Source organism: Cryomorphaceae bacterium, assembly GCA_007695365.1.
Lineage (GTDB): Bacteria > Bacteroidota > Bacteroidia > Flavobacteriales_D > SKUL01 > SKUL01.
The window spans coordinates 1-57,671 of the sequence record REDV01000059.1 but is presented as its reverse complement, the minus strand read 5'-3'; the positions used below and the strand labels follow the sequence as shown (position 1 = coordinate 57,671).

General features: G+C 48.0%; 48 protein-coding genes (1 of these 48 running past the window's edge). 22 read left to right on the top strand and 26 right to left on the bottom strand.

The genetic code is table 11. The features are described from left to right. The 4 genes in view from EA392_03820 to EA392_03805 are tightly spaced (at most 52 nt apart) and all read left to right on the top strand, a layout consistent with a single transcriptional unit that may run on beyond the window. Window positions 1–15: the 3' portion of a YjgP/YjgQ family permease gene (locus EA392_03820; protein ID TVR40546.1), read on the top strand. 1,437 nt of this gene lie to the left of the window's left edge; 15 of the gene's 1,452 nt are visible here — the last part of the coding sequence; its start codon lies beyond the left edge, outside the window; its stop codon occupies window positions 13–15. Further along, entirely contained in the window at window positions 12–1,217 is a 1,206-nt protein-coding gene (locus EA392_03815) for a glycosyltransferase (GenBank protein TVR40545.1), read from the top strand. Before EA392_03820 ends, EA392_03815 begins: the two co-directional genes overlap by 4 nt. Beyond that, window positions 1,214–2,383, top strand: coding sequence for a glycosyltransferase (locus EA392_03810; protein TVR40544.1), 1,170 nt, complete (start codon window positions 1,214–1,216; stop codon window positions 2,381–2,383). Before EA392_03815 ends, EA392_03810 begins: the two co-directional genes overlap by 4 nt. 52 nt (window positions 2,384–2,435) lie before the next feature. Then, window positions 2,436–3,668: a bifunctional 3,4-dihydroxy-2-butanone-4-phosphate synthase/GTP cyclohydrolase II gene (locus EA392_03805; GenBank protein TVR40543.1), complete on the top strand. Its 1,233-nt coding sequence runs from the start codon at window positions 2,436–2,438 to the stop codon at window positions 3,666–3,668. Between the two features lie 81 nt (window positions 3,669–3,749). On the opposite strand, the gene EA392_03800 is transcribed toward EA392_03805, so the two are convergent. From EA392_03800 to EA392_03765, 8 genes are all read right to left on the bottom strand, one after another. Beyond that, window positions 3,750–4,244, bottom strand: a complete 495-nt coding sequence (locus EA392_03800; protein ID TVR40542.1) for a hypothetical protein — start codon at window positions 4,242–4,244, stop codon at window positions 3,750–3,752. A gap of 236 nt (window positions 4,245–4,480) precedes the next feature. Next, complete coding sequence (locus EA392_03795; protein TVR40541.1) at window positions 4,481–5,434, bottom strand: hypothetical protein; 954 nt, start codon at window positions 5,432–5,434, stop codon at window positions 4,481–4,483. 188 nt (window positions 5,435–5,622) lie between these two features. After that, window positions 5,623–6,513, bottom strand: coding sequence for a hypothetical protein (locus EA392_03790; GenBank protein TVR40540.1), 891 nt, complete (start codon window positions 6,511–6,513; stop codon window positions 5,623–5,625). A 95-nt stretch (window positions 6,514–6,608) separates the two neighbouring features. Beyond that, on the bottom strand, window positions 6,609–10,121 hold the full coding sequence (locus EA392_03785) for a T9SS C-terminal target domain-containing protein (GenBank protein ID TVR40539.1): 3,513 nt from the start codon (window positions 10,119–10,121) through the stop codon (window positions 6,609–6,611). Window positions 10,122–10,484: 363 nt separating this feature from the next. Further along, window positions 10,485–11,513: a type II toxin-antitoxin system HipA family toxin gene (locus tag EA392_03780; protein TVR40538.1), complete on the bottom strand. Its 1,029-nt coding sequence runs from the start codon at window positions 11,511–11,513 to the stop codon at window positions 10,485–10,487. Beyond that, on the bottom strand, window positions 11,510–11,830 hold the full coding sequence (locus EA392_03775) for a phosphatidylinositol kinase (protein ID TVR40557.1): 321 nt from the start codon (window positions 11,828–11,830) through the stop codon (window positions 11,510–11,512). The genes EA392_03780 and EA392_03775 overlap by 4 nt, the downstream gene beginning before the upstream one ends. Before the next feature lie 31 nt (window positions 11,831–11,861). Then, window positions 11,862–12,074, bottom strand: coding sequence for an XRE family transcriptional regulator (locus EA392_03770; protein ID TVR40537.1), 213 nt, complete (start codon window positions 12,072–12,074; stop codon window positions 11,862–11,864). A gap of 227 nt (window positions 12,075–12,301) precedes the next feature. Next, the gene (locus tag EA392_03765) at window positions 12,302–16,720 is read right to left on the bottom strand and encodes a translocation/assembly module TamB (protein TVR40536.1); all 4,419 of its coding nucleotides are present in this window, start codon (window positions 16,718–16,720) and stop codon (window positions 12,302–12,304) included. Between the two features lie 121 nt (window positions 16,721–16,841). On the opposite strand from EA392_03765, the gene tsaD reads away from it, so the two are divergent. The 4 genes from tsaD (at window position 16,842) to EA392_03745 (ending at window position 23,930) form a co-directional block, all read left to right on the top strand. After that, window positions 16,842–17,876, top strand: a complete 1,035-nt coding sequence (tsaD, locus tag EA392_03760) for a tRNA (adenosine(37)-N6)-threonylcarbamoyltransferase complex transferase subunit TsaD (protein ID TVR40535.1) — start codon at window positions 16,842–16,844, stop codon at window positions 17,874–17,876. A gap of 175 nt (window positions 17,877–18,051) precedes the next feature. After that, entirely contained in the window at window positions 18,052–20,460 is a 2,409-nt protein-coding gene (locus tag EA392_03755) for a hypothetical protein (protein ID TVR40534.1), read from the top strand. Next, entirely contained in the window at window positions 20,334–21,491 is a 1,158-nt protein-coding gene (locus EA392_03750) for a hypothetical protein (protein ID TVR40533.1), read from the top strand. Before EA392_03755 ends, EA392_03750 begins: the two co-directional genes overlap by 127 nt. 138 nt (window positions 21,492–21,629) lie before the next feature. Continuing rightward, window positions 21,630–23,930: a TonB-dependent receptor gene (locus tag EA392_03745; protein TVR40532.1), complete on the top strand. Its 2,301-nt coding sequence runs from the start codon at window positions 21,630–21,632 to the stop codon at window positions 23,928–23,930. 72 nt (window positions 23,931–24,002) lie between these two features. Here EA392_03745 and EA392_03740 read toward each other — a convergent pair whose 3' ends face one another. Continuing rightward, window positions 24,003–24,557, bottom strand: a complete 555-nt coding sequence (locus EA392_03740; protein ID TVR40531.1) for a DUF4168 domain-containing protein — start codon at window positions 24,555–24,557, stop codon at window positions 24,003–24,005. Window positions 24,558–24,656: 99 nt separating this feature from the next. Between EA392_03740 and EA392_03735 the strand changes: the two genes are divergently transcribed. From EA392_03735 to EA392_03725, 3 genes are all read left to right on the top strand, one after another. Next, on the top strand, window positions 24,657–25,070 hold the full coding sequence (locus EA392_03735; GenBank protein ID TVR40530.1) for a hypothetical protein: 414 nt from the start codon (window positions 24,657–24,659) through the stop codon (window positions 25,068–25,070). A gap of 93 nt (window positions 25,071–25,163) precedes the next feature. Then, the gene (locus tag EA392_03730; GenBank protein TVR40529.1) at window positions 25,164–25,784 is read left to right on the top strand and encodes a CPBP family intramembrane metalloprotease; all 621 of its coding nucleotides are present in this window, start codon (window positions 25,164–25,166) and stop codon (window positions 25,782–25,784) included. After that, complete coding sequence (locus EA392_03725) at window positions 25,781–25,978, top strand: hypothetical protein (protein ID TVR40528.1); 198 nt, start codon at window positions 25,781–25,783, stop codon at window positions 25,976–25,978. Before EA392_03730 ends, EA392_03725 begins: the two co-directional genes overlap by 4 nt. Before the next feature lie 3 nt (window positions 25,979–25,981). On the opposite strand, the gene EA392_03720 is transcribed toward EA392_03725, so the two are convergent. The 7 genes from EA392_03720 to EA392_03690 form a co-directional block, all read right to left on the bottom strand. Continuing rightward, entirely contained in the window at window positions 25,982–26,593 is a 612-nt protein-coding gene (locus EA392_03720; GenBank protein TVR40527.1) for a DNA-3-methyladenine glycosylase 2 family protein, read from the bottom strand. A gap of 479 nt (window positions 26,594–27,072) precedes the next feature. Next, window positions 27,073–28,044: a deoxyhypusine synthase gene (locus tag EA392_03715; protein ID TVR40526.1), complete on the bottom strand. Its 972-nt coding sequence runs from the start codon at window positions 28,042–28,044 to the stop codon at window positions 27,073–27,075. Beyond that, window positions 28,041–29,513 (bottom strand): arginine decarboxylase, encoded by a 1,473-nt coding sequence (locus EA392_03710; GenBank protein TVR40525.1) that lies wholly within the window; start codon window positions 29,511–29,513, stop codon window positions 28,041–28,043. Before EA392_03710 ends, EA392_03715 begins: the two co-directional genes overlap by 4 nt. Before the next feature lie 86 nt (window positions 29,514–29,599). Further along, entirely contained in the window at window positions 29,600–31,735 is a 2,136-nt protein-coding gene (locus EA392_03705; protein ID TVR40524.1) for a helix-hairpin-helix domain-containing protein, read from the bottom strand. 1 nt (window position 31,736) lies between these two features. After that, entirely contained in the window at window positions 31,737–32,549 is an 813-nt protein-coding gene (locus tag EA392_03700) for a hypothetical protein (GenBank protein TVR40523.1), read from the bottom strand. A 73-nt stretch (window positions 32,550–32,622) separates the two neighbouring features. Then, a complete protein-coding gene (purE, locus tag EA392_03695; GenBank protein ID TVR40522.1) occupies window positions 32,623–33,108 on the bottom strand; it encodes a 5-(carboxyamino)imidazole ribonucleotide mutase in 486 nt (161 codons plus the stop codon). An 8-nt stretch (window positions 33,109–33,116) separates the two neighbouring features. Next, the gene (locus EA392_03690) at window positions 33,117–34,280 is read right to left on the bottom strand and encodes a 5-(carboxyamino)imidazole ribonucleotide synthase (GenBank protein ID TVR40521.1); all 1,164 of its coding nucleotides are present in this window, start codon (window positions 34,278–34,280) and stop codon (window positions 33,117–33,119) included. 94 nt (window positions 34,281–34,374) lie between these two features. Between EA392_03690 and EA392_03685 the strand changes: the two genes are divergently transcribed. The 5 genes from EA392_03685 (at window position 34,375) to EA392_03665 (ending at window position 37,302) form a co-directional block, all read left to right on the top strand. Then, the gene (locus EA392_03685; protein TVR40520.1) at window positions 34,375–34,866 is read left to right on the top strand and encodes a hypothetical protein; all 492 of its coding nucleotides are present in this window, start codon (window positions 34,375–34,377) and stop codon (window positions 34,864–34,866) included. Window positions 34,867–35,035: 169 nt separating this feature from the next. Continuing rightward, complete coding sequence (locus EA392_03680; protein TVR40519.1) at window positions 35,036–35,725, top strand: DUF1538 domain-containing protein; 690 nt, start codon at window positions 35,036–35,038, stop codon at window positions 35,723–35,725. Between the two features lie 36 nt (window positions 35,726–35,761). After that, complete coding sequence (locus EA392_03675; protein ID TVR40518.1) at window positions 35,762–36,520, top strand: DUF1538 domain-containing protein; 759 nt, start codon at window positions 35,762–35,764, stop codon at window positions 36,518–36,520. Window positions 36,521–36,522: 2 nt separating this feature from the next. Then, a complete protein-coding gene (locus tag EA392_03670; GenBank protein ID TVR40517.1) occupies window positions 36,523–36,870 on the top strand; it encodes a P-II family nitrogen regulator in 348 nt (115 codons plus the stop codon). Window positions 36,871–36,891: 21 nt separating this feature from the next. Further along, on the top strand, window positions 36,892–37,302 hold the full coding sequence (locus EA392_03665; GenBank protein ID TVR40516.1) for a CBS domain-containing protein: 411 nt from the start codon (window positions 36,892–36,894) through the stop codon (window positions 37,300–37,302). 25 nt (window positions 37,303–37,327) lie between these two features. Here the strand turns inward: EA392_03665 and ggt are convergent, their stop codons facing one another. Then, complete coding sequence (gene ggt / locus EA392_03660; GenBank protein ID TVR40515.1) at window positions 37,328–39,034, bottom strand: gamma-glutamyltransferase; 1,707 nt, start codon at window positions 39,032–39,034, stop codon at window positions 37,328–37,330. Between the two features lie 3 nt (window positions 39,035–39,037). Then, a complete protein-coding gene (locus tag EA392_03655; GenBank protein ID TVR40514.1) occupies window positions 39,038–40,174 on the bottom strand; it encodes a GAF domain-containing protein in 1,137 nt (378 codons plus the stop codon). A gap of 133 nt (window positions 40,175–40,307) precedes the next feature. Between EA392_03655 and EA392_03650 the strand changes: the two genes are divergently transcribed. After that, complete coding sequence (locus EA392_03650) at window positions 40,308–41,003, top strand: vancomycin high temperature exclusion protein (protein TVR40513.1); 696 nt, start codon at window positions 40,308–40,310, stop codon at window positions 41,001–41,003. 5 nt (window positions 41,004–41,008) lie between these two features. Here EA392_03650 and EA392_03645 read toward each other — a convergent pair whose 3' ends face one another. Next, entirely contained in the window at window positions 41,009–41,551 is a 543-nt protein-coding gene (locus EA392_03645) for a hypothetical protein (protein TVR40512.1), read from the bottom strand. 154 nt (window positions 41,552–41,705) lie between these two features. Here EA392_03645 and EA392_03640 point away from each other — a divergent pair, with 154 nt between their 5' ends. After that, window positions 41,706–42,110 (top strand): DUF983 domain-containing protein, encoded by a 405-nt coding sequence (locus EA392_03640; GenBank protein ID TVR40511.1) that lies wholly within the window; start codon window positions 41,706–41,708, stop codon window positions 42,108–42,110. Between the two features lie 9 nt (window positions 42,111–42,119). Here EA392_03640 and EA392_03635 read toward each other — a convergent pair whose 3' ends face one another. From EA392_03635 to EA392_03625, 3 genes are read right to left on the bottom strand one after another with little or no spacing between them, the layout of a single operon-like run. Continuing rightward, on the bottom strand, window positions 42,120–42,989 hold the full coding sequence (locus EA392_03635; GenBank protein ID TVR40510.1) for a glycosyltransferase family 2 protein: 870 nt from the start codon (window positions 42,987–42,989) through the stop codon (window positions 42,120–42,122). Continuing rightward, on the bottom strand, window positions 42,990–44,816 hold the full coding sequence (locus tag EA392_03630) for an ABC transporter ATP-binding protein (protein TVR40509.1): 1,827 nt from the start codon (window positions 44,814–44,816) through the stop codon (window positions 42,990–42,992). Between the two features lies 1 nt (window position 44,817). Next, window positions 44,818–46,170, bottom strand: coding sequence for an adenylosuccinate lyase (locus EA392_03625; GenBank protein ID TVR40508.1), 1,353 nt, complete (start codon window positions 46,168–46,170; stop codon window positions 44,818–44,820). A 111-nt stretch (window positions 46,171–46,281) separates the two neighbouring features. Here EA392_03625 and EA392_03620 point away from each other — a divergent pair, with 111 nt between their 5' ends. Further along, complete coding sequence (locus EA392_03620; protein ID TVR40507.1) at window positions 46,282–47,076, top strand: hypothetical protein; 795 nt, start codon at window positions 46,282–46,284, stop codon at window positions 47,074–47,076. Further along, window positions 47,001–48,698 carry a tetratricopeptide repeat protein gene (locus EA392_03615; protein TVR40506.1) on the top strand — a complete coding sequence of 566 codons (1,698 nt, stop codon included), beginning with the start codon at window positions 47,001–47,003 and terminating at the stop codon, window positions 48,696–48,698. The genes EA392_03620 and EA392_03615 overlap by 76 nt, the downstream gene beginning before the upstream one ends. Before the next feature lie 237 nt (window positions 48,699–48,935). Here EA392_03615 and EA392_03610 read toward each other — a convergent pair whose 3' ends face one another. Beyond that, a complete protein-coding gene (locus EA392_03610; GenBank protein TVR40505.1) occupies window positions 48,936–50,483 on the bottom strand; it encodes a T9SS C-terminal target domain-containing protein in 1,548 nt (515 codons plus the stop codon). 424 nt (window positions 50,484–50,907) lie between these two features. Then, the gene (locus tag EA392_03605) at window positions 50,908–52,353 is read right to left on the bottom strand and encodes a T9SS C-terminal target domain-containing protein (GenBank protein TVR40504.1); all 1,446 of its coding nucleotides are present in this window, start codon (window positions 52,351–52,353) and stop codon (window positions 50,908–50,910) included. Window positions 52,354–52,434: 81 nt separating this feature from the next. Here EA392_03605 and EA392_03600 point away from each other — a divergent pair, with 81 nt between their 5' ends. Continuing rightward, window positions 52,435–53,043 carry a TlpA family protein disulfide reductase gene (locus EA392_03600; protein TVR40503.1) on the top strand — a complete coding sequence of 203 codons (609 nt, stop codon included), beginning with the start codon at window positions 52,435–52,437 and terminating at the stop codon, window positions 53,041–53,043. 378 nt (window positions 53,044–53,421) lie between these two features. After that, window positions 53,422–55,818: a CHAT domain-containing protein gene (locus EA392_03595; GenBank protein TVR40502.1), complete on the top strand. Its 2,397-nt coding sequence runs from the start codon at window positions 53,422–53,424 to the stop codon at window positions 55,816–55,818. Between the two features lie 417 nt (window positions 55,819–56,235). Here EA392_03595 and EA392_03590 read toward each other — a convergent pair whose 3' ends face one another. Beyond that, window positions 56,236–56,952, bottom strand: a complete 717-nt coding sequence (locus tag EA392_03590; protein TVR40501.1) for a tetratricopeptide repeat protein — start codon at window positions 56,950–56,952, stop codon at window positions 56,236–56,238. Further along, on the bottom strand, window positions 56,952–57,521 hold the full coding sequence (locus EA392_03585; GenBank protein ID TVR40500.1) for a sigma-70 family RNA polymerase sigma factor: 570 nt from the start codon (window positions 57,519–57,521) through the stop codon (window positions 56,952–56,954). Before EA392_03585 ends, EA392_03590 begins: the two co-directional genes overlap by 1 nt. Window positions 57,522–57,671: the final 150 nt, after the last annotated feature.

Below are 57,671 nucleotides of genomic sequence, written 5' to 3'. Positions count from 1 at the left end.
AAACGTTCGCAATGAACATTCTGCAACTGTGCCATAAACCGCCGGTTCCACCTAAAGACGGTGGCTGCATTGCCATGAACAACATTACCTGCGGGCTTATTGCCGCCGGTCACCGCGTTAAGGTACTTACCATCCATACACACAAGCATCCTTTTGAACCCCACAACATCAGCGAGCAATACCAGACCGATACAGAAATTGAGTCGGTATTTGTGGATACGCGCATCAACCTGGTAGACGCTTTTTCCAATCTCGTTACCTCCGACTCCTACAACATAAGTCGATTTTTCTCGGCCGATTACGACATGCGCCTTCAGGAAATTCTGCAGAAAAACCCCTATGATGTGGTGCTTCTGGAAAGCCTGTTTATGACGCCTTACATCGATACCATCCGACGCAATACAAAGGCAGGTGTTTATTTGCGCTCACACAATCTGGAGTACATCATTTGGGAACGCGTTGCACACGGCTCGCGCAATCCGGCCAAAAAGTCGTACATCCGTCTGTTGGCCAAACAACTCAAAAAGTACGAACTCAAGATTTTTAAAGAGGTAAGCGGCATCGTTGCCATTTCCTCCAACGACGAAGCAAAATACCGTCAACTTGGCTTTAAAGGCCCTATTACCACCGTGCCTTTTGGCGTGAACTCCGCGCAGTTTAAACCTGTGTACGAATCGAATGTGCCCACAGACCTCTTTCACCTCGGCGCCATGGACTGGATGCCCAACCAGGAAGGGGTTCAGTGGTTTTTAGACGAGGTCTGGCCCATCGTGCACCCACAACATCCCCAACTGAAACTACACCTTGCCGGCCGCCAAATGCCCGATGAACTGAGAGAACTGAAACTACCGCAAGTTGAAATGGTCGGTGAGGTATCCGATGCCTATGCCTTTATGCAACAGCACGGCGTAATGGTGGTACCGCTATTGTCGGCAGGTGGAATTCGCGTAAAAATCATCGAAGGCATGGCCCTCGGAAAGGTGATCATCTCTACCTCGGTTGGCGCGGAAGGCATAGACTGCACCCACGGTAAAGACATTCTCATTGCCAACACGCCCGAAGAATTTGCCAACGTTCTGAACGGGTTAATGGCGAATCCCGGCAGGATGGCAGAAATTGGTCGCAACGCCCGAAAGTTGGTGGAAGAATCTTTCGACAACACCGTGCTGACCCGCAAACTCATACGGTTTTTTGAGGAAAACCTCGTAGAAGCATGAAGATACTGGTGATTGTATCCAGAATCCCCTACCCGCTCGAAAAAGGCGACAAGCTGCGGGCCTATCACCAGGTGCGCGAGCTTTCTAAAAACCACGAAATCTGCCTTTGCTGCCTGTCCGACCAACCGGAGCACCCCGAAGCCAGAGAAAAACTCCGGGAAATCTGTTCTGAGCTGCATATCATTCAACTGAACAAAGCCATCATCTACCTCAACCTGTTGCTGGCGTGGTTCGAAAGCCGTCCCTTTCAGGTGGCCTATTTTCACCAGCGCAAGGCCCGGAACGCTGTGCAAAGCATTATTCAGAACTTTGCCCCCGACCACATCTATTGCCAGTTGGTGCGCACAGCTGAGTACGTGAAAAACGAACACAGCATTTCCAAAACCATCGACTACCAGGACGCTTTCTCAAAAGGGATGGCGCGCCGTGCAGAGCGGGAAAGCAATTACTTCAAAAAGAAGTTTTTTCAAACCGAAGCTCGCCGGCTCATCCGCTATGAGCACCTTATTTTCGACTATTTCAACAACAAATGCATCATCTCGGAGCAGGACAAAGCCCTGATTTTTCACGAAAATCAGCGTGAGATAGCCGTCATTCCCAACGGTGTGGACATGGATTTTTTTCGTCCGATGGAATCATCACCGGCCTATGACCTCTGCTTTGTAGGAAACATGAGCTATGCGCCCAACGTGGACAGTGTGCTGTACCTCCACAACGAAGTCATGCCCCTTGTGTGGCGTGAAATGCCCGATGTAAAGGTGCTCATTGCCGGCGCCACTCCGGCCGAGGCCATTACCAGACTGCAACATGAGCGCTTTGAGGTGGGCGGGTGGTTTGAAGACATTCGCAACGCGTACAGGCAGAGCCGTTTGTTTGTGGCTCCTATGCAAATTGGCACCGGACTGCAAAACAAACTGCTCGAAGCCATGGCCATGGGCATACCTTGCATCACCTCCAAACTGGCCAACGATGCCCTGGGTGCCACCCACCAACAGCATTTGATGGTAGGCAGTACCCCCGAAGATTACGCGCGCCAAATCATAGCCTTGCTCAAAAACCCGCAATGCGGAGAGGAACTTGCCCGCAACGCGCGTTTATTCGTGCAGCAAAACTATACCTGGCAAAGCAGTGTTGTGAAGCTGGAAGGCCTTTTTGCATCAAGTTAGAAAAGTGAGGGCCCACGCAAGATTACGTACCTTTGCAGAAAATTAAGGAAGTATGTCAGTAAGGCTTGATTCCATTGAGGAAGCCATTGAAGAAATCCGCGCCGGAAAAGTGGTGATTGTGGTGGATGATGAAGACCGCGAAAACGAAGGCGATTTTGTTGCGGCGGCGCGAAGTGTAACCCCGGAGATGATCAACTTTATGGCCACGCACGGTCGCGGGCTGATTTGTGCGCCGCTGATTGAAAGCCGTTGTGATGAACTCGACCTCGGGTTGATGGTGCCGAGCAATACTGCTGCCTACGAAACCCCCTTTACCGTATCGGTTGATTTAATCGGGCACGGCTGTACCACCGGTATCTCTGCCAGCGATCGCGCCAAAACCGTTCAGGCACTGATTAACCCTGATACCAAGCCCTCTGAACTGGGCAAACCCGGACATATTTTTCCGTTGCGCGCCAAAGCAGGCGGTGTACTGCGCCGCGCCGGACACACCGAGGCAGCCATTGACCTTGCCCGTTTGGCCGGATTTGAACCCGCCGGCGTGATTGTTGAAATCATGAACGAAGACGGCACCATGGCGCGTTTGCCCGAGCTCCGCGTGATTGCCGAAAAGTTTAACCTGAAGCTGGTGAGCATCAAAGACCTTATTGCCTACCGCATGAAACACGAGCGGCTTGTAAAGCGTGAGGTAAGCGTGCAAATGCCCACCGAATACGGCGATTTTCATCTTGTGGCCTACAAGCAACTCACCAACGACCAAAACCACCTGGCCCTTGTAAAAGGAAGCTGGGAACCGGAAGAACCTGTGCTGGTGCGGGTGCACTCCTCGTGCATTACCGGCGATATTTTTGGCTCCTGCCGTTGCGACTGTGGACCGCAATTGCACACCGCCCTTCAAATGATTGAACAGGAAGGAAAAGGCGTGTTGGTGTATATGAACCAGGAGGGGCGTGGCATTGGACTGATCAATAAACTGAGGGCGTACAAACTGCAGGAAGAAGGTTTAGATACCGTGGAGGCCAACATCAAGCTGGGCTTTAATATGGACCACCGCGACTACGGTATCGGTGCGCAAATACTCCGCGATTTGGGCATTACCAAAATGAAGTTGCTGAGTAATAATCCTAAAAAACGCACCGGCCTGATAGGCTACGGACTTGAGGTGGTGGACAATGTACCCATTGAAATTTGCTCCAACCAGCACAACGAGAAATACCTCCGCACCAAAAAAGAAAAAATGGGCCACTCACTCCGTTTTTTTGACGAAGGGAAGCTTGAGCATTGAGTCGTGAAGAAAGGCCTTCTTCCTCCTCAACATAGCACACGAGAAGGAGACAGAGCTTTTAAAAGAACCAGTAAAATCACATTAAAGTGTGATTTTGGATTGCATGTCTTTAATCCTTCCTAGTTCTGGTTTGCAAACGAGGACGAGATGAGGGTTATCTACCCCATCACTGCACTGCTCAGGTAAATCGAGCAAGGTCTGCTCATGGGTATTGAGGTCAAAATGCACAAGTTTGCGGTTATCGTAAAACCCAGCGGGTTTATTGCCCTCAGGAGCCAATCGAAAATAAGCAAAAGATTGTGAAACAATGAGCGAGTTGCCATCGCTACTAACATCCAATCGGGTGGGACGATTGAGTACACAATGTCCTCTTAACTTGGTCCATTCACCCGACGAAATGTGAAATTGAAATAAGCCGTCTTCTTCAGCATTGGCAAACGTTGAAAAGTAAGCTATACCGGAACTATGAACTGTAAGTCGATACTGTCCCCAAACTCTACCAATGGCACCAGGATCAAGAATAACCTCCGGGTTGCAAGGGTTGGAAAACCGGATTTTTGTACTGAACACCATCATTCCTAATAACATCACCTCCAATCATTTTTAAAACGAAAGAGCCGTGATGAATACATACCGATTCCTCTCCAACCTATGGTAGTTGCTCTTTTTTGCAGGAGCCAAATAGCATAGCGGCAATAATGAGGGTACCGGGCCTGGCAGCAGCCATTAACAAACCAATCGACCCATATTTCAAAAACTCAATTTTTCGCATTGCTCATTCACGATATGCTGCCGGAGCTTTAAATCCTGGGTCATTCATACAAAACTGCTCTTTCCGCAAGGGTGTGCAAATCCAGCAGATATATACGAGATTGTTGGTAGATTTTACCATCAGGGCGACCATCATCGTGGTATCCAAAACGTTCGTGTTGGCGAACAATTAACAAAGACTCACTATCGGGAGCATGATCGATATCTTTAATTTGTGAAAACCGGCAATGTTCAAGTACTTTTTCATGCGTTTTAGAATCCAGATTGACCCTGTAAAGGCCATCGTCGCTGTTGTTCAAATAAGTCGTAAAATAAGCTGTGGTGCCATCCGGAGAGACACAACTATGAAATATGTTAGCGACCAAATGAAAATCGTCCGGAGGCAGTACATGTAGATTAAAATCTATATCCTGAATTTCAGCGAATCCGAAAAAGTAATTGTCCATGGTTTCGAATTTACCTGCAATGATTGAAGAATTGGCGGCTACGCTCATTGCTCTATGCGGCCCTACAAACAAAGTGTCTGCTTGATCTGACGGCGTCTCTTCCGGATTAAAAGCTACTCGTAACAAGTAATACGGAATACCCAATACCGGTGAATACTGATACAATATCTCATCTCCATCTGGCATCCACATGGGATATAACCTGTAGATTTCATCACTGATTTGCACCACTGTTTGGTCTCTGGCGTGCACTGCTCTGATCCGGTAGTGGGGAAAGGAATCAAAAGCAATCCAGTCATTTGTACCCCACGAAGGTTTGGAGATGATACTGACATCATCGAGGAGCAAAACATCTTCACCCGTTTCAAAATTGTGCCTGCGCAATTGGTATTTACTGTTATCAAAACGCTGATAAACAAATTCACATGCATTATTGGGATTAAAAACCGGTTTTGTGAATTGCGGCCCCTCTAACGTAATCATCGAAAGCATGCCACCGGGTGAGGGAATGAAGTCTCCACCTGTACAAGGCAGATAAATGCCATTCATAGATGGTGGGTCTTTCTTACAGGAAGAAAAAACAACGGCGAATACTATCGGAAGCACCCAAATTCTCATTTGTCTCATATTATTTCACAATTAGTTTTCTATTCTGAGTCATTCCGTCTTGAGTATATGACACGATATACATTCCACTCTTCAGTTGTTGTGTACCCATTACAAAGTATTTACTCCCGCTATTCCTCAAGCACATCAGCCATCAGCACATTACCGCTTACATCCATAAGTTGAAGTCTTGTTGTAATTCTGACTGTAGCAGAACCAATGAACTCGCGTTGAGTGCGCGACCATATCATTTGCGTTTTTTCGTTGTTAATATCGCCATGCGAATATGAAACTGAATTGCAGGCATCAACCAGTCTACATAACTGCTGATACCCAAAGTCAGTACTATGTATCCCGTCAGGATTGCTAAAAATCAAGCTGTAATCATCTTTCCAAAATACAGAGCCAGCACCTCCTCCACCCCAAAATGATTGAAATTGATACTCTGAAACAATATTATTCGCTGAGCGGTCATACACCCTGTACAGGCTTTGGTGGTGCACAACAATGTATGGGTCTTTTTCCAGAGTGTAGCTGTGGCGAACATCGAATAACAAGGTATCGATAATCTCACCATTGATATCGTGCACAAGGGAAAAATTGGGCTGAAAAGGCAAATTAGTCACAAATCCGGTTCCGTTCACATTCCATTTCGGTGAGTAAAATCCACCTCCTTCGGTAATTCGCTCCAAACCAGTGCCATCCGACCTGATTCTCCATACATTGAAGTCGTTGAACACAAGAAGAAGCCAATCATTTACCCCCCAACTCGGCTGACTAACCAATGGGCCTTCCGTGAGAAAAATTTTCTCTTTGGTAATTAAGTTGAATTTATAGATACCCGATGTACCGGATTCTAAATCTTCCTGAAAAACAATCTCATTGCTATTCATCGGGTTGAAGCAAGGTCTCAATTGGCGAGGCAACTCAGACTGAAAGGTCATCCAGCCAATCACGTCATGGTATTCCGGTGGAAGAGGTACACATTGATTAGGTTTCAATTCATCATCATCTTGCACCAAAGAATGGTCTTTCCTGCATGATGTCGTGGAAATCGCAAATATGAGCACGGTTGTCAAGATGAGCAAGTAACGAGGCATAAGCTTACTGGGCTTCATTATTGAACAATAAATTTTGAAGTGAACATTTGTTCACCCGACTGCAACTTACACACGTACAACCCACTCGGCAATTTGGAAATATCGATAGTTACTACCCCGGAACTATTTCTTGAATAAACACCATCCAAAACGGAATTACCAATTGCATCAAACACAGAAAATTTTGTATCACCCATTGCCTCAACTTCCAAATTAATAAACAAAAAATTGGATGCGGGATTAGGATATACTTTCAATTTGTAGTCTTCAATCGGGCGCTCAGATGTAATACTATTGTTTTTGACGTGCAAGGAATATCCGTACCCAACATTAAAAAAACTGGGAATAGCCTGATAAATGGTCTGCTGAGTTACCTGTTGCTGCTTTACCCACCACGCATAGGTTTCTACATTAATCGTAGCTGTATTAGAGCCGAGATCAACCGAAGAGTTCACTAACATCCAAGGATCACCGCTGATAGGATTACCGGGACCTACACCTTTAAATGTCTTACTTTCTAACGGCCACCAGTCAATAATTTCATGATTACCAGGCAACGTTACCTGATAAGTCAATTGTATGTGATGTTTATCTGCTATGTAAGAACCAGCTGCAAGTCCGTGAGAGCTGACCGCTAAAACAACAGAGACATCAGTGACTACTGACTCTTGTATATCTGTTAATTGAGGATGAATAATGTAATATTCGGGATGATTGACTGCGTTCAAAGCATCTCCCGCATTGATTAAACCCCAACCTTGCTCTTGGGTATAGTTACCAGAGCCATTTGCCGTTTTCTCAAGAATTTTCTCAATATCCTCCGGTGCCAGATTGCTTGGAGCTCCATTGTGGATGTTGTGGGCAGCCATCATCAAGGCTGCAACGCCGGATACATGCGCTGCACTTGCCGAAGTGCCAGGAAAACATTGATAATCCGGATATAAATCAGATGTACAATTTGACTGAGGAAAACTATAGGGCTCTTCAGAGAAAATAGTTGATGAAACAACGTCGGCAGAGCCTGGTGCCATAAAATCCGCATCACCACCATAATTTGAGCTCCAATCCTCTATTCCGTTGCTTAGTCCAAACTTCCATTCACCGTCGTTACCACTAGCAATCACGCTCATGACGTGAGCATCGTCATAGCAGGCCGGATAAAGCAGTTGGGTAGTTCCATCATTACCTCTTGAAGCAACTATTGCACAATCATTCCTCCAGGCCAATTCAATTGCTTCTCTGATTAGAGGATTTGGAGCAACCCCACTCCAACTATGATTCTGAAGCTCTAGACCATAACCGTAACTCCCTTCTGGCGTCATAATTGCTCCCTCTTGAATAGCACTTGCGACTGAAGCGACACCCACGAACCCTGATTGATTGCTTACTGAAACTAAGCTTGAGCTAAAAATACCAAACGAATATAAATCTGCGCCAGTTGAACCGATGCCATCCACATCTCCGCCAGCAATCCCCGCTATTCCTTTGCCATTGTTCCGAAGTGCACCTATTACACCCGCCACCGAAGTTCCGTGACTATCATGTGGAGTGAAAATATTTGATATATGAATATCTGTATTCGCGTCATAACCGCCTTTAATCTTAGATCCCTCAAAGCTTCCATTCCCAAAGTCCTCATGGGCCCAATAAACAGGAGTATCATAAACACCAACTTTCGGTGCAAAGTATGACCAGGAACCAGTAGAAACATTCCAGGCAGGAAGCAAATTAATATGCGCATTGGGAAAATTGCTTGTTGTTAGCAAACTCGCTTGCTCATCTGATCCAACGAGCTCGTCATTCGGAATCGCATGTTTAGCATAAAATTCATTTAAACATGAAAAACGAACATTTGGATACAAAGTAGTTAAACTATCCAATACATTTTCCAAATCAACGTATTCAGGAAGAAAGATAGATAATGTTGCCCAATAGTCATCAAGACGCAAAGTATCCCCCAATCGAGTTAGAGATAAACTATCACTTCTGGTCATTCGTCTAAATACCTTAAATGCTTGCACTTTCTTGAAATCAACTCCGGCAACCTGATTGTTCATACTGGCTATAACTTGCGGCCTTACGAATTCACTTAATGCGCCTGCCACAAAGCTTCGATTGTCTACAGCTTCATACTTCATTGAAGAACGGTCAAAACGAATCAACAACTCATTCGCGTTGTGAGATACCACGCTATCAATCATTACCGGCACAATGGGTTTATCATACACCCGGTACTTTACGGTATAGGTACGCATGCCTCCCGAGGGTTGCTCGCACTGGCCGGTTACAATCAGGTCGCCGTCTAAATCGATGGTTATTGATGAGGGGCGGTCATTCAGGCCATTGGGGCTGTAAAATATTGCTTGCCCAAAGGGATCGCCATTGCTGTAATAACCGACGGTCACAAAGTCTGTGTAGTTGCTGTTCTGAAGCTTGCCAGTCACAAATATTCTGTCGTGCTCGTCTATGACCAGTTGCACAGCTTCATCATCCGCATTGGACTGGCCGTTGTACTCACGGCTCCATTTCAGATTTCCGGCGGAGTCGTACTTCAGTGTGATGTAGTTTCTTCCTTCGGTGGGGCTGGTAACAAACCCGGCAACATAAACAAAGCCATCGGCATCTACTTTTATTCCCCGGGCCTTATCCACGCCCTGGTATCCGTCAAAGTCAACTTCCCAAACGATGTTCAGCTCTTCATCGAGCTTGTAAACACGAATATCGAAATCATTTCCGCTGTTGTACACCGCACCAGCCAGATAAATAAAATCATCGTCCAATGTGATGTCACTGATTTCATCTACTCCGTCGGTTGCGCTACCCGTGGTGCGCTGCTCAGCAAGCCATTCACCATCAGATATGGCATAGGTTAATGTGGCGAGTTCCCAACTATCGGGTGAGGCAGAAATCTGGCTCGCCCCTGCCACAACCACTTTACCATCGGTAAGGGCTATTTTGGCGGCCAGATCATTCAAGCCGTCATAATCGTAGCGCTCCACCCAAACTTCATTGCCGTTGCCAGCGTTTAGCCGGATGGTCACAAAATCTGACATCGTATTGTTGCCCATACTTCCGCCGGTTACAAATATGCTCCCGTCATTATCGCCTATAATTGCCGTACCCGCATCCATTGGCAAGGGTGAGGCGCCGTTGTCGTAAAAATAACTCCAAAGGAGTGCTCCCTGGCTGCTGTATTTCAGCACACATAAATCATAACCCGCTTGCAGGCTTTCAGTGCTGGTTCCTGTAATATATACGTTGTTAGCACTGTCAACAAAAACATCAGCGGCCATATCGTCTAAATTGGCCTGACCGTTGTAGGTTTGCTGCCACAACAAATCTCCTTCGCGGTCAAACTTCTGGAGAATGATATCGTGGTTGCCAAAATCATTTATGGTAGAACCTGCAATGTAGATGTTCTTTTGGCCATCTGTTGCGGTTACATTGTGGTGAAACACCTCAGTTACACCTCCTATGCCACTCCATTTTTCGGAAATAAAAACCTGTGATTGAGCTTGAAGTTGAACCATACCGCAAAGTAGCGAAAGACAGACAGTAAAGATTAACTTCCTGTGCCCCCCCCTGTTAGCAGATATCTTTGGAAAAATGAAGTTTCGCTGACACAAAACTGAGCAGATAAATCGGTAAGATGACCGTAAGTTTGAAATGGATTCATCATGGCAATTAGTGTTTAGTTGGTTGACATACTGTTGGTTAAAAGAGGAACGCCTCCGTAAAGGGGTATCAAGTTGAAAAGAATATTTTTTAAATCCAAATTTTTAACACTTTAGAATCAACCCAATGCACAGTTCACTGCTCAGGGTTAGTGGCCACTCACTCCGTTTTTTTGACGAAGGTAATCGTGAGCGTTGAGCCGTGTTGGCGGTTCAATCTCATTGGGCGATTAAATAATTTCTTTTTGTGTTATACATAAGCAAGTACCCTCTCTTGTTGGCCTCAGCTAAAAAAGAACGACTGATGAGTATTTCGACAAAATCTTGCTTTTCTAAAAAAGGATTTAATAGCTTCTCAACCCTGCTTTCTGCAACTCCAATTCTCAGTGCAAATTCCACGAAGTCTGCTTTAGAAGGATGACCGCTTTTTTTGTACTGGTCACTTTTAAATTTGTCTGCAAACAGTCCTTTTTCTAATGCAAAATCTGTATCGTCCACATGAAGTTTTGTATTAACCAAATCATAAGCAGGACTCAACAGATAATCTCCGCTTGGTGATTCAAGAAGAGAAAAGTTCTTTAAATGAGCGTCTCCGTTTGAGAACAGGTAATTGAAAACAACCAACGAGAAATACTTTTCTATTTCTACGCGCCATGCCGGAACAAATTGCCGGATCAGCTGACCTACCTCTTCATAGCTGTATTCATATTTGAAGTTTGTACCTGCATTGTCTTTTGTTCTTCCTGCAAGTGTTGCAAAATCTTCTTTGCCCCACTTATCTCCCTGTCCGTTTGGCAGACCGGTGTTTTCTTTAACGTCAAATCTTTTGGTAATGTAGGCAGGTGTACCATTTCTAAAAAAAATCATAGCGTTTTCTGCCGTATTCAGACCGTACACTTGTTTGGCTATTTGCATGGTAAGATGCTCGTTGGCCGGCACCTGATCAACTTTTTTTAAATCAACTGGTATCGGCTTAAGGATATATGTTCCCTGTTCTCCTTCCCTTGTTAATCGCAATACATTTTTCTCTAAAAGAAAGCTCAATTTTTCTTGAACCCCGGATATGGATATGCGTTTGCGATTTTCCATGAATTGTTCTGCAACTTCTTCGCTTTGCCGGGGCTGCTCATAGGGCAAAACATGATTAACCCTCTTGCCGCTGAACAAATTCCGGAAGCAGCCCGGGCTATAAGTAGAAAAACCTTCTGCCAATGTTCCCGGGCAATATTTTAATTCAGTTAAGTTCATCTTACCGTTATTGGTTTTACGGTTATTGCTCCAATTGTGTCAAATTGTGCTGTTGCTCCCAGTAAACCAAAATGATCATCCTCGTCTATTTTTAAATGTGTGCTTTGAAATTTCCTGTTCACTCCTTCACTCAGCATATTGAAGAAAACGGGAAACAAATAATTGCTGCTATATTCCTGATACGTTTTGGGTAATGTCAAACTGATCGGTGGCTTACTTAAATCGTTGAAATATTGATCATCATATCTGAAAATATAATGCTTTCGGTTCTCTTCTGTCAGAGTTCCGGCCAGTGTGCCGTTGCGATATATTTCCATTACTCTCATTTACTCAATATTTCTTCCGAAATTACCGGGACAGCTTTTTCACCTCAAGGGTTAGCTCCATTCCCAACACTTCAGCCAATTTGTTCAACACATCTAACGAAGGATTACCTTGTCCTCTTTCTAATTTATAAAGCGTGTTTGTACTGACATTTGCCAGTTCTGCCAGGTGAGGTTGAGTTATGCTCAACTCCTTCCGTCTTTTTTTGATTGTTTCACCAAGAACTCCAACTAACATTATAGTGTGGTTTTAGAGTCAAAAATAAGGTTTGTTCTCTAAAACGACAAGCAAAAACACATTATATTGTGATTTATGGATCTATATGCTCTGAAACGGGATGTGAAACAGGTGAAACCACATTATAGTGTGATTTTTAGATCACACATCTTCTAACCCTTCCTGGTCCTGGTTTGCAACCATGACGAGATGGGGTAATGTATATTGAAGCATTCACGGCTTCTCTCCTACCTATATAAATCATCGCACACCACGCGATCGCCTCTTTTGCGAAGCATGTTGCGGAGTTTGCAGGCGAGATCTGCAAATGAGTTGAAGTCTTCCTGGTAGGCAATACCCGCCCCCTGCATTGAACCCGTACGGTAGGTTTGAAGGATATTGTAATCAGCTGATTCACTGAACACTTTCAGTCTTAGTTTACCGTCCTCGGTGATGAGGTACTCAGCCATAAAGTCGCCGATTACCTGGTTGTTGGTTTCGGCTGTAACGTTGGCCGGACTGTTGGCCACACCAAAACTACCGCTCAGCAGCAGACGGTCGTTGAGCAATTGCGTGGAGAGCGCCACGGCAAGTTCTTCGTTGGTGATGTTATCGCCCGGGCGGTAATTGACCCCCACGTTAAAGTCGTCGGAAATTTGCGACAACCAGTTGCTCAATTGATTCGACATCATTTCGGTGGTGGTGGCCGCGCCGATGTTCATCTGCCCTCCTGCCGTTACCGCCGCCCGGTTTGAGGGAGGTAAAAACCTGTTGAGAACCAGAAGCGCAAAAGCCTGTTTGTTTTTTTCTTCTTCGGAGCTGAGCACGCTGTTTACAAGGTTTTGCATACTCTCGTCGGAAGTAGGCAATTCTACACTGAAATCCACATCAGGATTCATGAGCTTGTTGGTGAGTTTGAGCACAAGGTTTACCGGAACCCGACTGGTAAATCCCTCGGCAAATTCACCCATCAAATCGGCAAGTGAAGCCCTGAGTTTATACACTGCCCGCAGGTCAATATCTGCGTTGTAAGGATCTCCGTACCACCCTATCACACTACCACGCTGAATACTAAAACGTTTGTTGATAATGTTTTGCAACGTAAAAAGGTACTCCCCTTGTTCTATTTCGTAGCGCCCGAACATGGTGAACTGTCCGTCGCTGCTGATTTCCATGTTGATAGGACCACTTCCGCGCACGCGCATCATATCGCCCAGGCTTTCGTCAAAAACAAGCTCTACCAGCATATCGGGTGTGGTTTCTATGTCCATCACCAGCCGGATACCCGTGAGGTCGAGTTCTGCGGGGGCCTCTACTATACCATCGGCACTTACAAAGCTCACAAAGCGCTCCAAGGTTACCTCCTTGGGGCCTCCGAGCGGAAGGAAAATCATGGTACCGGGTTTGGAAGTTGCGCTCACCTCTATATCCAGATTGTCTTCATAGCCGGTGATGTTTACCGTGCCCGTTCCGTATGCCTTTCCGTAGAACAGGTCGTTGTCGTACATGGTGGTGTTGAGACAAAGAAAACGCTCCATCTCTACATAAAAGTGGTAGGTAAAATCGCGGAAATTCTCATGAAAAAGCGTACCGATCATTCTACCGGGATTGCCTTCCTCGTCCCTGATGGGAATGTAGTTAAAACCAATAAAGTCGGGGCGTACCACCACCTTATCATCCACAAAATACCTGGTATTGAGGTAGTCCACTTTTACACTGGCATCGCGCAGGGTCAGGTCGCCGTGAAATTTGGGCTCTCGAAAAGTTCCGGAGGCTTTGAGCTTGCCGTGGGCTCCACCGGTAAAATCGCTCACCCCTCCGGGAATGATGCTGTTGAGAATGGCCAGACTGAGACCGTCGAGCTCAAACTGTACATCCAGCGGATCTTCTTCTAATTGCGGATTGTAGGTTCCTTCAATGGCAATGGTTTCCGTATCGCGAAAGCGCATTTGTCCGCTGATATCGAGCAGGGCTTGTTGAAGATTCCAACGGGCATCCACGTGCAGGGTTCCCACTTCCTGGTCTTCAATTTTAAAGCGGCTGAGGTCAATGGTGCTGTTGATATCGCGCCCCTCGTCGGCTCCTTTCATTTGCCCGTCGGCGTTGAGGATTCCAAAAAAGTTAGGAACATTTTCAGGCGTAAGGCGGTTGATGATATCAATATTGAGGTTCACGATTTCAAAGGCGAGGGCTTGTTCCATGTCTTCGGAAACGGTCCCGTGAATACCCACCATGCGCGTATCACTGTGCATCCGGAATTGCGAAAAGGTAAACGCAGTTGAATCTACATCCAGCGAGCTGCTTTCAAGGCTTATCCAGTGCTCGTCGAGCAAATGCACACTTACAGTATCCAAATCGAAGTGGAAAGTACGCGGACCCAGAAACTCTCCTGAAAAGGGAATGTGGCTTTGTTTTCCGCGGCTTGCGCGATCAGTAAAGAAAAAGTCGGCGTCAAACTGGTCTTGCTGTGCTTTGAGGCGCAGGTCGAGGTGTTCAAAGTGCAGGCTATCGCTAAAGGGCAATGCTTCTGCTGCGGCTTCGGCCACAAGAATACCGTTGTTGTTTTCGGCGTCGAAGGTGAAATTTTTGAAGCGCACCCCGCCTGTTCGAAGCTCGGGAATTTGTGAGCTGATTTGAAAGAACATTCGCTTGGAATCATAGACTCCCTCAAAGGTGGCGCCTTCATTCATTCCGAGGGCGGGCAAGAGCCAGTCGCTCACCATGGAGAAATCTTTCACTACTACAGAGTAATCGAAACGCTGCTCGGCGACTTCCCACGGGGTATCGCGATTTTCAAACAGCGCAGGCAATGCTGAGTGAACTACTGAGAGAAAGCTGTTGGCAAGGGTTTGCACCTGAAATTTGCCCACAATTTCGGCATCTGCCACGGCTGACTGCAGCAAGACCCGTCCGCGATCAGCCTCACGTGCCGATGAAAGCCATACATCACCTAGGTCAAATTCGTGTTCGTCGTCGTCTTCCTGACCGATGCAAAGCAGGGTTGAAATCGCCGTGGCTTCGCCCTTGAACTGGTTCACGTTCACGGCTTGAATCCCCACTTCCAGACGCGTGGTAAGGCTGGAATACTGCTTGAGCGGAAGCAAGTTCAGCGCGCCAAAATCCATGTGGAAGATGTTGCTCACAAAATCCAGTTGCGCTGTATCGGCCCGAAGATCAATCAAACCATCAAAATCGAGGCTGATGTTGCGGTCGTTGATGCTCATTTTTCCGTTAAAGAGGTTGCGCTCAAGTTGCGCGCCGACCGAGATATCCTCGTAGGAGTAATCCCTGAAAACAAGCTGGTCGATTTTTCCCCGAACTTCAGCATTGACATTATCGAGCGAAAATCCGCTTCCTTTCACTTCAACATTGGCTGCTACCCTGCCCAGATCTTCCATCCCGAAAAAGCGCCCAAAATCAAACTGGTCACTCACCAACAAGCCGGAATAGGCCGCTTCGCCGGCAGTTTCCGGTTGTTCAATGCCAAGGTCAAGCCCCAGGTTTCCGATGTCGGTTCTGAGGTTCCCAAAAGCCACAAAGCTGTTGAAAAAGCCCGTGAATTGTCCGTTAAAACGCATCGTTCCCAATGTTTTAAATTCATCAGGTACGGTAAGGTATCGCAGGTCCTTAAAAGGCGGAATTTGAATTTGCTGCAAATCGGTGTAGGTCAGCAATACCTTGCGCACATCCAGGTTCATGTAGGTTGACTGCACATTGGGCAGACCTATTAAATCACAGTTCCCAAGAAAATAGGAGTCGTCTCCCAGGTGAATTTTCATTCCGGTGCCTTTGAGATTGGAAATGGAGCCGCGGATGCGTCCGTCCACCCCAATTTGCTGCCGAAAGCCTTCCAGCCCGGGGGCGAAGTAGCTCACATCCCTGAACCCCAAAACACTTCCTTCAAAACGCGAACGAATTCTAACCGAATCTACAAACTGCCGGTAGGCTCTGAAGTTGTTGTGGTGAAAACTCAGCTCTCCTTTTAGCTCCGAGTTGGGCGTTTCCAACATGAGGTTTTGAAACTCGAGTCCGCCGGAGGAAAGCTTGAGCAAACCCTGCAACTCATTAATTACAAAACCACTTTGCTCTTTCAGTGTAATGTGCTGCACATCCGCGTAGAGTGTATCGGCCAGCCATTCAACTTTTTCGAAGCGCAATTGGATATCGTGCACATCGAGGTTTTCGAAATCCATTCCGAATTCTTTATGGTCTGCTCCCCGTTTGCGCAGCCTGAAGTGAGCGTCATTGATTCTTAGATCGTCCGTATAGAGCGACCAGTGGGGTTTATCCATAGTATCGGGCTGCGCCGGCCGAAAATAATTCACGATAAAATCGAGGTTCGTGCCTCCCACTGAATCTTCGTTGATTTCAAGGTAAAAAACCGGCCGGTCGAACTGAATCAAGTCAAACTCTGCCACCTCGGTTCTGAACCGCAAAATTTCGAGATTGAGCCTCAGCCGCTCGGTGTAGAGCAAGGTATCGCCTTGCTGATCTTCAATGTACAACCCCTTGAGGGTAAAAGTGTCGAAGAATTCGAAATGCACGGCTTGTACTTCAATGCGTGTACCGAGCTGATTGCCCAACCACGTAGCCACTTTGGCGGTCACAAATGTTTGCACCACAGGCAATCGAAGCGCAACGTTGAGAGAATATCCCAACAGCAACAACCCAATGGCAGACCATAGCAGTATGCGAAAGAATGTTCTAATAATCGGAAGTTAAACGATGGTACAACTTGCTTATTTTTGCCGTATTTCAGCAAATATAGTGCTACACTCAAGCTCCTTCATGAAAAGCAACGATACATTTATACTGGCCATTGAATCATCGTGCGATGATACCTCGGCGGCTGTGCTGCAAAACACAAAGGTATTGGCCAATGTAGTGGCCAACCAGGAGGTACACCGAGAATTTGGCGGGGTGGTGCCCGAGCTGGCGTCCAGAGCGCACCAACAACACATTGTTCCGGTGGTAGATGCGGCCATTCGTCGCGCCGGAATTGAACACAGCCACCTGAGCGCCATTGCCTTTACCGTGGGGCCCGGACTGATGGGAAGTTTGCACGTAGGGGTAGCCTTTGCCAAATCGCTGGCATTGGCCTGGAAGATACCCATGCTCGAAGTGCATCACATGCGGGCCCACATTCTGGCGCATTTCATTGACGATGCCGGTCCTGAAAAACCGGAGTTTCCCTTTTTATGCCTCACTGTTTCAGGAGGTCATACCCAAATTGTGCGGATAGACAGTGCGCACGATATGACCATACTGGGGCAAACCATTGACGATGCGGCGGGCGAGGCCTTTGACAAAGCAGCCAAGGTGCTGGGGCTCCCCTACCCGGGCGGTCCGCTGGTAGATAAGCTGGCTCGCGAAGGAAACCCTGAGAGGTTTTCATTTCCGCACCCAGCTGTAAAAGGACTGGATTACAGTTTCAGCGGGCTTAAAACCTCCTTACTCTACTTTCTTCGCGACCGGCAAGCTGAAGAACCCGACTTTATTCAAAATAACCTCAACGACATCTGCGCGGGCTATCAACGGGCCATCGTGAGTTTTTTGATGAGCAAACTGAAAAAGGCTGCTGAACGCGAAAACATTCGGCACATAGCCATCGCGGGCGGTGTTTCGGCCAACAGTGAATTGCGCAATACCATGCTCTCCATGCAGGAAAGGCATGGTTGGAAAGTGTACATCCCGAAATTTGAATACTGCACAGACAATGCTGCCATGATTGGCGCGGCCGGATACTTTGCTTTTCAGAAAGAGCAATTTACTGATTTCTCGGTAAGCCCTAAACCCGGGTTTGGCTTCGATTTGGGTAGGTGAGTTTTCACGCCAAACTCACTGAAGGTTAAAAAAAACGAGAAAAATTTCATTCTCTGTTCAACCTGAATGAATTCCTAACGTCAACCACGCGAAACCATTTAATACCGGCATTGTTGTTGATTTTCGCGCGGTGCCTCATCTTTTTATTTTAACCTGCAAGAAAGACTTGTGTAGAATGACTTCCTCATTGATTCGCTTAACATTACTGCTAACCACCTCACTTATTGCCTTTGGCAGTTTTGGGCAATGTCCGGCCTGCGAAACAGCAACCGGCGAGCTCATCTTCAATGGTGATTTTACCGAAGGAGATGTAGGCTTCACCTCTGATTACAACGGCAACCCCAACCCGGGAGGTGGACTTCCTCCGCTATGGAACCCTGGCACTTATCAGATTGGCCCAAGCGCGAGCTCGTTCCACTGGGATTTTACAGGTCAGGGCTTGTTTCCCACTCCGGGAAGCAATTTCATGGTGATAAACGGGCACAACATTACCAATCAAAACATCTGGTGTCAAATGGTACCGGTAACACCCGGCGGGGTCTATACCTTTACGATGCACGTGCAGTCTGTTGTTACCGACAACCCCGGCATTCTACAGGTTCGCATCAACGGAACCGATGTCGGACCGCAGTACACAGCCCCTACAACACTTAACTTTTGGGATCAGCACAGCGTAACGTGGACGGCTCCTCCCGGGGTAGCTCAGGCTTTGATTTGTATTGTGGGCATGAACGGCGTGAATCACGGAAATGATTTTGGGCTCGACGGCCTGAGTTTTCAAGGCTGCATTCCGCTTGAAAACACGTTTGAAGCCAATGCCGGAGAAAGCGCCACCATCTGTTCGGGCGACACCTATACTTTGGGTGAGGAGCCGGTTTCCAACGTAAGCTACACCTGGGAAGCCCACCCGGCTTTAAGCAGCACGCAAATTGCAAACCCCACGGTTACCCTCATCAATGAAGGAAATAACCCCATCACCCACACCTTTTATCTAGCTGCCGACTCAGGCGGAACAGGTTGTATATCTACCGACAGTGTGGTCGTAATAGTAGTCCCTCCCTTTGAACTGGATTTGCCTGCAAATTTTGAAACCTGCGCATTTCCCTTCCAGATTGAATTTGAGCACCCCAATGCCGAAAGCTATTTATGGAGCAATGGCTCGGAAGATGCCTCTCCGATGATTAACCAGCCCGGAGCATATACCGTTACGGTAGCCGCAGGATTGTGTGAAGCCACGGCGACCACACAGGTATCTCTTGTTGACTTTGAACCTGTTGATTTGGGACCGGACCTCAATGTTTGCGAGTGGCCTGTGCTACTTGAAACCGGTATCGCCAATGCCACCTACCAATGGAGTACCGGCGAAAACACGGCTTCTATCGAGGTCAATGCACCCGGTTCATACAGCGTTACAGTGGTTCAAAACGGTTGCGAAAGCTCGGATCAGCTTGTGGTGAATCTCATCGCGCCCGAGCCCGCCAACCTTCCGGATTCGCTGGAAGCTTGTCTTCCTCCGGTGAACATAAGCGCTAACGTTACCAATGCAACTTACTCGTGGTCAACCGGTCACCAAACCCCTACTATTGATGTGGAAGAAACAGGATGGGTGTTTCTGACCTACGAACAAAATGGATGTGTGGCGATGGACTCAACCTATGTTCTTATTGAAAACACCTTTACCTTCAACATGATTCCGGATACAGCGGTGTGCTCCTTTCCAATCACTTTTGAAAGTAATGTAGAAGCGGAAACTTATTTATGGAGCACAGGAAGTACGCAGTCGTTTACCGAAATTCCATCCCCGGGTGCGTACCAACTTACTGCATCTACCGAGGGCTGTGAGGGCACCCGCACAGTTGTGATCAATCAGATTTCGTATCAATCAGCCCAATTGCCCGACTCGGTGATGGCATGTACGTTTCCGCTGGAAATTCCTTCGGGCGTGAGTCAGGCACAGAGTTTCAATTGGTCGAACGGGCAACAGGGAGCCGTGGCCAATGCGGAGGATGAAGGCGTCCTTAGTGTGGAAGTGATGCACAATGGATGCCCATCCTCAGCGAGCACCTATGTATGGCTTCAGCCCGAGCCCACCATTGCATTGAGTGAAACCTTCTACGAAATTTGCGACGGTGAGCGCCTTCAGATTTCGCCCTGGGTGCAAGAGGCAGATGAGATTAGCTGGTCGCACGGACCGGAAACAGCGAGTACTACCCTTCGCGAACCGGGGCTCTACACCATCACTGCCGAGAACATGTGCGGCACGGCAGAGCTGGATATATGGCTCGAAACCGAAGACTGCAGCCATACGCTGTTTATCCCCAATGCCTTTACACCCAACGAGGATGGTATTAACGACCTCTTTGAAGTACACGCCGGAAACTTCGCGGAAACGGAATTGTGGATTTTTTCCCGCAATGGCCAAATGGTGTTTTACTCTGCAGATATGAAGGGTAATAAATGGAATGGAAGCATCGGCGGATCCAACTACTACAGCAGCAGCGAAACCTTTGTGTACAAGTTCAAAGGCCGAACCATTCAAGGCAAGGTTGTAGAGCAGAATGGCACCATTTCTGTAATTCGGTGATAACAATTCGCTCAGTATGTCGTATCATTGAACCGCTTAACACATTGCAGAATCTGATTGCCATGACAAAACACTTCTCTCTGTTGGTATTTGTTGCCGTTGTTGCCTCTTTGATTTTTACCTCAAACAGTAGTGCACAGGATAATAATGAAGCCATGCGCTTTTTCGGTGAAGCTCGCAAGGCAGAAAAAGAGCAGAACTGGAATAAAGCAGAAAACCTTTACGGAAAGGCCATCGCAGCCGACCCCGGTAACGCACTCTATTACTACAGCAGGGGCACATTGAATTTACTTTTGGGGCGCGACCGAAGAGCCATTACGGACATCAATGAAGCAGTAAAGCTTGAACCCGGCAATCCTAAAATGCACCTTTTGAAAGCGCAGTATTTCAACTATAACAAACTTCCGGATTCTGCACTGGTTTACATTCAAAATGCCGAGGCACTTGAGATGACAGCCAAACAAGTTGCCGAGGCCCAAATTGCCAGGGGTGATGCTTTTCGCTTGCTTCGTGACTTTCAACGCAGCTCCGAAAACTATGAAAAAGCACTGGCTGTGGACACTGCCAATGCAGAAGCCCTGGAAAACATGGCCCTGGTTCTGTATGAATTGGGCGACAAGAAACAAGCTGCGCACTACCTCCAAATACTTTTAGCGCTCAACCCATACATCATGGATACCTACATCAATGTGGGTTACATTTACGCGCGCATCGGAATGTTCCTCGAATCGCTATCCTACTCCGATGAGGCCCTGAAATATGACCCGCAACAACCCATCGCCCTCGCCAATAAGGCCTACGCACTCTTCAAACTTGAAGACTACGACGAGGCCCTCAAAACAGTTAACCGATCCATTAAAAATATGCCGGCCAATCCTTTTGCACTCAAGGTGCGGGCTCTGATAACCATTGCCACAGAAGGTAGAATAAATCGTGCGTGCAGCGACCTGAAGAAATCCCTGAAATACGGGTACAACGAACTCTACGACGACGGTGAAGTAGATGCTCTGATTGAAACACACTGTAAATAATCCCATTTAATTCTCTTGAAAGCTGGCAACACTCGCCAGCTTTTTTTTGATCGGGATTCCTATTTGCGGCGGGAAATAATATTTTTAGTCTAATCTAATTTTTCTTTTACCTTTGCACAAATTCCAACCGCAAGAATCATGAAGAAAACATGTACAGCTGCAGCCATTTCATTCCTCACTGCGGCATTGATGCTTATTGGCAATTACTCTGTAGCGCAATCCACTATAAGGAGTTTTGTGTTCAGCGAGGGGAAGCCTGTGCCTTTCGTCTTTGTAACCCTTCAACCAGGCAATCATTCTGCTACTTCTGGTCAGGACGGTCAATGGCGATTAGATAATCTTGAAGAAGGACGATACAAAATTGAACTTCGCTGTCTTGGGTTTGCACCTTTTTCAGATTCGCTCATAGTGCCGGCTGGCAGCACCATTGAGCGCAATTTTCATTTGCAACCTGCTCACCAATACTTGCGCGAGGTAGAAATTGTGGATGAGCAAACCGGATTGCAAAACTGGTCGCCATACAGTATGGAAACCATTAGAGCCGACGTCATTGAGCGCAAAGGGAGTCCATCGGGATTAATGGGACAACTCACTGAAGCGCCAGGCATTACAGGGGCAGAAATGGGGCACGGTATCGTAAAGCCCATCATACGAGGCCTGGGCTTTTCCAGGGTAGTAACGATTTACCAAGGCAACAAACTCGAAAATCATGCATGGGGTGCTGACCACGGTTTGGGCGTGAATGATTTGGGTGTGCGAAGCACAGAGGTCATCAAAGGTCCCGCTTCCATTTTATACGGCTCCGGAGCCATTGGCGGGGTCATTATGGTACGTGACGACGAGCGCTATCTGGAAAGCACCCGACTTACCGGTCAGGCGGGAGCTACTTTTAACAGTGTATCAGGAGGATATCGGCCATACGTATCCTTGGGCAAGTCATTTGACAATGGATTTTTTATCGCTGCAGATGGTGCCATTGAAAACCACGCCGACTATGTGGATGGAAACAACCGCGTGATTGGCAACTCGAGGTTTCGCTCAGAAACGGGGCGCATTCACCTCGGAATCAAAAAGAAGAACTTCCGAAATAAGTTGAGCTACACCTTCCACAACCAGCAACTGGGCATAATAGAGGACGACGAAATGGACGACGATGAAAGTCTGGCGACCACCCGCTTTGACCGCGCCATGCAACTACCTTTTCAAAAAGTGCAGGATCACATCCTGTCATACAGCCAAAGCACCGTGCACAATCGCTGGACCACTACCCTACACTTCAGCTATCACATCAACGACAGAGAGGAAATTGAGGATGAATTCGACGAGGTGGATCTTGGTCTGTTTCAAACCCACATGTTCTACAACGCACGCGTATCACATCGCACAACCTCAAGTCTGGAAAACACACTGGGCGCTCAGGGCTCACATTTGTACAATAGAAACAAAGAGGAAGCCGAGGAAATACTCATACCAGATGCACGTCATGATGAAATCGGCGTTTACTACCTGGGGCACCTCCAATTAGGCAAAACATTGCTGCAGGGAGGTTTGCGTTATGATTACAGGCAAGTGAGGGCTGATGCAACGGCACCCCATATTCTGGATTACGGCTATGAGCTTCCAGGAAGTCCGGCAGATGCTAAACTAAGTCGGTATTTCAGCGGCTGGACGGGTTCTTTGGGACTTCATCAGTCGGTTGGGGCTTTCCAGGCGTTCAAGCTTAACCTCAGCACCGGTTTCCGCTCCCCCGACCTCGCCGAGCTTTTTTCCAACGGTCCGCACCCCGGAACCAACCGCTTTGAAGTGGGGGATGCCACCTTTAACCGCGAACAAAGTTTACAGGCCGATTTAGCATGGAATGTTTCCAAAGGCCCTGTAAATGCACAACTCACGGTTTTCGGAAACTACGTTGACCAATTCCTGTATTTTGCCGGAACCGGCGAACCGGCCCCCAATGACAATAACTTGGAAATATGGGCTTTTCTGCAAACGGATGCCTTTCTGTACGGCGGTGAATTCCAGTTGAGCTATCGCCCTATGCAAAACAATCGTCTCGAAATTCTGGCCCACGGAAGTTTGGTGCGAGGCCTCGACCTGGAAAATGAGCGCCCACTTACTTTCATTCCTGCCGACCGGGCATTACTTCGGGTTTCAACGATGCCATTCGCAGAAAAGCAACTTCAACTTTCAGGTACGCTCAGAATGGTGAGTGATCAAAACCTGCCTGGGCTCGGCGAGGAGCGAACAGCGGGCTATGCACTGGCAGATATTGCCATAAGCCATCGTTTTGATTTGGGAGGAACATCCTCTGTGCGCGTTGGCTTGCAGGCTTTAAACCTTTTCAACCAAACCTATGTAGATCACGTTTCCATCCTCCGGGCGTTTAACGTAACACACCCGGGAAGGAACCTGATGCTGAATCTTCAATATCAGTTTTAGGGTATTCACGGAATTCCCTCACGGTGGGGAAATGCATCATGACCGTGTTGAGTGGCTGTGTAATACTCGGAGCTACCGTTGCATCATGGAATGCACTTTCTGCTGAAGTTCCGGGTCTTGCTGATAGGCCTGCATAATCTGGTTATACTCTTCCAATTGCAAATCACTGGCAATGATGGCTGTTTCCATTTCCTGCTGCAGTTCCAGTTGCAATGCCTGAATCTGCTGCATGGCCTGACCAAACGCCATTTTGTCTTCGTCGCTCACGCTCATCGCCTCCGGATTGGGACTGCGTTGCTGAGAGGCCATTTCATTGAACGTCTCTACATCAAGACCTTGACCTTCGATAATCTCAACCATTTCTACTTGTGCTCCTTGCTGAATTTCGTTGATTTTCACGCTGGCATCTACAAAGCGCTCAAGCTGAGAATCGGAGTAATCGGTTTGAGGAAGAGCCTGCTGTTGCTGTTGCGGTAAAGCCTGGGCAAAAGAAGTTGCTTGAAGAAAAATAGTGAGGGCAACGACAATCGTTGAACCAATGAAATGCTTACTTTTCAATGTCATGATCATTCTGTCTTTTCGGGATTTTGTGCAAGTTACAAAATCGTTGGCGCTTTGAAGGCTCATTGCCTTGCAGCAAACCCGTTCTTAACATTGCTTAACGAACAATTGAAATTGGTACAACTTTTGAAAGCGTCAAATTCCAAACAACAAATCAATTGAATCATGAAAAAATCAACTCTCCTAATGACCTTTGTGGCCCTTTTCGCACTGAGCGCATCAGCCCAAAAGGTGAACGAAAAAGTAAAAGTGGAACACAACGGAAGCTGGTACGATGCCACCATTCTTAAAGTAAACGCATCCGAAGGAACCTACTACATCACCTACGATGGCTGGAGCGATTCATGGGATGAATGGGTAACCATTGACCGGCTGAAAGACTACGCCAAAGCTGCTGCCGAAACTCCCAAAGCACCGCTCACCAAGTTTAAGGTAGGTGACCGGGTTGAAGCTGAATACGGTATGATTCCCGAACCCGCCACCATCATTGAGGTCGGCGAGAACAAATACCACGTTAAGTACGACAAAAAAGTATTTGGCACCAAATGGGTAAGCGAACACCAGATTAAAAAGCTGTAAAAACCATTTCTGGTTGTAAATGAAACTGCCTCGCCAAAATCGGGGCAGTTTTTTTTATTCGCACTACCCCGATTAGCTATTTTTGACCGGCACATGAGAAACAATATCCTACATCTCGCCACCCTCACCCTGCTGGGTTTTCCGCTCATTGGCTGGATTATTCTGCTCGTTGCCGGAGGCCCTGATTTCTATTCGCTCTTTGCGATTACCTCTCCGCTCTGGCAGCAGCTTGGAATTGGTCTTTTAACTGGAACAGCAGCGGGTTTTATGGCCTGGCGCATGATTCAGAGTGCATGGATGACCCCGTTGCGCGAAAAATACGCCGGATTCATAGGGAAGTTTCGCCTAAAACCATGGCAGGTGGTGTATATCTCGCTTTGTGCCGGAATTGGTGAAGAAATCTTGTTTCGTGGGGTGATCCAGCCATACCTCGGAATTTGGATTACCGCCGTGTTGTTTGTGGCCATTCACGGGTACCTCAACCCTATGGATAAAAGGGTTTTCGTTTACGGCCTTTATATGACCCTGGTGATTGGACTTATAGGATACCAAACAGAGTGGTTCGGCTTGTACACAGCCATGGCCGCACATACAGCTATAGATGTGGTGCTGCTCGGAAAGATGTCGAAAATACAAACTGAAACCCAACACAGTGGTTTTACGTTGAACGACGAAGACGAACCTTCCGACACAGACGAAAATCCACAGCTATGAACGAATTCCAGTCAAACCGCGCCATCATACAACTGGTTGAAGAACGCGAAAAGTACCACGATGCCATCCGGCTGTTTAACCGCATATTTCATTGCTTGAAGGAGAAACCTCAATTGAGCGCCGACGAACAGGAGTGGATTCACAGCATGCAGAGCTACATTGAGAAGCATGCAGAGCAAAACCCGCAGGCTTAACAGCTATTTATCATGCGAGTGCCACAAAAAGTGACACGCAAAACTTCGGTAGGGGCTCCACCGCTCTGCATATTCGGAATACTCTTTCAGGGGCGCAGCTGAACTCAGTCCGAATTGGCGCTGCATGGCTTTGCGGATGCCCAAATCACCCACCGGAAAAACGTCCGGGCGAATCAGCGTAAACATTAAAAACATTTGAGCCGACCAAAGACCAATCCCTTTGATTTCGGTGAGCGAAGCAATCACCTCATCGTCGGGTTGCAGGTGCAAGGTGTGAAAACGGTCGGGGTTGGCCAGGAAATGCCGGCAGATGTCGTGAATATACCCCGCTTTTTGTCGCGATATACCCAGGCCCCTAAAATCTTCTTCCATCATTTCGCTCAAAACCTGCGGCTCCAGCGGATAGCCTGCCGCGTGAATCAAGCGGTTAAAAATGGTCTCGGCGCCTTTAAAACTCAGTTGCTGATACACAACTGACATCACCAGAGAGTAAAACGGATCCGGATAAACCGGAAAGGTAATAGTGCCACATTGCTCCATTACGCGTGCAAGTCGGGCGTCGCGTATAGCGAGTTCTTCGGCGATGGTAGTTTCTATGGTATAGTGCTGACGCATGCGCGATTTTTGAGACAACAAGGGAACGCTTTTGAAGTTCAGCGTGACTTCCTGGTGTGTTGGGCAAAAGTACAATGCCTAAATGTTAACAGGCATTTAAACCGGTTTGGTTGATTAACCCTGATTTTTGCAATCAGCAAAGAGCTTGTGTGGCCGTGTCGTGTCGAGAAGCTACGCCGAACGTCCGTTTTCATGATTGTATGAGCAAAAATTTCATTATCCATCACTCCGACAGAATCACCAATACGCATTACCCTCTGACAACGACACTGAAAGGGTCATATTTCAAAAGACAAGGCAATCAAGATAAAGGTGCAACCATAATGGGGTAGAATTTCACCCGCAACGCTCAGTTTTTATGGGTTATATCAATTTGGGATTTTGAAATGATGTGTTTCCAAAACATGACCATCTCTGCGCTTAACAGGAAATGGCGGGTCGAGCTTCAGTTTCTTGCTTACCCGATGCAGCACAAAGTCCTACCACCCCAAAATCCACGCAAACATCAGCGGCGCCACGATGGTGGCGTCGCTTTCAATGATGTACTTGGGTGTGTGGATATCGAGCTTACCCCAGGTGATTTTTTCATTGGGCACCGCGCCCGAGTAAGAGCCATAGCTGGTGGTTGAGTCGGAAATCTGGCAGAAATAGGCCCAAAACGGAATATCTTCCATTTCCATATCCTGGTACAACATGGGCACCACGCAAATCGGGAAATCGCCTGCAATACCACCGCCAATCTGGTAAAAACCCACACCGGCACCACCGCTGTTTTTCACGTACCAATCGGCCAGAAAAGTCATGTACTCAATACCCGATTTCATCGTGGAGGGCTTCAACTCGCCCTTGATGCAGTATGACGCGAAGATGTTTCCCATGGTGCTGTCTTCCCAACCGGGTACCACTATGGGCAGGTTTTTCTCGGCGGCAGCAAGCATCCACGAGTTTTTTGGATCTATTTCGTAGTACTGCTCCAAAACACCCGATAGCAACATTTTGTACATGTATTCGTGCGGAAAGTAGCGCTCGCCGGCGTCATCGGCTTTTTTCCAGATTTCGTGAATGTGTTTTTGCAATCTTCTGAAGGCTTCCTCTTCGGGAATGCAGGTGTCGGTTACACGGTTGAGGCCCTTTTCCAACAAATCCCATTCGTCCTGCGGGGTAAGGTCGCGATAGTTGGGTACGCGCTCGTAGTGGCTGTGCGCAACCAGGTTCATGAGGTCTTCTTCGAGGTTGGCACCGGTGCACGAAATAATATCAACCTTGCCCTGTCTAATCATTTCGGCGAGTACTTTTCCCAATTCGGCGGTGCTCATAGCACCGGCCAGGGTTACCATCATTTTGCCTCCTTTTTCGAGGTGGGCAACATAACCTTTCGACGCGTCAACAAGCGCCGCCGCGTTAAAGTGTAGAAAATGATTTTCGATGAATTCTGAAATGGGCTTACTCATGCCGTTTTGGTTTTTGTCGTTCGTTTTCTGGGGGCAGGTTTTGCCTTTCCGTTGATTTTTTCGGGATGCTTATCTACAGGATAGCCAAGCAGCCTCAACATTTGGTCAGAGCTTTGTTCTTCGGCAAACACTGTGTAGGTCAGGTTGTCGTCCTCATCGCGGTCAATCACAATATGCTTGGGGCAAGGAAGCAGGCAGTGCTGCAAACCGCCAAATCCACCCAAACTGTCCTGATAGGCTCCTGTGTTAAAGAAACCAATGTACTGCCGCTGGCGGGGGTCGAACTTGGGCAGAAAAATCGCGTTGCTGTGCTGCTCACTGTTGTAGTAATCATCACTGTCGCAAGTCATTCCGCCAAGCAGCACACGCTCATATTCTTTATCCCACCGGTTAATGGGAAGCATCACAAAGCGCTTGCTGATGGCCCACGAATCAGGCAGGGTGGTCATGAACGAGCTGTCAATCATCGACCATTTTTCCTTGTCGTTCTGCTGCTTTTGCTTCATCACCGAAAATATGGCACCTCCGCTTTCACCCACGGTAAACGAGCCAAACTCAGTGTAGATATCGGGCTCAGGTACACCTTCTGCTTCACAAACGGACTTAATTTGAAAGATGATTTCCTCAGCCATGTATTGATAGTCAAACTCATAGGCGAGTGAGTTCTTGATAGGAAAACCCCCTCCGATGTTCAGGGCCTTTAAATCGGGACAAACTTTTTTCAACTGGCAATACACCTGCAGGCACTTGTTCAACTCGCTCCAGTAGTAGGCTGTATCGCGAATGCCGGTGTTCACAAAAAAGTGGAGCATTTCCAGCTTAATGCGCGGCTCCTTGCTCAAATGATTTCTGTAGAGCGGAACAATATCCTTATACTTGATTCCCAATCGGCTGGTATAGAATTCAAACTTGGGCTCCTCTTCTGACGCAATACGTATTCCCATTTTGAAATTACCCTCAATGCGATTGAGCAGTTCAAACACTTCCCATTCATTATCAATAATGGGAACCACGTTTTCGAAGCCGTCGTTCACCAGGTCGGCAATCTTATCGAGGTAGGCAGCCGGTTTAAAACCATTGCAGGATATATGCTTTGACTTGTTGATTTTGCCCTGCAAAAACAGGTTCCGAAAGATGTCCATATCAAAAGCCGACGAAGCCTCAAGATGCACATTGTTCTTCAGCACCTCGTCAATCACAAAACTGAAATGTGAGCTCTTGGTACAGTAGCAGTAGTAGTACTTCCCCTTGTAGTGGTTGCGCATCATGGCCTCTTTGAACCACCCCAAAGCCAACTGAATGTTTTCGGTTATTTTGGGCAAATAGTTAAATTTCAGCGGTGAGCCGTATTTCTCTACCATTTCGTAAAGCGGTATGCCGTGAAACTCGAGGTGACCGTCAACCAGTTCAAATTCCTCCTGCGGAAAATCGAAGGTTTGATTGATGAGATCGGAGTACTTTATTTTCATGACGCGTTTTTGAGTGGAATATAAGGATTGCAAAGGAAATGCTTTTTTCAGGTTTCGAAATCACCTTTTCGGGTGAAGGGTTGTGATTAAAACTTAAACCTGACTTGTGCAATCACTTCCGACCTTGTAGAGCCGTTGATTTGCTCCAGTCCGGTTCCAATCTGATCGCGGTCGGTATAAAACCACACGGCATAGCGCAGCCAGATATCGATGCCGCGGGTTAGCTTGTATTGCGCCAAACAATACATTCTGCTACCGCGCCCCTGGTAGGGCGGGATGGCGTAGAAGTACAACACCTGGCTTTCGAAAGCATACATTCTTGCATTCCAAGATTCTGCATTAAAGATGGCATATCGCAATGAGAGGGTGAGCGGAGAATTCAACTTCTTGTAAATCACGTCCTGGTATAGCATTACGCCTCGCTCGGGCTCCAGTTCTTCACGCTGAAAATGAGAGAGCTCCAACCTCGATCTGATTTTAATCGCATCGGTAACCTGGTATACCAGATCAACACGTCCGTTGTGCAGTTCAGTTTCTTCAGCAAAACGGATGGGCACGTCCAGTGGTGCATTGCGCGGTCTTACCCGGCGTCTCCATCGGGCGTACATTTGAAGCCGGCGTGAGGGCCGATAGGTCACCTGAAGCAGATGGTCAACTCCGCTGGTGGAGGGCTGGTCTACCTGGTATCTCAACCACGGAAACCAGAACTGGTCAAAAAAGGCATTGATACGCCAACGGCGGTTTGGGTTAATTTCCAGGCCCATGTAAATACCGTTTTCGTTTGCGTTTCGGGTGGATTCTCCGATTGCCGTGGCAAAATTATTCTGGTAATTGCGCTCATAGGTTCGGTGTAAAACCGAGAGCGATACGCGCGGGTCAATGGCGATCATGGCCCCGTTCAGCATGGCTTTGCCACCGTTTTGACTCACGGCAGCCTCACCAAAAAAGTTGATGTTTCGCCAAACGTAGTTGTAATCCAGCCCCACGTTTACATTTTCGTTGGTATTAAGATCAAACTGATTGTAAATCTGCAGGTTTCTATCAACCATTCCGTCGTAAGCAACGCGTGCTCCGGTAAGGCCAATTTGGAGGTTCTTTGCACGGTATGCCACATTTGTACCGGTGATGAGTTCGTTAACAGCACGGCGTCCGGCCAGCTCGCGAGGGGTACGGTGAAATCCGGATTGCTGAAAGGCTGAGATGGCAACAAGACTTTCACCTTCAGAAAGTGTATCAGGTGTTTGGATAACAGAGGCGTCAATACCCTTGTAAGATACAAAGGGTGTTATTTCTACCTTTCCGAACCCGATGGTTGCCGCGGCGCCGCGCATAAAGAGGTTTTCGTTTACCCCGGTATAGGGAGACAATCCACGGGCACTGCGTTTTATGTTGAGCGAAAAGGCCGATTTGTTAGAAAAGGCAAATCCACTCCAAAAGGTAAGTCCTTGTCCGAATTGCGCCTGATAATCGCCGATAGCGAGTTTGCGCACGGTTCCCTTTTGATTGTTGAGAAATACATGTCCGCTCAAAAAATCAAAACCTGACCGGAACTCACGCGGATTGAGATTGGGCGCCTGTGAACCCCGAAAAAACTCTTCGCCCGGGTCTTTTTCGGCTACAAATCCATAGGACAATTTGTTGCCATAGGTATAGCGGTAACGTGCATATAGATGGTCAGGACTTCCCAGATAACGGGCATTGGGGTTTTGCTCCAACTCCTCTTCCGTGATGTCTGAATAACCGCGCTGTTCCTCCAGAATGCGTCGGTACCGCACAATCATGTCGTGCTGGCCCTCTTTCAACATTTTCTTCAGCGGGGTGGCGCGTAATTCACCTCGTTCACGCACGGTTATGAAAGGCGCTATAAGCTTGATAGTCTGGGGATCAAAACCCGGAACCACCTGTAATTCGTAAATGTTGAGCAGGTCGCCAAAGCGTGCAATGTGCGCATACAGATTATTGATTTGGATGTCGGTAAGCAGGTAAAGCCGGCTGAAATCATCGAGGGTGGCTTTATTGAGGTTGATGGGGTTGTCCATAAACAACCACAGGTCATCGAACAGCTCAGCATAGTCAACCTGGGTTTCTTCGGTGAGGCTTTCAGAAATAAACTCTACGCGTTGCTCAATGATGGCACTTTTATCGAGCTTTTCAAAGGGGTCCTGCGCTTTGACCAGCCCCGTCAGCAAAACGGCCAGTGCTATGAACCCAGCGCGCCTCATGTCAGAACATATTGTAGCTAAGGCTAACCTGTGGGCTGAAACCCAGCGTACTGTGATAGCTGCTCGCCAGGTCAATAAACAGGTTTTTGAGTTTGAGGCCAAAACCAAAACTTGCCAGAGTGGGTGTGGTTCCCACGCCACCGCGCAGGTAGAGTTGTTCAATCACATGGTATTCCATTCCGATGCGCATGGAGGGACGATCGTAGATGTTTTGAAAGCCTTCAACAGCCAAAAAAAAGTTTTCGTTGAACTGATATTGGGCTCCCAGTCTGATGGCAGTTGGAATTCTCTCGTTGTTGTACTCTGCCATTTGTGTAAGGGTAGGATTGAAAACATGTGCTCCAATGCTCAGCTCATCGGTTATATCGGCCTGTAGGCCAATTTCTCCGGTAAAGTGGCTCAGATTGCCAATGCCCTCAGCAATGTGCGTGTGGTGGTAGTTGAGTTGCACCCCCATTCGGAGATTGTCGCTCAGAGGCATGGCGTAGGCAAGTCCGAATTTAGACTCGTTGTAAAGCTCGTATCCAAAGGTTGTGACACTCACGGCAAAGGTTCCGATGTCGGTAGGAAGTGCGGCAAGTCCCCCTCTCAAACTCAGCTCTCGCATCGTGAACCGGCTCTCGTAATAGATTCCGCCACCAATTTTTTCGAGGTTGGCGAGACCTGCCTGGTTGTGGTGGGCAGCCCAAATATCCTGCAAATTCACTGAAGCATGTCCGATGGCAGAAGATCGCGCTCCAACGGGAAGATTTTCATTTCCAGCCTTCAGCCAAAGGGGAAATAGCAGCAATACAATGGCAACAGGTGTTCTCATGGTTCACCGACCAAAGTACAAACATTGTTGTAAATGAAGCTTTGTGGTAAGTTACTTTTTCGAAATCCTGCAACTACTGCTTTCCCTCGAGGTTTCGCGCCGATATAAGCACCTTTTCCTTGAGCTCTTCTTTGAACGCTTCGATGCGTTTGAGCAGTGCTTGATCCGAGGCGGCGAGAATTTGAGCGGCGAGAATTCCTGCGTTGCGGCCTCCGTTGAGTGCCACGGTGGCTACGGGTACACCGGCGGGCATTTGCAAAATGGAAAGCACAGAATCCCATCCATCAATGGAATTGCGCGATTTGATGGGAACACCAATCACCGGCAGGGCGGTAATGCTCGCTGTCATGCCCGGTAAATGGGCAGCGCCACCAGCACCCGCAATAATCACCTGAATACCGCGACCTGAAGCCTGCTGAGCGTATTCAAACATACGTTCCGGGGTTCGGTGCGCCGATACCACGGTTATTTCGTGTTTCACACCCAGTGATTTCAAAACATCGGCTGCCTCTTGCATAACAGGCAGGTCCGACTGGCTTCCCATAATGATTCCAACCATCTTTATCGTTATTGGCTGCTCACGGCGACTTTGCTCACCACTCGCAGGAGTTGTTGAATTTTTTTGGCTTGATTGCGGGCTTCTTCTGCACTTTCGGCAACCACTGTAACATGGCCCATTTTGCGAAATGGCTTGGTGGTGGTTTTTCCGTAAAGGTGCACAAAGGTACCCGGCATGGCCAGTACTTCGTTGAGGTTCTCGTAGTGCACAGGACCGGTGTGGCCTTTTTCACCCAGCAGGTTGAGCATAACCGCCGGTTGGCGGAGCGTTGTATCGCCCAAAGGCATACCCAAAATGGATCTGAGGTGCTGGGCATATTGCGAGGTGATATTGGCCTCAATCGTATGGTGACCGCTGTTATGCGGACGAGGTGCCATTTCGTTAATCAGAAGCTTTCCGTCGCGGGTTACGAACATCTCTAACGCCAGCAAGCCCACCATACCCAGGGCCTCGATAACGCGTGCGGCAAGAGACTGCGCCTCCTGCTCCAACGCTGCGGGGATATCCGCCGGGGCATAAAGAAATTCTACCAGATTGGCTTCTTCGTTAAAGGACATCCCCACTGCCGGAAAACACTTTACTTCACCGGCTTCATTTCGCGCGGCAATCACAGAGATTTCCTGCTCAAAGTCCACAAGTTCTTCAAGCACAGAGGGCGCGTCAAACATCAAATGTTTATCTTCGGCGTTCCGCAGTATCTGCACTCCGCGGCCATCATAGCCACCTGTGCGCAGTTTTTGAACAATCGGAAACTGGTTGGCGCGGCCGAGGACTTCTTCAGCGTTCGCTACCAAATCAAAGGGTGCGGTTGGTAGGTTGTGGTCGGCGTAGAATTGCTTTTGCAAACCCTTGTCCTGAATCAGTCTTACCACAGCCGGCTGCGGATAAACCCGAACACCGCGCTGCTCAAGCTCTTCGAGTGCGTTTGCGTTTACGTGCTCTATCTCGATGGTAAGAACATCCTTGTCCTTGCCAAATGCCATCACGGTGTCGTAGTCGTTAAAGCTGCCGTGGGTAAAACCATGGCCAATCTGGTGGCACGGGGCTTTCGCGTCGGGGTCGAGAAAAAACATACGCACATCCAGGTTGATGGCTTCCTGTAAAAGCATGCGCCCGAGCTGTCCGCCGCCCAGCACGCCAAGCTTGAATTCTGAATTGTAGGCTGGTTTCATGGTGGGCAAAGATACCTAAACAGAACGACAGCCTTGTTATGTGCCCTCCGGTATATGATCCGCTCCTAAAAGCAAAAATGTACCTTCGTCTTCTGTGAAAAAATTGTTTGTAATTCCGGCTATTGCGTGCTTGATGTCGCTGGTGCATCAGAGTACTTCCCGGTCTTTGAATTATGCTGATTTTGCACATTTGTACCGGTCGTCGTGCGGAGCGACTGACACCAGCGATGTGCTTTTCAATCAGCAACTGCTGGATTCACTAAACAACCTTGAAGTGGCCGGTACCAGAGGCGAGTTTTTGTACCATCGCGGCTGGACCTATTATCTTCGCTTTGCGTATTGGGGAAATCCGAAAGACCTTGAAGTTTCAAAATCTATGTTTGACGAAGCGTGGCGCGAACATAAAGATATCGGCGCCCTTTGGAACCTTGGCGTGATTGCCGCCCTCGAAGGCGACTGCCACGCACTGATTGATTACACCAACACCTTTGTAAAGGAGGCTAATAAATTTCCAGATTTTGAGCTTGATGATGCTGAGGTAGCCGCTCGTTATGAGGCCTGCAAAGACGAGCAAATCTCCGAGTGACTAATTCGCTGCACCTACCATTTCAGTCCTTTTCTCAGAAGCGAGGTGCAATGCTATCTTTGTCCGCAACATTGTTTCTCAACCGCGATTCACTTTGAATATATCTCATAAATACACCCAATCGGTTCGGTTGATTCGGTTTGTCGGGCAGAAACTTTGGCAATCGGTGATGGATCTTGCACCCATTATCCTTGTGGTTGCCGTTTTTCAGTTGCTGGTCATCCAACAACCCCTGCCCGAAGTAGGAAATGTCATTTTCGGCAGCTTGCTCGTTATTGTGGGGCTGATGTTGTTTGTACAAGGTTTGGAAATGGGGTTGTTTCCCATCGGCGAAGCGATGGCGGTAGCGCTCACTAGAAAAGGAAGCCTGTTTTGGCTACTGATTTTCTCATTTTTTCTGGGTTTCGCAACCACCATTGCAGAGCCCGCATTGATTGCGGTTGCCGACGAGGCGGCGCGCGTGGCTGCTGAGGCCAAGCTAATAGGAACGACTGATGAAGCGATGCGTTCCTATGCCTTTGGTTTGCGATTTTCAGTTGCGCTCTCGGTTGGTTTTGCCATTTTGATTGGCGTATTGCGGATCCTCAAAGGCTGGCCTATTTACTACCTGATTATAGGCGGTTACGTTTTGGTGATGCTGATTACCCTGATAGCTCCCAAAGAAATTATTGGCATTGCTTACGACGCCGGTGGCGTGACTACCTCAACCATCACGGTGCCGCTGGTAACGGCGCTTGGCGTTGGCCTGGCCTCAAGTATTCGCGGCAGAAGCCCTATGGTAGATGGTTTTGGATTGATTGCCTTCGCCTCAATTGCGCCTATGATGTTTGTTATGCTGTACGGGCTGATTTTGTTCTGAGATGTTCATTTTGTTCCACATACTAATTTGTACCACATGGACTTTCTGAACAGTTTGCTGGATACACTGATGGATGTAACGCCCATTGCTTTGTTGGTGGTGTTTTTTCAGCTTTTTGTGCTTAAAGAGCCTTTTCCCAACCTTAAAAACGTGCTTATTGGGGGTGTGTATGTGGTTCTGGGTTTGACCTTTTTTCTGGTGGGACTCGAAAAGGCCCTTTTTCCTCTGGGCGAAATGATGGCCCAACAGCTCTCAGCACCCGATTTTATTGGTATAGAGCGCGCTGAGGAGGCAACCTGGAAATCTTATTTCTGGATTTACATTTTTGCTGCCACCATTGGCTTCGCAACCTCAGTTGCTGAACCATCCCTGATTGCTGTGGCCATAAAAGCCAATCAGGTTTCTGCCGGGCACATCGGTCGGTGGGGTCTTCGCCTTTCCGTTGCTTCAGGTGTGGCAGTAGCGATGGCACTTGGAACATTCCGAATTGCTGTGGGCATTCCGGCCTATTATTTTATTCTGGGAGGCTATGTGATTGTTATTCTTCAAACCATTGTGACCCCCAAAAGGCTTGTTGCTCTGGCCTATGACTCGGGAGGCGTAACCACATCTACGGTAACTGTTCCGATTATCGTTGCACTTGGCCTGGGGCTTTCCGGAGCAATTCCGGGCAGAAACCCCGCACTTGATGGCTTTGGATTAATAGCCATGGCCTGTATGTTTCCGATTATTACTACACTTGGATACATTCAATTTAAACATTGGACATCAACTACAACTCCTAAAAGCAATTAGCTATGCGTTTTAAACTCATCGTTGTTACCGTAAAAAAAGACCTCACCGAAAAGGTCATTGACACAGCAAAAGAAGCCGGTGCTACCGGCGCCACCATTATCCCCGGCCGCGGTATTGGCGGCGAAGACCGGAAAACTTTTTTCGGCCTCACCATTGAAGGGCCTACCGATGTGGTGCTGTTTCTGGTGGAAGAGCATTGCGTGCGTCGCATTTTTGAAGCCTTCGAAAAGCATTGTAACATTCGCGAACCAGGTGTAGGCATGGCACTTACACTACCCGTGGATGAAGTGGTAGGTATTGCCGATCAGATTGACAAATTTAAAGACCAGGCACGCGACCAGTATTTGTAGCATTCATAAAACTAGTTGACCATGTACTCAAATGACCCTAACCAAAAGATTACACGCGCCCGTGATGTAATGTCCAAACGCGTAGTATTTATTGACGGAATGGCAACCGCCCGCGAGGCCGCCGATTTGATGCGCCGCGAAAAAGTGGACGTACTCGTTGTGAAGAAGCGACATGCTGACGATGCATTCGGTATTGTAGCCGTGCAGGATCTCATCCGCGGAGTGGTGCTTCCTGACCGATCGCCCGATTCAGTAAACATCTACGAAATCATGACCAAGCCGGTGATTACCGTTCCGGCCGACATGGATATTCGCTACGTGGTGCGTCTGATGGTGCGAACCGGCATTAGGAGAGCTCCGGTCATCGAGAATGACGAAAAGGTTGGGATGATTTCTTTCGCCCACCTAATTCTGGAGGAGGCGATGTTTTAACCCCCCTAAGCGGATAGAGGCTGCGTTAATACCCGTGTTCCGAACGGAATACAACACCCGTGGCATCACCGGTTCGGGAGGTATCTGCCGCGGCTTCAAATTTCCCGTTGGGCTTCACCCCCACGGCGTTGAAACGCCCTATTTGCTGAATGATGCGCACCTGATGTCCTGTTTTTTCAAGTTCCCGAATCAAAGCCGAATCCGCAAGTCTTCTTTCCAGGATGATTTCATCTGGCAGCCACTGTGCATGCATTTTCGGGGCATTCACAGCCGACTGAAGATCCATTCCATGATCTATCAGATTCTGCAAGACCTGGTACACATTCGTAATGATGGTTGAGCCGCCCGGTGTGCCCAACACCCATCGCACTTTTCCGTTTTTCGTAACAATGGTTGGACTCATACTGCTCAGCATTCTTTTGCCTGGTTCAATGGCATTGGCGTCGCCGCCAACCAGCCCAAACTGGTTGGGTACTCCTGGCTGTATGCTAAAATCGTCCATTTCGTTGTTCAGAAAAAACCCTCCTCCCTCTACCACAACCTTACTTCCGAAATAGCTGTTGAGCGTTGTAGTGATGGCTACTGCGTTTCCGCGGTTGTCTATTACAGACAGGTGTGTGGTTTCAAAACTCTCAATACGCATAACTTCTCCCTCCTTGATATCCGAAGATGGGGTGGCCCGCTCAGGGTTAATACTTCGCATCCGTTCGTTCAGATACAGGGAATCGAGCAGCATATCCACCGGAACAGGATAAAAATCGGGGTCGCCAAGATGTGTTGCACGATCCGCATACACCCTGCGCGCCAGTTCGGATTTGAGGTGAATAGACATGGCAGAGTGCGGACCAAGACTGTCCCACGGAAAATGTAACCCTCCCATCAGCAACTGCGCCAATGCAATACCTCCGCTGCTTGGGGGCGGCATGCTGTACACATCGTGGTTTCGGTAGCGGAATGATACTGGCTCGCGCCATACAGGACGATAGTTTTTCAAGTCCTCATGGGTCATCCAACCGCCTCCGTTCTGCATTTCACGCACCATCAAATTTGCGGTTTCACCTTCGTAAAAATCAGCCTGACCAAGCTCGCGGATGCGTTCAAGCACGGTGGCCAAATCACTAAAATAGATACGCTCTCCTTCGCGCCATGACGTATCACGCACAAGCCATGGGTGGTGGTTATTGGCAAGGGCTATATCGTCATGGGCGCGATTGAGTCGATCTGCGCCGAAAGGCGTGAGTAAAAACCCCTCGCGGGCAAGATCAATGGCTGGCTGAATCACCTCTTTGAAAGGAAGCACGCCGTACTCATTGTGCAACAATTCCATACCCGCCACAGAGCCGGGCACTCCTACTGCCCGGTGCCCCAACAGGGATGCACCTTCCATTAAGATTCCCGAAGAATCGAGGAAGGCGTTGCGATGAGCGGCTGCCGGTGCGGTTTCACGGAAATCCAACGCACGCATTTCGCCCTGTTCCGTGCTGAAAACAGCAAAGCCACCGCCTCCAATGTTTCCGGCCACGGGATATACCACCGCAAGCGCGTAATGCGCGGCCACAGCCGCGTCAAAGGCATTTCCTCCTTTGCGCAGGATGTCGATGCCTACCTCGGTGGCAAGGGGATGCGCAGTGGAAACAGCACCGCTTTGAACATGGTTTTCAGGCTGTAAGTGTGATTCGCAGGCCAGCCAAAAAAGTGCGCTGCAAACCAACAAGGCACGGGTCAATCGCATGCGCTAAATATAAAGCGTATGGGTGGTTCCTGAGGATTGCGACTGAACTTCCAGACGAGCATTGATTTGTTCGGAGAGGTCTTCGATAAGCGATATGCCCAGTGATTTTACCGAAACAGAACGCGGGTCAAACCCCACGCCGTTGTCGGCTATGGTAAGCCTTAGTTCATCACCTGCCGACTCCAGAGTTACCAGAATCTGGTTCCCTGTATCGCCTGGCCTAAAGGCATGCTTAAATGCGTTATTGAGGATTTCCATGAGTATCAACCCAAGGTCTATGGCTCGCGCTGTTTCTATGGATGAAGGTTCGAGTTCATATTTGATTTCAATGTGTTGGCCCATTCGACCTATGCTATCTTTAAACTCGTTTACCAGGTTGGCGAGGTATTCATCGAGCCGCACCTTGATATAATTGCCTGAATGGTACAATTGCTCATGCACCCGCGCCATGGAGTGGATGCGACCTTCGCATTCGCTTAGAATACTCTGTACTTCTGGGTTTTCGCTATCCCGACCCTGCATCCGCAGCAGACTCACCAGCACGCTCAGGTTGTTTTTGATGCGGTGGTGCATTTCTTTCATCAACAGCTCTTTTTCCTTGAGCACTTCCATCAGTTCTTGTTGAATGGAGCGACGCTTCACTGTTTCGAGGGCCAGCGAAACCACTTGATTTACAGACAAGGCAAACTCTATCTCACCTTCTTTCCATTTTCTGGGGCCTTGGGTATGCTCATAGCACAACACGCCACGCAAGCGCCCCTGCATTCTGATGGGTACATCGAGTAATGCCGTAACACCGTGCTCGGCACAATATCCATCCCTGATTTCTGATGTTACAGGACTCGTTTCGACATCTTCAATAACAATTGCTTTGTTTGACTTGAGGTGCTTGTAGTAGGAAGGGATATTGCCCATAAACAATCGGTCTCCTTTCGAAAACTCTCCAGTCCGGGCATCGTAGTGACCAATGCAGTCAATGGAGTTTTCAGGGTCATTAAACAGCCAGATGTTTACGCGCGATACTTCTAAACACTCCGCCAGATGTTTACCAAGGTCAGCCATAATTTTGTCAACGGGCATGGTAAAAAGCCGCTCATTGCTGGATAGAGCCTCGATGGTATGGGCGTACTGAGAGGTCATGGGCCTGTAATTGGCTGGAAAAGTTAAGGGTAAATGTCGTGATTACCAAATTGAAATCAAAAAAATAGTTGCATTATACCTCACAGGTGCGTGCCAGCCGTTGTATATTGCGGCAATCTGCACTGCGCATTCAATGAAGAAAGTCAAAAGCGTCATATGGGCTATTGGAGAGGTCGTTCTGATAACCTTGATGCTGATTGCATTGATAGATTTACGGGTTTCGCATGAGTGTGTGCGGTGCTTCAATACTCCGGATGAGGTTCCGGCTCGCAAGCTGGCAGTTGTGCTTGGAACGGCCAAATACCGTGTTTCGGGCGGAGTGAATCTCTACTATAGGCATCGTCTGGAAGCCGCTGCGACCCTTTATCAATCGGGAAAAGTTGAGTTTTTGCTGATTAGTGGAGATAACTCCGTGAAGGAATACGACGAACCCACTACCATCAAACGCGACCTGGTGAAAATGGGCGTTCCTGCTGAGAGGATTTTTCTGGATTATGCCGGTTTCCGCACCTTCGATTCAATGGTTCGCTGCAAGGAGGTATTTGGTGAAACCAACGTGATTGTGGTATCGCAGCGATTTCACAATGAGCGGGCGCTGTACATTGCCCGCCACATTGGAGTAGATGCCATTGGTTTCAATGCCAGGGATGTAGATGCCAGCTACGGACTCAAAACCAATCTTCGCGAGAAATTTGCCCGAACCCGCATGTGGCTCGATGTGCACATCCTGAATACACAGCCAAAATTTCTCGGGCCGCGCATTGACATCGCACTTCCACAGGAAGAGGTAGAAATAGAAGATGTAGCAGCAGGGGCAGCGGAAGGCTGAGCCGCTTAGGAACTCACCTTATACTTGTCGAAAAAGGCTTCCCAGTTCCAGATGAAATGCTCCATGATTTCATTCATTTTCTTAAGGAAAATGGGGTTGGGCGTATTGAGATCGCGGAAATATTCCTCCTGGAATTCGTTGAGGTTGTATTTCGCAAACACCGCTTTAGACATGGCATAGAGCGTATTCTTTGACGGGTGGTTAAGGCGCGTCATCAGGGTTTTGTATTCCTTTACCAACGTCGCAAACTCCAACTTTTCCATGTCGTACATATTGGCCAGCTTTTCCATGCTCAGCTCAATAATACGACGGTCCTGCCCGCTGTTGAAGTACTTGGGGATGTACGAAATATTTCCGGCCACAAGTATGAGCAGAAAGGGATCGGAATTGTTGGGGTCAATTTGCGGAGAGCGGACAAAACTGGGGTCTGTACGAATGAGCTCTGCTACGTCTTCAAAACCTTTGTCAACCAAATCCACGAGCGAGTTGACAAAGATGTTTGCGATGGTGTTTTCCGTAAGTTTCTTCCGGCCAAACAGTGTTATCATATCGCTGCAATCGGGTTTTGATTGCTTACAAATGTAAGAAGTCATCTCAGGAGGTCGGGGCGCAGGTTAAAACCGATTATCCACAAAGTTATGCACGGCCCAAACGGTAACGCGCGTTACCTTCGTATCGCTTTAAGCACACTATCTTTGCTGCATGAAAACACCCGGCAAATTTGTAGCGATGCTTACCAATCGCTGCCCTTCATGTCATGAGGGGCGCCTCTTTGTGAAATCAAATCCCTATGCCTCTGGGTTTATGAACATGGAGAAAAAGTGCACCCAATGCGCAGCAAATTTCCAGCGCGAACCGGGTTTTTACTTCGGGGCTGCCTATGTAAGCTACGCTCTTACCGTGGCCCTTTGGGTGGCCGTGGTGGTGGCGCTTTATACCTTTGATTTTATCGGGCTTATTTCCTACAGCTTTTTCGAAAACCCTGTGCTAACCATTGTATTGGGTATCACGCTGCTAGTGGTGCTGCTCCCGGTGCTGTACCGCCTCAGTCGCTCGCTGTGGATACACATGTTTGTGCAGCGCAAAGTAAACTACGAGGAAGAATAGCTGCTTTTCTTAGCGTAGAATGCGATAATTTCGGTACTCACCTGCTCTCCAGCCTGTTGTATCTTCCAGCCATTTTAAGAATCGCTCTTTGAGTGAGAATTTTTTCTTTTCGGTATCCAAGCTAAGTTTCCAGTTGAGCCGTTGCAGCCTGGGATTCATCACAGCGGGGTGGCTGCCCCCAAAACGAGTGAGTGATTCAATGCCCGAGTAATCAAAGCTTTCGGCTTCACCTACCATATTTTTCACCTTATGGTCGGGATGCCAGAGTTTATTGAATTCCTGTTGCTTGGCCTGCTGGCGACGCGGGTCCTTCACCCAGCCGTAGTGGTGAACGGTGGCATTGACCGGTTTCACCCAAAGCTTTTGCCCGTTTTTGCGAAAACCCTGCGCGTCGCGGTAGGAGCGAATGGCCTTTTCCGGACGCACTGCGCGGATTTCCCGGCGATACCACCTGCGCGAATCGGCCACGTAATCGTAGGAGCCGTAAAAGTGTCGGTAGTTGAAGAGCAAACCTTCCACGCCCGGGTCATCCTTCCAGCGCTGCATGGCCGCGAGGATGGCGGCATGGTCTTTTTCGTGCAGCACCTCATCGCCCTGAATGTACAATGCCCAGTCGCTGTCGGCCGAAACAGCATCCAGCGCCTTGTTCGTTTCTTCGGCCAGCACCCTGCCGCCTTCGCGAAGTGCGTCGTTCCACTCGGTATCAACAATGCGGATTTTTGGACTGACCGCAGCTACCAAATCGCGGGTATTGTCGTTGGATTTCCCCACGGCAACCACTACATCATCGCACAGCGGAAGAATGGATTGCAGGGCCTCAACAATCGGGTAGTCAAACTTTTCGGCGTTGCGAATAAAGCTGAAACCGCTCACTTTCATTTACCCAAAGCTTTGCAGTTCAATAAGTTTTCGGTACACCCCGCCGCGATCGTACAACTCCTGGTGTTTTCCGCGCTCAATGATGGATCCGTCTTTCATCACGATGATTTCGTCGCAGTGCTGAATGGTGCTAAGGCGATGTGCGATGATCAGCGAGGTTCTGTTCTCCATCAGTCTGAAAAGGGCGTCCTGCACGAGTTTTTCCGACTCGGTATCAAGGGACGAAGTGGCTTCATCCAGAATGAGAATGGGTGGGTTCTTCAGCACGGCGCGCGCAATGCTCAATCGCTGCCGCTGTCCGCCGCTTAGTTTGCCGCCGCCGTCGCCAATGGTGGTGTAGTAGCCGTTTTCGAGTTGCTCAATAAACCCGTGGGCGTTGGCAATATGGGCAGCCCGCTCAATTTCGGCCATGGGCACATCATTCATTCCGAAGGCGATGTTCCTGTACACCGAATCGTTGAAAAGAATAGGGTTTTGGGTCACAATTCCAAAGAGATTGCGCAGGTCTGCAATTTTCAGTTGGCTGATGTCGTGCCCGTCGATGGTTATTTTTCCTATCGTGGGGTCGTAAAAACGAGGCAGCAAATCGGCCAGCGTGCTCTTGCCTGCTCCGGATTCGCCCACCAGGGCCACTGAGGTCCCTTTAGGGATTTCGAGATGGATGTCGTTCAGAACCGGTTTTTTACCGTAGGCGAAACTCACCCCCTGATAGGCGATGTTTCGCTCAAATACCTGAATGGACCTTGCATGCACGGCCTCGGCAACACTGTCGCGGGCCTGCATCACTTCTTCAATCCTGTGGAGCGCGGCTGCTCCTTTCTGAAGATTAGAATATGCTGAACTAATGGCCTGCACGGGTCTCATCACCTGTGAAAAAACAATAATAAAGCCGATAAATGCTCCTCCATCAATGGGCGCCTTGACCCCGGGGTTTAAAATGAGGTTTCCGCCGTACCATACCAGCGTGACCATCACTGCCGCGCCGAGAAATTCGCTGAGCGGCGAGGCCAAATCCAGTTTGCGATGAGCCCGCACGTTAAGTTCGTTGTAGCGGTTGTTTTGCTCCCTGAATCGCTCTTTGATAAAGGTTTGCGCGTTGAAGGCCTTGATAATCTTAACGCCACCAAGCCCTTCCTCAATGCTATTGACCAACTCACCAAACTGCTTTTGCACCTTGCCCGATGTGCGTTTCAGGCTCTTGCTCACCCGACCGATGGCCAGCGCACTAAGGGGCATCAGCACGAGCGACAAAAGCGTGAGCTGCGGACTAATAAAAAACAGCGCAGCCAGCGATATCACAATGCTGAGCGGGTCGCGAAAAAGTAATTCCAAGCCGCTCATTACACTGTAGTTCACCTCCTGCACGTCGTTGGTGAGGCGGGCTATCAAATCGCCTTTGCGCTCTTCACTGAAATAGCCCAGGGGTAAGTCTATGGTTCGGTTAAAAAGACTTTCGCGAAGGTCGCGCACCACACCGTGCCTCACCGCAGCCAAAAAGAACATGGCGAGGTAGCGAAACAGGTTTTTGAGGAAGAAAAGCAGCAGCACCACAAAGCAGATAAAAAGCAGCGAGTCGAGCTTTTCATTTTCGCGCACAAAGCTGCCCATCAGGTAGTTGAAGTATTGTTCGCCCCACTCGGTACTGAACGAAAACGCGGGCTTCTCGTAGGTGATTTCCTGTTCGCTGAAAAGCAGTCGCAAAAAGGGTATAAAAAGCAGTAGCGACAACAGGTTGAACACCACATACAAAGTGTTGCACAGCACGTTGAGCAGCGCATATCCCTTGTAATGGAGCGCAAAACCAATGATGTGCTTGAGCTTTCGCATGTTAGAGCTGGTTGATGCCGGTGTAATTCTGCGGTGTGATGGCCTTGAGCTCTTCTTTCAGGTCGGGGTCAATTTCAAGCGAGTCCACAAACGCTGTAATGGCCTCTTTGTTGATTTTGCCATGCGTACGGGTGAGGGACTTGAGCGCCTCGTAGGGTGCTTCGTAGGCCTCCCGACGCAGCACAGTTTGAATTGCTTCGGCCACCACGGCCCAGTTATTTTCGAGATCGGTATCAATGGCCTCGCGGTTAATAAGTAGCTTGTTCAGCCCTTTAAGCGTGGCTTTGTAGGCAATGAGCATGTGCGCCATTGGCATTCCTATATTGCGCAGCACGGTGCTGTCGGTAAGGTCACGCTGCAAACGGGAAACCGGCAGTTTGGCGGCCAGGTGCTCCAGCAGGGCATTGGCCACGCCGAGGTTTCCTTCGGAGTTTTCAAAATCAATGGGGTTGACCTTGTGCGGCATGGCCGACGAGCCTACTTCTCCCTCGCGGATTTGCTGTTTAAAATAATCCATTGAAATGTAGGTCCACATATCGCGGTTCAGATCGAGCACAATGGTGTTGATGCGTTTCAGGTTGTCGCACAGGGCGGCAAGGTGGTCATAGTGCTCAATCTGCGTGGTGGTTTGCGAACGCTTCAGGTTGAGGGTGTCGTTCACAAAATGGTTGGCAAAATCCATCCATTCTATCTCCGGGTAGGCCACGTGGTGCGCGTTGAAGTTTCCCGTAGCACCGCCAAATTTAGCCGCAAAGGGCACAAGTTGTAATTGCTCCAGTTGCTGCGTAAGTCGCTCCTGAAACACCTTGATTTCCTTACCTAAAATAGTGGGAGAGGCCGGCTGACCGTGGGTTCGGGCCAGCATTGGAATCTCAGACCACAATAGCGCAAGTTCTTTGAGTTTGTTATTGAGCTTTTCGAGCAGCGGAAGCACCACTTCATACATGGCGTCTTTGATGCTTGCCGGAACCGCCGTGTTGTTAATGTCCTGCGAGGTCAGCCCGAAATGCACAAACTCCTTGAACTGGCTCAGGCTCATCTCATCCAGTTTGGTTTTGATGAAATACTCCACCGCCTTCACGTCGTGGTTGGTGATGGTTTCCGTTTCCTTGATGTGCTGGGCATCGCTCAGGCTGAAGTCAAGATAGAGGTTGCGGAGCTCTTCAAAATGCTTGTGGTCGAAGAACTGTAACTGAGGCAGAGGAATTTTACAGAGCGCGATAAAGTATTCAACCTCCACCATTACGCGGTAGCGAATGAGTGCTGATTCTGAAAAATAACCGGCCAGTTCTTCCGTGGCCTTCCGGTAGCGTCCATCCACCGGCGATATGGCCTTAAGCGTGTCTAATTGCATGGTTGCGACTTAAAGGGCAAAAGTAGTGAAATTGGCCCATGGTGCGTTGAGGAGCTACGCTGCAATGGAGTGAGGCCCGATTCCACGTCAAAGTGTATTTTTAGCAGCGTCATGCAACGGTCAGACTGGTACATCGGATTGAGCACCTACCTCGAAGCCCTCGGCTTTATTCGCCGCAACAGGCTGGGCTACTTTTTTCTGTTTCCCATCCTGATTTCGTTGTTGGTATTGGTGGTGTTGTTTTATTTCAAGTCGGGATTGATTGACTACCTGAACGATTTGCTCAGCAACTGGACGGGGCTCGATCATACCCGCGATGATCTGGAAGGTTGGACGGCTACTGTGATGCGCGCTCTCGTGGCCATTTCCATTTGGATTGCCACCACCTATATATTCTGGACCTTTAACAAGTACATCGCGCTGGTGGCGTTAAGTCCGGTGCTTGCCTATCTCAGCGAAAAAACCGAAACCATTCTCACAGGAAAGGAATATCCTTTTTCGGTGAGCCAATTGATGAGCGATGCCATGCGCGGGTCAGTTGTGGCTATTCGCAATTTTGCCATTGAAATGCTGTGGATTGCAGGCTTCACCATTGTAGGACTGCTCTTTCCGCCCATCAGTCCGGTGCTGTTTATCGTGGCATTTGCAGTGAGTGCTTATTTTTACGGCTTTTCGATGATGGACTACACGAGCGAACGGCACCGGCTCAACTTGCCAAAAGGGGTACGACTCGTGCGGCGCAACCGCTTGATGGCCGTTTCGAACGGAGCACTTTTTGATTTGCTTATGCGCATTCCGGTAGTGGGAATTACTGTGGCCCCGATTTTGGGATGTGTGGGTGCAACTTTAGCGCTGCATCGCAAGTACAACCTGAACGAAAATCTTCAAAACGCACTGAACCCATGACCCTCTTACGCTTCCTACTCCTCACTCTTCTACTCTTAGCCGCCGACAACCATTTTTTGCAAGCCCAGGCAGTGGTTGAGCAGGATACGGAAGACAAAAAAGCGGGCATCATTCCCATCCGCATGGCCAACGCACGGCAAATGTTTCTCGACAGGAATGTGCGCGGGGCATTGAACGAATACCGGGTGGTGCTCGAAGCCGTGCCCGATCACGCGGCTGCTACCTTTCGGATTGGCGAGTGTCATTACGCACTCAAAAACTACGATCTGGCCAAAAAGTATCTTCAAACAGCATTGGAACTCGACGCGGATGTGCACAAGGAAATCCACTACTGGCTGGGCATGACCCATCACCGGCTTGCCGAATTGGACGAAGCCATTGAGCATTTTCGCACTTTCAGGGCAACCACGGGCAGAGCCAACAACTATTACTACGATGTTGACACCTATATTGAGCAGTGTCAGTTTGCCAAGATGATGATGCAACAACCACGAAATGTGAAGATATCAAACATGGGGCGGCAAATTAACTCGCGTTTCGATGACTACACACCTTCTATTACCGCTGATGGTTCACGGTTATTTTTTACCTCACGCCGACCCGATGTAAAGGGAGGCGGTATTGACAGACGCGGTGACTACAAGTACTTTGAGAACATATTCTTTGCAGAGCTCGACAGGAAAACCGGCGAGTGGACGGCAGCCCAACAAGTACCCGGAAAACTCAACACCACCTCTTACGACGCTGTACTCTCAGTGGCTCCCGACGGCAAGAGCATGTTTGTGTACAAGAACGATGCTTCCAGTGCCGGAAACATTCATTTTTCCAGGCTTGACGAGGAAACCGGCGAATGGTCGGAAGCGCAGAAGCTAGGGCGCCCCATCAACACGTCTTATTTTGAAAGCTCGGTGAGCGTAACTGCCGACGGCAAGTACCTGTATTTTATCAGCGAGCGCCCCGGAGGCGAAGGACAGGGCGATATTTACGTGGCAGAAAGTCGTGGCGATAACCGATGGGGCAAACCCCGAAACCTCGGTCCCTTGGTAAATACACCCGGCGACGAAAAGTTTGTGTTTGTGCATCCCAACGGTAAGCACTTGTTCTTTGCCTCCAACGGCCACCAAACCATGGGGAGCTATGATATATTTAGATGCGAACTGGTGGACGGGGAACCTAAGCGTCCAATCAACCTGGGATATCCCATCAACACGGTAAACGAAGAATCTACTTTTAGCCTTACGGCCGACAATCAAACCATGTACATCGCTGCCGAGTACGAAGGCTCTCTGGGTGAGCGCGATATTTTCAAAGTTGATTTGAGCGAGTTCAACATTTTGCAGGAGGAGGTGGTATCTCAGGTGTATTTGCAGGGCACGGTAACCAACGCCGACAACGACCGCCCCATGCGCGACGCCGCCGTGATGTTGTTTGACAGCAAAGGGCGCTCCTTGTTCGACACCCGCACCGACCGGCGGGGTGAGTTTGAGTTTAAGGTGCTTCGGGGTGAGGTTTACGAAGTGCGCGTGGAGGTTGACGGCTTCCGGCCCCTAACCGAGAAGGTGGATCTGGACAATATTGACCAGAGCCGTTTGGTGGTTAGGAGAACGTTTGGGTTGAGGTAGGGGTTTAGGGTCGAAAATTGAGAATTAGTCGTTTGCTGCGCTTAAATCCCGGCTTTGATTGTAAACAGAAACATACACAGAATAAAACACTTCGGTAGATTCGGCGGTGCCTGATAAACATAAAAACGACCATGGAAGGGTCAAGCGTGTCTTCTGGAGAACGAAACCGAGAGAGTTACGCCCCTGATGGATTCAAAGGCACCAATAACTGCACCCGTAGTTTCTGTCAGGAACCATTTACATTTTCACAAACCTCTTCACCTCCCATTGCTCATTGCTGCCGCCGCGAAGCAGGTAACTTCCTGCCGGCAAGTTACTGATATCGATTTCATGGCGTCCAGAAACCATGGTACCTTCCTGAATCAAGGCTCCACTTAAAGAAAAGATCTGCCAGGGCATGGGTTCGTACCCATTCCGCTCAAGAAAGAGCATGTTGCTGGCAGGAACAGGGTAAACTTGTAAGGGGTTTTGGTTTTCGGAATCCACATTGGTGGGAATAAGTGTGATAGCGGAAAATTCTACGTATTCGATGTTTCCACTGTTCACAGCATTGCTGAAACGCACAATCCCGGAACCTGAAGCTTCACCGTCTGCACCGGTAAAAAAGTAGAAGCTGAATGACTGCGAGCCCCCCGGAGGAATCACGGTCGTAGTAGTATTTACAGTAGGGGCTAAACATATATCCACACAAAGGGAAGTTTGCCAGGAATCAGGTGTATAGACTTCTGTACGGTTGATTTCTATGTGCACATTGTCTGTTTCGGAAAGGTTATTAATCATCACCGGAACTATGATTGTTTCACCAGGAAACCCATAACCTACCGTTCCCGCCTCTTCATCAATCACCACCTCGAAACTGCCGTTTACTCCGGCATCATTGCAGTTGGGGGTAATGTCATCAAAATACTCTCCAAGCTCACACCACAAATCGGCGGGAGGCGAATTAACCCAGGTTTGGCGTATCTGTACGATGCCATGACGATCTATGAGATAAGCATGGTTCGGCATTTGACCGTAGTTCAGCCAAAACTCATTACACGGTCCATCTACCAGAATCTGAGGTATGGGGGTATAGTTCTCCAGCATTTCATCAATGGCCTCGAGCCTGTCGCCGTAAGTTACAGCCTGACGAATAAGCACACCGTCGTCAAAATTGCGTTGGCCGGTCCACAATTGACCATTGTAAGGCGAAATGTCAATATGTGGATGGGCTTCAACCGTATAGACATAATAGGCATTCAACAAATCGCCATAGTAGTCTACGATGGCATTAATAGGCGCAATCTGATCGCGAAAACGCCAACATGAATAGTTGGATCCTACCAGTAAAACCGGTTTATTTTCCGCCAGGACCTCAGAAAGTGTTACTTCTTGTCCATCATGGGAATAAAGGGTAAAATCAGCTACTACCTCTCCTACCATATAACCTTCATTATCCATGAAGGATGGTGCCAGCGGAATAGGGCAAATAGAATCTGAAGGCTGCGGCTGCGAACTCAACCCAATGTGGGGCTCAAGGTTCTGAGCTAAGGAGATAGAAAAACTAGACAACGCGACGACAGTCGCAATGTAAAATGGTTTCATAATGGTTTCAATACAGGTTGCCCTAATAATACAAAGACCCACCTTTTCTGTTCTTGCAACCCATGGTGGATGTTGGTATCCTAAACGGCACCAACATACTTCCAAACCACTACAAACCAACTGCAGGTTTTCATCCATCGTCAGAAAGCACACACAAGCACACAATCGACGAATAGCTCTGTACGCAGGATAAACCTGCATGTATCTTCAATGTAAAAAACATCTTTTTGGGACGCCACTATGATTTAGCCTCTAAATTGCCCCGGGACTCGAAGCAAAATGGCATTTTTTGTGACTAGCATCAAAAAAACAGGCTGTATTTCGAACAAAAGTACGCGCCGCTTCATGAGCCATAGCCCGTGATAATACTTATCATTTATTACACGGTCTTATGTGTTTTCATGGATACGCATACACAGCATGATTGGGCAACAGGCACTTTAGAAGTCTTATGTTCCGCGCACACCGAACCATAACATTGAGTGTGTTTACCAGGCCAGCAAATTGGGAAATGAATTTATATTATTGATTAACAAATCCTTGCGCCCTACCATGCTATTGCCAAGACCTTAATTGGGCGAGCGTCACCACCATGTGGCAAAGGCACGTAACCTAAAACTGCTCATCAGTGCTTCACAAATCTCAACACCTGTGCAGGGTAAGCACCTATTCTTATCACGTACACTCCTTTTTGAAGGTGCGCAACCGACACATTGTTTTCACCTGTGTGAAAGTAGCCCTCATCAGTGAGACGACCCGCTGAATTAAAAATCTGCCACGGTGTGTTGTCATAACCGAGACCATCAACCCTCAGCCAGTGTGAAGCGGGATTGGGATACAATCGGATTTGCGGCTCATTTACCAACTCCAGGCTTGTAATGGTTTCGTCGCTTTGGGTACTTACTGAAAAGGTTACCCATTCTGTGTTTAAAGCGTTCGTTGCATTCTTGAACCGCACCACCGCAGACCCTTCGCCGGGTTCATGGTCCGTAAAAAAGTAAAAGGTAAACGATTGTGATTCGCCAGGTGCAATGGCTGCAGTTGTTTCGTTCACTCCAGGCGACAAACAAATATCAACACACAAAGCGGTTAGCCATGCTTGAGGAGTGTTAACAGATTCACGCATAATCTCCGTAAAGACAAAATCCGTTTCAGACAAATTCCGAATGGTAACTGGCACTATTAACGTATGTCCGGCAATACCTTCTTGAAAAGTACCCTGTTCTTCATCCACCTCAATCTCAAAAGATCCAAATGTTCCAATCTCGGCACAACCCGGAGACGGGAGCTCAAAATATTCTGTGAGTTCACACTGAATATCCAGGGGTGGCTGATTAAACCATGTATGCCGTATCTGTATCACACCATTTGGGTCAATAAGATAGGCATGATTAGCAGCTGTTCCATAATTGAGCCACCACTCATTACATGTTCCATCCAACAATATCTCAGGAACAACAGGGTCTCGCTCTGTCATAAACTGAATATTCTGAAGACGCTCACCATAGGTAGTGGGCTGGCGCAGCAATACGCTGTCTTGAAAATTGCGAGCTCCGGTGGACAATGTGCCGGAATAGGGTGATAGATCGATATGAGGATGGGCCTCAACTGTATAAACAACGAATGTCTCCATTTGGTCCTCAAAAAGCTCTGTAATGGTGTTTATGGTAGGAATTTCATCGCGAAATCTCCAACAGGTATAGCTTCCGTTCACGATCATCACGTGTTTACCCGAAGCAAGCATCTGCGATAACTGACGCTCTTCACCGAGGGTATTGTAAAGAGTGAAATCAGGTGCCACATCACCAACAAACAACCCCACTTCATGAAAGCTGCCATCATATACCGGAGGTTCACAAATTGTGTCATTCCATTCTGGTTGAGATGACACTCCTATATGGGGAAGTAAATCCTGACTGTAGGTCGAAAAAATCCATCCTGAAAAAAAGAAAATCACAAGAACTTGGCGTATCATGTCTGTATTGATTTGAATATGCTCTGATACGGTGTGGGCGCTAGCTGGTTTCCAAAAACCGACAAAGCCCGGTATTAACTCAATAAAGGTGCACAATGCCCGGACCAATCAAGGGCAAATGGTATAGTGTGTAACATATCATACGGATAGTCAACCATCCTCCTACTACCTTTGTGCATGCAAAAAATCAAGCATTTTTGGGAGCGTTACAAACAGCGAGGGCCGGTATCCATCTTTTGGGATGCAGTACTTTTGACGGTGCTCGTTCTATTGGTAATCCCCGATGGCAGAGTATGGGTTCAGCGCGGATTGATTCAAACCGGAATTTTCGGGAGCACGAAGGCCAATGAAAAGCAGGCGCTTGACGCTTCGACACTGAACTGGCAACTTGCCGACCTCAACGGCAACAGATTCGTTTTGGCGGATTTTTCGGACAAACCCTTGTTTCTGAATTTCTGGGCTACGTGGTGTGCACCTTGCCGTGCAGAGATGCCGTCTATCCTGTCATTGATGGAACAAACCGGTGGTGAAGCCCATTTTGTACTGGTTACCTACGACCCGCCCGAAAAAGTAAGGGCCTTTCTCGAAAACCACGGTTGGGACCTACCCGTGTATTTTCCCCTCCAAAACGCACCCCCTGAACTTGAGGCATCTTCGCTCCCAACTACCCTGGTCATCAACACCGCGAACGAAATCATCCACCGATCGGAAGGAATGCGGAATTGGGGAAGTAAGAAAGCCGTGGAGCTAGTAATTGGGGAAGACAGCAGGGAGCAAGAGTTTTGAGCAAGAGGAAGTCAGTTTGGAGCAACAGTTTTGAGCAAGAGTTTTGAGCAAGAGGAAGTCAGTTTGGAGCAACAGTTTTGAGCAAGAGTTTTGAGCAAGAGTTTTGAGCAAGAGGGGGGACAGTCAAGGACAGTGTGGAGTTTGAGTCTCGAGCAAGAGAGAAAGACTGTGTCATTCTAAACTCCCTCAAAACTCGAAACTCGTGCTCTTGCTGTTCCAATACCAGTTTGGAGCAAGAGTTTTGAGCAAGAGGATCGGTCCTCGATCGTGATTCATAACTCCCTCAAAACTCAAAACTCGCGCTCTTGCTGCTTTCTCTCTTGCTCAATTCTGCCTATCTTGCGTTCCGCGACACCAACCCGCTGCAACCTCATTTTGATGTTAAAATTTCCTGTATTTGTATTGATTTGTTTTTGGAGCCTGTTTTTCCATGAAATCAATGCGCAGATTGAGGAAGTGCAGCATTCGGCTAGAATAAATCAACTTTTGTTTTCCGGGCAACTCGTTGATGCCGAAAGTGAAATTCAAAAACTTCTTGCGGACACCTCAGTTTCAACGGCTTTTCAATCTGAACTTTACACCCTTCGCGGCTTTGTTTACAAAATCCGCGGTGACGTGGAACAGGCGCTCGTGTATTGGAAAAAGGCCAATGCGCTCAGAAATCAGTTATACAAGAAAGGCGACTACCGACTCGCGTGGAATTACGCCCTGCTTTCCAGTTATCACTACGAAAAAATTCACCATCTGCAGGCCAAAGCTTTTGCCGACAGTTGTCGCCTTCTGATTCAAAACCTGACGACTGAACAACAACTCGAAATTGATATTTACCGGATATGGAACATCCTTGCGCAATCGGATAAACTACTTGCCACTTATGATGGATATGAATACGACAAATGGCATCCTGTGTACTCCGAAGTTTGGAGGCTATACGAACGCTCAGTTGAATTTCAATTGGCGCACCAAACACCAAGGCACCACCTGGCCAAAACCTACCACCTGCTTGGTAATGCATACCAGGACATGATTGGTCGTGGATATCAAACACCTGGGAAAGAGCAGGAAGGTGAACAGTTTTTTGCTTCTGCGAATAAGTACTACAACCGGGCGTTGAACATTTGGGCCGAATTGTATGATGACACACACTATGAAAAGGCACTTACCCATTTTGTACAGGCCATGAGTTATTGGCGCGTCCCCATCGAAAGGCAACCTGAAAAATATTCTGCTTCGAACAAACACTTTGAAAAAGCATTGAACGCGTGGGGGATTTCAGATTCCACCAACGAGGAATTGTTGCGCGCTATCCCGAACAAGATTGATCTTTTGATGTGCCTCAGGGTTTATTCCGTGAACTTGATTGACGTATTCCACCAAACAGAGAACCCGGAATATTTTGACCGGCTGATTCAGCTCAACACCATCGCCACTTCACTTTGGAAAATTATTCACGGGGAGTTTACATCCAAACACATTAATCAGTATCTGGCCACTTATCACCTTATTCCCTACAATCTCACTTATTATCTTGAGCTGGAAAAACAACGACTGGGAAGAGATTTTTCTCTTGAAAAAATGTTTTCGGCCAATCAGCGATTGAAATACTTTGATCTTATCAAGTATTCTGACGGAGAGACACGGCCAAAGACACATCTTTCCCTTCAACAACTTCAGCAGCAGCTCAAACCGGGCGAGTGTTTCCTGGACTTGTTTCTTTACCTATCGAAACAGAACATAGTCATGGCCATATTCCCCGACACGGTGGTGACACATTCTCTGCCATTCCCCATTCGACCGCGAATCAAGAGCCTCAATGCGTCAATTATCAACCCGGACTACAACAGCTATTGTGAAAATGCGCTGAGCCTTTATGCCGACATGTTCGGCGAAATAGACTTTACGGGCATTAACAAGCTGTATATCTGTCCGTACGGCGAAACGAATAACATTCCGTTTGACGCACTGCTCTGTTCTGATGAAGGAATAGATTCCAAAGATTACCGAAAGCTGGATTACTTTATCAATCGTTTTGAAACAGAATACGTGCTTTCCTCTGCTACATTTCAGTCGAAACCGGATACGATGCCATTCTCATTGGCACTTTATGCACCGGCAGCGCTTGCCAATAGCTCATTTTCTGAATTGCCTTTTTCGCGGCAGTTGGCTAAAACAGCGGAGCAACAGAAGTGGGGAAAAGCGTTTACCGATTCGGTCATTGATATCGCTCAATTGTTCAATACCCCCGCATCGGTGGTTCACCTCAGCACGCATGGTCTTATCGAACCCGATCATTCGGAATATTCTGAATTGGTGCTGGGGCACACCAGATTGAGATTAAACGAGGTTTATCAGCACAAAATCAATTCCCATTTGGTGGTGCTGAATGCTTGTAATTCGTCGCGGGGAATAGTATTTACCGACGATGGTGTACACGGCTTTACCCGCGCTTTTTTCAGCGCCGGTGCCCGATCCGTGCTCAGCAACCTGTGGGAGGTGGACGACAAAACCTCCAATCGTATTATGGGTGAATTCTACCAGCATCTGCGCCAAGGCGAAACTTCTTCCTCCGCCTTGCGACAGGCGAAACATGCGCACATCGCACAAGCGGCAAATTCAAACCAGGCCGCGCCGTATTATTGGGCAGGGCATTGGCTGGTGGGGCGGGATATCGTGTTCGAATCTGAAGTGCTTTCCGAACCTTTTCGTTTTTGGCAAATGGCCGCTGTGGGATTGATTGTCGCGATTACGTTGGGTATATGGTGGCGAAAACGGTGATTTGAACCGAAACAATTCATTGGTCTTTAGCCCATTGTATAACATGGGTTGAATGGCAAGAATGCTAAATGAATCAGGTAATCTTTCCCATAATATCATTGTTTGGCGTTTAAAACCCGGGGCACACTGTCCTGGCTATTGACGAAACATTTACGATGACATTCGGCAAGCGTGAAAAACTCGCCCTCCTCGGAATATGCACAATCTCCATTTAAACATTGAAAACGTTCACTCTTGTATTTCGCCCAACCTATCAATAGAGTCGCCACGATAATAAAAAACGTAGTTCGATCGAAATGACTTCTTACAAACAAATGAATGATACTAAACAGCAGTTTTCTGTGCATTTCAATTTAGGCTGATCATTAAAACTTCTGTTTATCCATCGAAATAGTAAACAGTAAGCGACTTTAACGCCTAAATTTTCAGCAATAATTCTTTTGCCTTACTTTCACACCCAGATTGTGCCTTCATCAGACGGTTTAGAATAATGGAAGTAGAGTCAGGCTCATTTTTTATCATAAATATTAATGCCCGTCTAAACTCACTTTCGGGAAACCAACGTGAATATTCAGGTACTCTACTGAAATGCTCCAACGCTTCAGTGTAATTCTCTTGTTTAAAATGCACAATACCCAGGAAATACAGCGCGGTATCCGAAGAAGAAATTTCCGTGAGTAATGCTTCGGCTTCTGCCCATTGACTTTGTTTATAGGCATTCATTGCGGCATCATACTTACCTGCTGTGCTCATTTTTACCGGCAGGCCTTCCTCCTCTGGCCAGTATTGTAGTGCCAGTTCTTTGTACTTGTGATCGTGGGAAAAATTGTGGTAAACAGACAACCCAATGAGCAACACGGCGGCCACCGATGTACCTATCCAGACCAGCTTTCTGAAGTTAATCACACCGGGAGATTTACTATCCAGCTCTTTGTCAATTTCCTTAAAATTATCCCGAAGTTCATTGCGATAATGCTCCTGAATGCCTTTTTCAATAAGCCGGAACCGGGCAAAAGCTTCCCCAAAATCCGTATCGTACGATAAGCGCGCTTCAAAATCTTTCTTCTCCTGATCGGAAAGTTCTCCCCGTCCATAGGACTCAAACAAGATGATATATTCTTCGGGTATGTTCATCAAAGCAACAATAACAATGTCATTCTCTTCAATTCAGTCAGCAACTTTTTCATCGACAGCAACTTTTTCGATTTGGCCGTATCGGCATTTTTGTATCCCATTTCACGGGCAATACTATCCATATCATAGTTGTGGTAGTAATACAACTTCAAAACTTTCCGGCAGTCTTCGGGGAGTTTTTCAAGTGCCTTACCAATTTGTTCCTGAATAGACTCTAAACGGTCTTCGTTCATATAATCTTCGAATTCTTTCCCTTGAATCAATTGAAGATCGTTATCGTAAGTCAGGCGTCGCTCCTTTTTCAGAAGATTGAGGATTTTGTGTATTCCGAGCTGGAACAAATAAGACCGGACACTACAGGTAAGCTCCGTCAGCTTTTTACTGCAAATGTTTTGATGAAAGGCAATCAGAGCTTCCTGAAAAGCATCCTTGGCCTGCTCCTCATTGGCACCAAAATCCCGTCGCACCATTTTTATAAAGGCATCACGATGTATACGGTACAGTTCACCAAGACATCTGTTGTTACCTCGTAGAATTTCTGCGATGATATAATTGTCGTCGGATTTCAGTTGGGTTGGTTCCTGTGGTTATGCAAAACAAATATACGATTTAGAGGATTGAGCAAGAGTCTTGAGCAAGAGGGAAAACAGTTTGGAGCAAGAGTATAGAGCAAGAGGAGGACAGGATTGAGCAAGAGGGAGCCGATCGAGATTCCCTCA

What these genes read in the sequence shown, in the direction of transcription:
- EA392_03815 (TVR40545.1), top strand. Translation starts at nt 12, where the DNA reads ATGAACATTCTGCAACTGTGCCATAAACCGCCGGTTCCACCTAAAGAC.
- EA392_03755 (TVR40534.1), top strand. Translation starts at nt 18,052, where the DNA reads ATGACTTCCTCATTGATTCGCTTAACATTACTGCTAACCACCTCACTT.
- EA392_03700 (TVR40523.1), bottom strand. Translation starts at nt 32,549, where the DNA reads ATGAGAACACCTGTTGCCATTGTATTGCTGCTATTTCCCCTTTGGCTG.
- EA392_03710 (TVR40525.1), bottom strand. Translation starts at nt 29,513, where the DNA reads ATGAAAATAAAGTACTCCGATCTCATCAATCAAACCTTCGATTTTCCG.
- EA392_03750 (TVR40533.1), top strand. Translation starts at nt 20,334, where the DNA reads ATGGAATGGAAGCATCGGCGGATCCAACTACTACAGCAGCAGCGAAAC.
- EA392_03625 (TVR40508.1), bottom strand. Translation starts at nt 46,170, where the DNA reads ATGCAATTAGACACGCTTAAGGCCATATCGCCGGTGGATGGACGCTAC.
- EA392_03665 (TVR40516.1), top strand. Translation starts at nt 36,892, where the DNA reads ATGTACTCAAATGACCCTAACCAAAAGATTACACGCGCCCGTGATGTA.
- EA392_03740 (TVR40531.1), bottom strand. Translation starts at nt 24,557, where the DNA reads ATGAGCCTTCAAAGCGCCAACGATTTTGTAACTTGCACAAAATCCCGA.
- EA392_03645 (TVR40512.1), bottom strand. Translation starts at nt 41,551, where the DNA reads ATGATAACACTGTTTGGCCGGAAGAAACTTACGGAAAACACCATCGCA.
- EA392_03655 (TVR40514.1), bottom strand. Translation starts at nt 40,174, where the DNA reads ATGACCTCTCAGTACGCCCATACCATCGAGGCTCTATCCAGCAATGAG.
- EA392_03680 (TVR40519.1), top strand. Translation starts at nt 35,036, where the DNA reads ATGGATCTTGCACCCATTATCCTTGTGGTTGCCGTTTTTCAGTTGCTG.
- EA392_03600 (TVR40503.1), top strand. Translation starts at nt 52,435, where the DNA reads ATGCAAAAAATCAAGCATTTTTGGGAGCGTTACAAACAGCGAGGGCCG.
- EA392_03730 (TVR40529.1), top strand. Translation starts at nt 25,164, where the DNA reads ATGAGAAACAATATCCTACATCTCGCCACCCTCACCCTGCTGGGTTTT.
- EA392_03780 (TVR40538.1), bottom strand. Translation starts at nt 11,513, where the DNA reads ATGAACTTAACTGAATTAAAATATTGCCCGGGAACATTGGCAGAAGGT.
- EA392_03630 (TVR40509.1), bottom strand. Translation starts at nt 44,816, where the DNA reads ATGCGAAAGCTCAAGCACATCATTGGTTTTGCGCTCCATTACAAGGGA.
- EA392_03805 (TVR40543.1), top strand. Translation starts at nt 2,436, where the DNA reads ATGTCAGTAAGGCTTGATTCCATTGAGGAAGCCATTGAAGAAATCCGC.
- EA392_03675 (TVR40518.1), top strand. Translation starts at nt 35,762, where the DNA reads ATGGACTTTCTGAACAGTTTGCTGGATACACTGATGGATGTAACGCCC.
- EA392_03725 (TVR40528.1), top strand. Translation starts at nt 25,781, where the DNA reads ATGAACGAATTCCAGTCAAACCGCGCCATCATACAACTGGTTGAAGAA.
- EA392_03615 (TVR40506.1), top strand. Translation starts at nt 47,001, where the DNA reads ATGTGTGGGTGCAACTTTAGCGCTGCATCGCAAGTACAACCTGAACGA.
- EA392_03595 (TVR40502.1), top strand. Translation starts at nt 53,422, where the DNA reads ATGTTAAAATTTCCTGTATTTGTATTGATTTGTTTTTGGAGCCTGTTT.
- EA392_03640 (TVR40511.1), top strand. Translation starts at nt 41,706, where the DNA reads ATGAAAACACCCGGCAAATTTGTAGCGATGCTTACCAATCGCTGCCCT.
- EA392_03715 (TVR40526.1), bottom strand. Translation starts at nt 28,044, where the DNA reads ATGAGTAAGCCCATTTCAGAATTCATCGAAAATCATTTTCTACACTTT.
- EA392_03770 (TVR40537.1), bottom strand. Translation starts at nt 12,074, where the DNA reads ATGTTAGTTGGAGTTCTTGGTGAAACAATCAAAAAAAGACGGAAGGAG.
- EA392_03670 (TVR40517.1), top strand. Translation starts at nt 36,523, where the DNA reads ATGCGTTTTAAACTCATCGTTGTTACCGTAAAAAAAGACCTCACCGAA.
- EA392_03635 (TVR40510.1), bottom strand. Translation starts at nt 42,989, where the DNA reads ATGAAAGTGAGCGGTTTCAGCTTTATTCGCAACGCCGAAAAGTTTGAC.
- EA392_03810 (TVR40544.1), top strand. Translation starts at nt 1,214, where the DNA reads ATGAAGATACTGGTGATTGTATCCAGAATCCCCTACCCGCTCGAAAAA.
- EA392_03775 (TVR40557.1), bottom strand. Translation starts at nt 11,830, where the DNA reads ATGGAAATATATCGCAACGGCACACTGGCCGGAACTCTGACAGAAGAG.
- EA392_03745 (TVR40532.1), top strand. Translation starts at nt 21,630, where the DNA reads ATGAAGAAAACATGTACAGCTGCAGCCATTTCATTCCTCACTGCGGCA.
- purE (TVR40522.1), bottom strand. Translation starts at nt 33,108, where the DNA reads ATGGTTGGAATCATTATGGGAAGCCAGTCGGACCTGCCTGTTATGCAA.
- EA392_03610 (TVR40505.1), bottom strand. Translation starts at nt 50,483, where the DNA reads ATGCAGGTTTATCCTGCGTACAGAGCTATTCGTCGATTGTGTGCTTGT.
- EA392_03800 (TVR40542.1), bottom strand. Translation starts at nt 4,244, where the DNA reads ATGATGGTGTTCAGTACAAAAATCCGGTTTTCCAACCCTTGCAACCCG.
- EA392_03795 (TVR40541.1), bottom strand. Translation starts at nt 5,434, where the DNA reads ATGAATGGCATTTATCTGCCTTGTACAGGTGGAGACTTCATTCCCTCA.
- EA392_03735 (TVR40530.1), top strand. Translation starts at nt 24,657, where the DNA reads ATGAAAAAATCAACTCTCCTAATGACCTTTGTGGCCCTTTTCGCACTG.
- EA392_03590 (TVR40501.1), bottom strand. Translation starts at nt 56,952, where the DNA reads ATGAACATACCCGAAGAATATATCATCTTGTTTGAGTCCTATGGACGG.
- tsaD (TVR40535.1), top strand. Translation starts at nt 16,842, where the DNA reads ATGAAAAGCAACGATACATTTATACTGGCCATTGAATCATCGTGCGAT.
- ggt (TVR40515.1), bottom strand. Translation starts at nt 39,034, where the DNA reads ATGCGATTGACCCGTGCCTTGTTGGTTTGCAGCGCACTTTTTTGGCTG.
- EA392_03620 (TVR40507.1), top strand. Translation starts at nt 46,282, where the DNA reads ATGCAACGGTCAGACTGGTACATCGGATTGAGCACCTACCTCGAAGCC.
- EA392_03785 (TVR40539.1), bottom strand. Translation starts at nt 10,121, where the DNA reads ATGGTTCAACTTCAAGCTCAATCACAGGTTTTTATTTCCGAAAAATGG.
- EA392_03705 (TVR40524.1), bottom strand. Translation starts at nt 31,735, where the DNA reads ATGAGGCGCGCTGGGTTCATAGCACTGGCCGTTTTGCTGACGGGGCTG.
- EA392_03650 (TVR40513.1), top strand. Translation starts at nt 40,308, where the DNA reads ATGAAGAAAGTCAAAAGCGTCATATGGGCTATTGGAGAGGTCGTTCTG.
- EA392_03690 (TVR40521.1), bottom strand. Translation starts at nt 34,280, where the DNA reads ATGAAACCAGCCTACAATTCAGAATTCAAGCTTGGCGTGCTGGGCGGC.
- EA392_03720 (TVR40527.1), bottom strand. Translation starts at nt 26,593, where the DNA reads ATGCGTCAGCACTATACCATAGAAACTACCATCGCCGAAGAACTCGCT.